A 56632-nucleotide genomic window follows, 5' to 3' on the forward strand; every position below is an offset into this window, starting at 1 on the left:
CTTTCCTGCACTTTTGGCATTACGCTGTTCTCGAAGGCCAGAATATTGAACCGGACCAGCTCCGCACGCACATTCTTGTAACTGCGCTTTCGGCTGATGAACCCTGCACTGAAAACAGACTGCTTGTCCGTTTCGTGGTAAATCACCATGTCGACACGGTTATTACCGGCCGGCGCACAGGCCAACACTTGAAAGTGCTGCATCTCGAATGCCTTTTTCTCAAGTTCCTTCAGCACCGACGGCTTGGTCAGCAACGCTTGAATGGACACTTTGACCGACGATGCAAAGCTGTCCCCGGCAGTTTTGGACAGGGTCTGCAGCACCTGATCCGTCTGTTGCGTACGCGTCTTGTCCGGCCAATGGATCTGCTCAGCCGTTACCGCATCCCACCCCATGAATTTGAGTTGGTTACGGTAATAAGCGAACCAGTCTTTAATCAGCCCCTCTTTGAAAGCGGCCTCGGTGGCTCTTTCGGCCATTGCCAAGGCCAGCTTCACCTTGTTTTTCTGCGCGGCGTCGACGCCCGGCAAGAACGAAACAATCCCAGCGCCGATCACGGCAGACGTGGCTTCACTCATGATGCTGCTCCTGTAGGTTGTGCGTAAGGGTCGAACCGGTAAACGGCCTGTGCATCCTTGGTTTTCATCAAGGCCTGCAATTCATCACGCTGGCGTTGGAAGCGTCCTTCATCCAATGCCAGGGAAACGCCGTTGAACTCGGCCTCGCCCTCAAGTACTTGTTCGCCCAGAAATGTCTCCAGCGAAACTAGCGAGAGTGGCTTGTCGATTTGCAGCGAGATGCTGCACAAGTCCAGCGCCGGGCCCGGCTTGAGTACGCCAAGTTCGATGACCAGGGTGGAGCACTGCGCCTGATCATGCGCGCAGAAACTCAGCAAGTGCCGGAAGCCTTCAGCAGACTGGCCAAGGCCCGTCTTTATCGCCGCCAGCACGGCCTCATGGCGAAGCGAACGCATCTTCAGCCACGCTTCAAGTGGCTGTGTATGCGCGTTGCGCACAGGTCGCCCCAACGGTTTCAGGTCATGAGTACTGGCCAGCTTGATCCAGCCCAGTTGGCGGTAGGCCTCCCGATACGCGGCATACCAGTTTTCATAATTGTCCACGCGTGAACCGGCGTGCTTGTTGGCTACCAACTGCGCGTACAGGACTGAATCGAAAGCGGCCTGGCGTTGTGCCTCGACTGCGCCTGGCGAATACAGCAATGCTGTTCCGCCAATCAACATCAGTTGCTCATCTGCTCTATCCATCGTGTTACCTCGTCACAAAGAACCGAACAAGGCGGCGTTGCGACTACGCCGCCGAGCAATCAGATGTCGTACTCGAGCACGTTCTCGACACTGCGCACGCCGAGTTTGTTTTCTACGGTTTCGCGGACTTTGTCGTAGACAAAGTTATTGAGGGTGAGCACTGCCGTGCCGGCGTAGTAAGCGGACCTGTCCAGCTTCCACTGGATGCCGAGCACATCGTCGTCCAGTGCTGGGGCAGATGCCTGGATGCAGCTCACCACCATGACCACATCGTTTTTGGAGGTTTCAATGCAGGAGGCCAGGCCGACCAGGCCCCTGGCTTTGTTCTTGCGCTTGTGGTGGAGCACCTTGGCGTCGTTTTCGACTGTGGTCATTTTGTCAAACGCCCGCTTTGCCACTTCACCCAGCTTGGTGCCGCCCAGCATCGCATTGCCGACCACACCTATCGCGCGGATGGCCACGGCGCCTACGGTGACGGACAGTTCCACCGAGGTTTCAAGTTCGAAGGTACGGCGTGGGATGGTAAAGCCAAGGTCTCGCATGACATCGATGAATTTGTCGTACCACTCCCGGCTCTGCTTTTCGGCGTCAAAAGCTTTGTCGGCGACCAACGTGGCGAAGTGGAAGGCATTCTTCACATCATGACGGCTTTGCGCAGACATGCCCGCGCCGAAGGCAAGCAGGTTGCCGTCTACCAGGATGGCGGCATCGGTGGTGGTGATTTGGGTTGCATCGGACATTGGAAACTCCTTGATGGTTGCCCCTTGAGTCAAGGGCAATCACCTTAGCCAGCGCGCTGGCCACAAAGCGCGCTGAAGAGTTTCCGACGCAACTAGTTGGCGGTGGGGTACCAACGCGGCGTGTAGGCCCACACCCCACCCGACAGGCGAGGGAATACACAGGTTGTAGAGGAGCCAACCAGAACCATGGTGCGCATGTCGACCATTTCTGGCAGCAGTTCGGCCAAGGTGACTACCTTCAGCGTCTGCCCCGGCCTACCGATGTCGCGCCCAAGGACTACAGGCGTGCTCCCCTCGCGGTGGCGACGCACAACTTCCAGGGCCACCCCGAGCTGGTGCGGCCTGGATTTGGAAATCGGGTTGTAGAAGGCCAGCACCAGGTCAGCCTGGGCCGCCAGGTCCAGGCGCTTTTCAATGATCGACCAGGGCTTGAGGTTGTCCGACAGCGACATCACACAGAAGTCATGCCCCAGCGGTGCCCCCGCCTGCGCAGCGGTAGCGAGCGAGGCCGACACCCCTGGCAGGATTTCGAGGTCGACGCGATGCCAGGCGGGGTCGCTGGATTCGTGCAGCGCTTCGAGCACTGCAGCGGCCATGGCGAACACGCCTGGGTCGCCCGACGAGACCACCACCACCGAACGGCCTTGGGCCGCCAGTTCGAAGGCATGTCGGGCGCGCTGCATCTCTTCGCGGTTGTCGGTGCAGTGCAGCACCTGGTCGCTGCGGAACGGGCCAGCCATGCGCACGTAAGTTTCGTAACCGAGCACATCTTCGGCCTGCGCAAGTTCGGCCTTGACCGCCGGCACCATCAGTTCCGCCGCACCTGGGCCAAGGCCGATGACCGCCAGGCGACCGCGACGGCGGCCGACCTGCGCTACGTCGACCGGGGCAGGCGCCACCGCGACCACGACTTCTCCAAGCGCTATCAACTCGCTATCGGGCACCGCCGCAGCGACCATGCTGGCCACATCGCCTGGGCGGGTGGCGAAGCGCAAGGGGACACCCAGGGCCTGCGCAGCTTCGTGCAACGCGCTGTCGGCCATGGTTCGCTCGTCTGCCAGCACGCAGGCTACCGAGGGCTCGGCGATGCCGGCCTGCTGCAGGGCTGCGCGAATACTGTGCAGATTGCCACCTGCAACGCCCACCACCACCAGGCGCGGGTGGATCAGCAACTCATCGCGGTTGGCCGGGCGCGCCTGATGCCCCACATGGATGGTGCGCTGCGCCGCTTCGCTGGCGGGCAACTGCGCCAGCTGCAGCCACGGGGCGTTACCTTCGATGCGCACAGACTCACCCGCCAACAGGTCGGATACAAAGCGCTTGCCTTGCTCGATGTCGGCCAATGCATAGCCCTGCGGCGGGTTCAGCAGGCAAGTCCCGAAGCGCAGCTCGCCACTGGTGGTGATGGCGGCGGAAACGCCCAGCGCGTCAGCGATTTCGCGCGCCATCACGTTCACCCCACCGAGGCCGCCGAGCAACGGCACTACCGCGCTACCATCCTCGGCCACGGCCAGGACCGGCGGCTCGCTGCCCTTCTCGCTGAGCAGGCTGGCCAGGCTGCGGATGACGATACCCGCGGCGCACAACGCGATGATCGGCGTGTCTTGCTGGTACAACCCGCGCAGGGTATCGCCAAACGACGCGTACGACTGGTCCGCACCCTCTACACGCCCCTCGAGGCCATGGATCGTGGCCTGTGGATAACAGGCCTGGATACGCTGCGCCGTCGCCAGGCTGCCCGGCCCAAGAATGATGATCGCCGGCGCCTTGTGCATGTTCAGCCCTGCCATTTTTCCCCCGGCACGATTATCAGCGAGAAGTAGGGTGACGACTGCGGGTCGACCTGGTCCAGCGGCACGATCTTCTGGTTGGCCATGGTCGCCCGTTCCACATACAGCGCACGCCCGTCCAGGCCCAGTTCGGCCAGCACTTCGCGCACCTTGGGGAAGTTGCGCCCAAGTTTCATGATCACCGCTGCATCGGCGTCCGCCAGACGGCGCTTGAGCTCTTGAGCGGGCAACACACCGGACAACACCGAAAGGCTCTGGTTGCGGTACACCAGCGGCGCCCCCAGCACCGAAGCGCCACCGAGCATGGAGCAGACACCGGGAATCACTTCTGCCTCGTAGCGCTGCGCCAGGCGGTCATGCAAGTACATGTAGGAGCCATAGAAGAACGGGTCGCCTTCGCAAATCACCGCCACGTCGCGGCCGGCATCCAGGTGCTCGGCCACCTGTACGCTGGCTTCGTCGTAGAAGTCGCTGATCACTTGCTCATAGGACAGCGGCGCCGGCAGCACTTCGGTGGTGACCGGGTAGACCAGCGGCAGCAGGGTCTGCTCGGGCTGCAGGTGCGCCTCGATAATGCCGAAGGCATTGCCACGCTTGCCCTTGGCCACGAAGTAGCCGACCACCGGCGCCTCACGCAACAGGCGCAGGGCTTTGAGGGTAATCAGTTCAGGATCGCCAGGGCCCACGCCCAGGCCAAGCAGTCGTCCGCGCGGGGCCATCATTCCACCTCCGTGGCCAGGGCGTTGACCGCCGCGGCGGCCATCGCGCTGCCGCCCAGGCGGCCTTGCATGATCACGAACGGCACGCCACGGCTGTCGGCGGCGAGCATGGCCTTGGACTCGGCAGCACCGACGAAACCGACCGGGAACCCGAGGATCAGCGCCGGCTTGGGCGCACCGGCATCGAGCATCTCCAACAGGTAGAACAACGCGGTAGGGGCATTGCCGATGACCACCACGCTGCCCTCCAGGTAAGGGCGCCACAGCTCCAGGGCTACGGCGGAGCGTGTGTTGCCGGCGTCTTTGGCCAGGCCCGGCACGCTGGGGTCACGCAGGGTGCAGATGACTTTGTTGTCAGCTGGCAAGCGCGCCCGGGTGATCCCTTCGGCCACCATGTGCGCATCGCACAGGATCGGCGCGCCGTTGAGCAGCGCCTCGCGCCCGGCCCGGCCGGCACCGTCTGAGAACTGCAGGCCATCGATGGCGTCGACCATGCCACAGGCGTGGATCACGCGCACGGCGAGCTTTTCAAGGTCTGCGGGGATCCGCTCGAGTCGGGCTTCCTCGCGGATGATCCGGAAGGAGTTGCGATAGATCTCCTGACCATCGCGGATGTAGTCAATCATCAAGGTGCTCCGTCGGCAGGTCGAGCATGGCGCCTGCTTCATTCAAGGTAAGGTCGGTGGCGCGCAGGGCACCGAAACCCGGCTGGCGCGCATCACGCAGATACAGGTCGTAACGGCCCGGCGAACGGGCCAGCAAAGTGGCCGGGGCAACATGGGCCACGGCGCAGGAACGGGGGCAGCCGGACAGGTGCACGCTGGCCGGCACGCCAGGGCCCAGCAGCGCGGCCAGGACAACGGCGTCGGCCTTGGTCTCGGCAAGGGCCTTGGCGCAGCCGCTGGCACCGGTGCAGGCGCTGATACGCGCCAGGGGTTCATGGTCGTGGCACAGCAACCCCAGCGCAGACAGTTCGGCCAGGGCCTGATCGATGTGCTGCGCTTGCAGGTTGGTCAGCACCAGGCTTTGCCAAGGGCTAAGGCGCATGCTGGCATCGCCCAGTTCACGGGCAATACGTGCGGCGCCACGCAGCATCGCGGGGGTCAGGCGGCCTTGCGGCGGGGCAACGCCAAGGGCAATACCCTGCGCCTGGGGCAATCTGCCCAACCACGAGGCGCGGTGCTGTTCACGCCGCCAGGTGAGCACGGCAGCATCGCGGCGGATATCCAGGCCGAGCTCAGCGACAAAATCGGCTGTCGGGTACACCTCAAGCAGCTGGCGCATGCGCGTCTGCGTCGGGGATGCCAGATCGAGGAAGCGCTCCAGCACGGCGCGCACCAGCATCAGGCCCTGCGTCAGCGGCACCGCACCGAGCGCCTGGCCCTCTGCCGGGCACCCTGCCAGGCCAAACGCCAGCCAGGTCTGCTGGTCCAGGTGCAGGGGCGACAGCCACAGGTCGTGGGGGTGTTCGAGCATGGCCAGGCGCTCGCCTGCATCCAGCTGCACAGCGAACTTGGCCGACAACTGGTGAAAGCGCGGGGTGCCTTCCAACAGGTCGAGGATCTGCCCGGCCAGCGGCCTGGCGTCCAGCAGCATGAGCGGGTCATGCCCGGCCAGTGGGCTGAGCATCACGTTGCGCACATCGTCACCCGCGGCGTCGCGTGGTCCCAGGCCGGCTGCGAGCAGTGCCTCGACCAAAGCGCGATGCTCGCTGCCAATGCCGCGAATCTGCAGGTTGCCACGGTTGGTGGCTTCGATCACGCCGCCAGCAAAGCGCTCGGCCGCCGCCGCCACGGCCTCGGCCTGCTCGGCCAGCAGCAGGCCACCCGGCAGCTTGATACGGCAGATGCCGCCATCACGGGCACTGACGATGCGCCACAACCCCGGGCAGGCCGAGGGACGAGGGATGACAGTGGGGGCTTCGGCCTGGGTCAATGGGGTGTCCGGCAATCTGTGAAAGTGCGCTTGAGTGTAGAAGGCGCGGTATTATGCCTGCTTTGTCCGGCGGCATGAAAAGCCGGTGGTCGAGCATCCTCGGCGATCAAGTAGAAATTCAGGACCGCGTCGCCTTCTTCGCGGGCTCGCCCGCTCCCACAGGATCACTGCAGGCTGCACATGCTGCACTGTACCTGTAGGAGCGGGCTTGCCCGCGAAGGGGCGCGAAGCGGCCCCAAAAATGGCGGATTGAAATACATGACACCCTGGCTGACAGTAGTAGGCATCGGCGAAGACGGCTTCAGCGGCCTGGGCAAACAGGCCCGGCGCGCCCTGCTGGGCGCTGGCCGGGTCTTCGGCAGCCCGCGCCAGCTGGCCTTGCTGCCACGTTGCGTGACCGCTGAACAGTTGGCCTGGCCCAGCCCGTTCTCGCTGGCCCCGGTGCTGGCCCTTCGCGGCGAGCCGGTGTGCGTGCTGGCCAGCGGTGATCCTATGTTCTACGGCGTCGGCGCCAGCCTGGCACGCCAGGTGCCTGCTGCAGAAATGCGCGTGCTGTCGCTGCCCTCTTCCTGCTCCCTGGCTGCCGCCCGCCTGGGCTGGCCGCTGCAGGACCTGCAGGTGGTGTCGCTGGTGGCCCGCCCCCTGGCGGCGCTCAATGCCCACTTGTACAGCGGCATGCGCCTGCTGGTGTTGAGCAACGATGGCGACAGCCCGGCGGCAATTGCCGCGCAGCTGCGCGAGCAAGGCTTCGGCCCTAGCCGCCTGCAGGTGTTCGAGCACCTGGGGGGCGTGGACGAACGTGCACTGGCCGGCACCGCCCAAGACTGGCCGCACACTGGTATCGCGGCGCTCAACCTGGTAGCCATCGAATGCCTGGCTACGCCCGATGCGCCCCGCCTGCACCGGCTGGCCGGGCTGCCAGACGCCGCATACCGGCACGATGGCCAGTTGACCAAGCGTGATGTCCGCGCCATCACCCTGGCGCGCCTGGCACCGCAGCCTGGCGAACTGTTGTGGGATGTGGGCGCGGGCTGCGGCTCGATCGGCATCGAATGGATGCGCGCCCACCCGGCATGCCGCGCCCTGGCCATCGAGGCCGACGAAGGTCGCCAGGGTTTGATCGAGCACAACCGCGATGCACTGGGTGTACCCGGCCTGCAACTGATTCGCGGCAAGGCGCCAGCGGCGCTGCAAGGCCTGGAACAACCGGATGCAATCTTCATCGGAGGCGGCGTTACCCGCGCAGGTGTACTGGACCTGTGCTGGGCAAGCCTGCGCCCCGGCGGCCGTTTGGTGGCCAACGCCGTCACCCTGCAAAGCGAACTGGCCCTGGCACATTTTCGCGAACAGCACGGTGGTGAGCTGACCCGCATCCATGTCGCTCATGCCCAGCCCTTGGGTGCGTTCGACACCTGGCGCCAGGCGCTGCCGATCACCCTTCTCGAAGTACTGAAACCCGCCGATGCGTGAAGAAACCCGCGAACAGCCCGCGCCTCTGCGCAGCGGCCTTACCACCGGCAGCTGCGCCACCGCCACCAGCCTGGCAGCGGCCAAGCTGCTGCTCACCGGGCAGCGTGACGATGCGGTGGACATCACCCTGCCCAAAGGCAAGGTCGTGCAGATGCGCCTGGAATTCTGCCGCCTGATCGGCGAGTGCGCCGAAGCCGGCACCCTCAAGGATGCGGGTGACGACCCGGACGTGACCCACGGTGCCCTGCTCTATAGCCAGGTGCGCCTGCTGGCGGAACCTGGCATTGGTTTTGTCGCTGGCAGCGGCGTGGGCACGGTGACACGCCCGGGGCTGGTGCTGGCGGTGGGTGAGCCGGCCATCAACCCGGTGCCTCGGCGCATGATCAGTGAACACCTGCAACGCCTGGCCGACGCGTGCGGCTACCTTGGCGGCTTCGAGGTCACGGTCAATGTGCAAGGTGGTGAGCAACTGGCCCTGAAAACCATGAACCCGCGCCTGGGCATCCTCGGCGGGCTGTCGATCCTCGGCACCAGCGGCATCGTCCGGCCGTTCTCTTGCGCGGCCTACATTGCCTCGATCCACCAAGGCATCGACGTGGCCCACACCAACGGCTACACGCACATAGCCGCGTGCACCGGCAATGCCAGCGAAGACACCATGCGCCGCGTCTACGGCCTGCCGGAAATCGCCCTGATCGAAATGGGCGATTTCGTCGGCGCGGTGCTCAAGCACCTGCGCAAGGTACCGGTGCCGCGCCTGACCCTGTGCGGCGGCTTCGGCAAGATCAGCAAACTGGCCGCCGGGCACATGGACCTGCACAGTCGTCACTCCAGCATCGACTTGCCGCAACTGGCAGGTTGGGCCGCAGACATTGGCGCTGACGAGGCGTTGCAGGCTGCCATCAGCGGCGCCAACACCAGCCAGCAAGCGCTCGCCCTGGCTCATGCGGCCGGCATTGCCCTGGGTGACGCGGTGTGTGCCCACGCCCTGGCCTTCGCCCGTAGCGTCGTGCCGGCGCAGGTGCACGTGGAGGTGTTCGCCATCGACCGCCAAGGCGGCATCGTCGGCCAGGCGGGCGTGCAATGACTGCGCGCATCCTGTTGCTGGGAGGTGTCACTGAAGCCCTGGCTATCGCCCGCCGGCTCGGGCCTCGACATGTCTACAGCCTGGCCGGTATCGGCCGCGTGCCCCAGGGCTTGCAATGCCAGGTGCGGGTCGGCGGCTATGGCGGTGTCGAGGGCCTGACCCGTTACCTGCGCGAAGCGGGCATCACCCTGCTGATCGACGCCACCCATCCCTATGCCGCGCAAATCAGCCGCAATGCCGCCAGCGCCGCACGCAACGCCGGCATCCCGTGCTGGGCCTTTCGCCGCCCCGCCTGGCAGGCGCAAGCGGGGGACGACTGGCGTGAAGTCGAGGATTGGGCAGGGTTGATCGAAGCACTGAAGCCGTTCCGCAGGCCACTGTTCACGCTGGGGCGCGAGCCGCTTCAGCACCTGGACGAGATTCCGCCGGAGCAGTTCTGGACCTTGCGTGCGCTGGAGGCGTGCCCTGGCAACGAGCGCTGTGAAGTGATTGGCGCACGTGGGCCGTTCCATATCGAGGATGAGCGAGTGTTGTTCCAGCGCCGCCACATCGATGTGCTGATCAGCAAGAACAGCGGCAGTGTGGCGACCGAGCCGAAGCTGGAAGTGGCGCGGGAGCTTGGCGTGCCGGTGCTTGTCCTGAAACGTCCGACGCTGCCGGAGGTGGACAGGGCATTCGACTCACTGACGGATCTGGCCACAGCGCTCGCCCTTTAGGCGCTGCCCTTTCGCGACACAAAGGCACTCCTACAAGGATTTCAGACTTTTCTTCCAACCAACCCAGTGGCCCGTTGCCGATCTGCTGCCTTAAACTCGACGCCCCTCCCCCGGAAGGTTTCACCCATATGGAAATGCAATGGTGGATCTGGCTGGTCTTCGGCATTGCGCTGATCCTGCTTGAACTGGTCCTCCCAACGTTCTTCATACTCTGGTTCGGCATCGGCGCCGTGCTGGTCTCGCTTATCTCGCTCGCCGCACCCAGCCTGCAACTGGACATGCAGGTCCTGCTGTGGGTACTGCTGTCGTCGGCCACCACCGTGCTGTGGTTCAAAGTGTTCCGGCGCAAGCAGCCGGATGTGCGCTGGACCGCCGACAGCGTGATCGGCGAAGTGGGCCTGCTGACCGCTCCCGTGTCGGAGTTCCAGAAAGGCCGCGTACGCTTCCAGAAGCCGATCCTCGGCAACGAAGAATGGACCTGCATCGCCGATAGCCAGATCGCCGTCGGCGAGCGGGTACGCCTGACCGCCATCGAGGGGAACACCGCCCGCGTTATCCGGGCCTGAATCCGCATTAAAAGGAATTTTGCAGCATGACCAGCCTCATCGTCGTCGGCGCCATCGCCCTGTTCGTCCTGATCACCGTGTTCAAGGGGGTGCGCATCGTGCCCCAGGGCGAGGAGTGGATCGTCGAACGCCTGGGTCGCTACCACAGCACCCTCAAGCCGGGCCTGAACATTGTCATCCCCTACATGGACGTGGTCGCCTACCGCCTGCCGACCAAGGACATCATCCTCGATGTGCAGCAGCAGGAAATCATCACCAAGGACAACGCGGTAATCGTCGCCAACGCCCTGTGTTTCGCCAAGGTAGTCGACCCGCAGAAAGCCTCGTATGGCGTGCAGGACTTCTCGTTCGCCGTCACCAGCCTGACCATGACCTCGCTGCGCGCCATCGTCGGTGCAATGGACCTCGACGAGGCGCTGTCCAGCCGCGAGCAGATCAAGGCCCGCCTGCGCGATGCAATGTCCGAGCAGACCGAAGACTGGGGCGTGACGGTGCGCTCGGTGGAGATTCAAGACATCAAACCTTCGGAAAACATGCAACTGGCCATGGAACGCCAGGCCGCGGCCGAGCGTGAGCGCAAGGCCGACGTTACCCGCGCCGAAGGGGCCAAGCAGGCGGCGATCCTCGAAGCAGAGGCGCGCCTGCAGGCGGCCAGGCTGGATGCCGAGGCGCAGATCAGCCTGGCCGAGGCCTCGGCGCGGTCGATTTCGCTGGTGAAGGAATCGGTGGGCAACGAGACCGTACCGGCCATGTACCTATTGGGCGAACGCTATGTGGGCGCGATGGAGAACCTGGCGGGGAGCAGCAATGCCAAGGTGGTGGTGTTGCCCGCGGATCTGCAGGAGACCGTGCGTGGGCTTATGGGGCGAGGCAAGGCTTGAAAATGCTGGGGGCGCTTTGCGCCCCAATCGCGACACAAGGCCGCTCCCACAGGACAGCGCAGTATTCGAGGCTGCCGCAATTCTGTCGGAGCGGCCTTGTGCCGCGATGGGCTGCACAGCAGCCCCCATTACCAGACCACCTGCGTCACTTCACCGCACCCCGGCATTTTTACCTATACTCCGCCGTACAATAGCCACCACGATTCCTGACCGGATCTCTCCATGCCCCCACGTCGGCACATTGCCTGGATAGCCTGCCTTGCAGTGCTGTTCAACCTGCTGGCCATGCCGCTGTCTTCTGCTGCGCCCAAGGGCACGGCCGAGCAGCTGCTGTGGGGGGCTTTCTGTTCCAGCATGGCCAACAAGGCCAACGTCGACGTTCAGGCCCTGGCCAAGATCGACCTCGGCCCGCAAAGTGACGACAGCGCCGGCATGATGAACTGCTGGTGCTGCTCCGGTGCCGTGCCGCTGCTGGCCCTGCCCGGCTACCCGCCACAGTTGCACAACCCGCCGACATTGCTCAGCGGGCTGCTGCCGCCATCTGCCAAGTACACACCCACGCCCCGCCAGCTCTGGCCTGGGCTAAACCCTCGTGCCTCTCCGCTAGCCTGAGTTCATCATGCTGTCTGCCTGAACCAGAACGGAAACGGAGATTCACCATGCTCAAGCACGCCCTCGTCATGGCCGCCCTGCTGCTGCCTGGCGCCTTTGCCAATGCCCACGAATACAGCGTGGGTGACCTGCACATTGCTCACCCGTGGTCGCTGCAGTTGCCACCCAACGCGCCTAACGTCGCCGCGTATTTCGTGGTGCACAATAATGGCCAGGCTGATGACCGCCTGCTCAGCGTCGACAGCCCCATCAGCGATGACGCGCAACTTCACGAGCATGCCATGAGCGCCACTGGCGCCATGAAGATGCAACAGGTGCCCAGCGTGGTAGTGCCTGCCGGCAAGGACCTGACCTTTGCCCCCGGTGCCTACCATGTGATGCTGATGCAGCCCAAGGACCGCAGCCTGCTCAGCGACGGCAAACGCTTCCCGTTGACCCTGCACTTCGAAAAGGCCGGCGACATCACCGTCGAAGTGGCCGTGCAGAAGCAGGCGCCTGCGGACCAGCCGCAAGCCCACGAACACGCGCACTGATACCTGCTGACAGGCACGCGCCATGAGCCTGCCGCGCCACAGCATCGGCCGTACCACCCGCCCTGACCTCAGGCGCGCCGGTGGCGGATGGCTGAGCCTGTTCGCCATGTGGATGATCTTCATCGGCCCGCTGATTTCCCAGTCGATGCCGATGGACCACCACGCGGGCATGAACATGCCGATGAACATGCCGATGGCGGCTGCCCATCAGCATGGCGGCGACGCCCATCACGGCCACGGCAGCGATGGCCAGTTGCATGTGATGTGGGAAAAGTGCGGTTACTGCAGCCTGTTGTTCAACTGCCCGGCCCTGCCCCAGGCCCTCAGCCCGCTCAGCGCCGGCAGCATCGTCCCCACCACCCACCTGCTTGCGCCAACGCACCAGGGCCATGCCCGGCAGGCTGTATTCCCTGGTGCGCGCAGCCGCGCCCCGCCTTCTTCGATCAACGTCTGAAACCACATTTTGCGCACGAAGCCAGGAGGCTTCGCGCTAACTCATGACTGATCGACTGGAATCATTATGTCCGGCTGCACCCCTGTTTTTGCCTTGTCCCTGCGTGGGACCATCGCCGCCCTGTGCGGCTCGCTGCTCGCGCCCATGGCCCTGGCTGCCGACCCTGGCCATGAAGACCATGTGCACGACGCACCCGAGTTGAGCCCGACGGTGATCACCGCCGTGGCCCCGAGTTCGCCGCTGACTGTGGTCACCAACCCGAAAGACCCGCGCCAGCCAGTGCCGGCCAGCGACGGCGCCGACTACCTGAAGACCATCCCCGGCTTCTCGGCAATCCGTGCTGGCGGTACCAACGGCGACCCGGTATTGCGCGGCATGTTCGGCTCGCGCCTGAACATCCTCACCAACGGCGGCTTGATGCTTGGAGCCTGCCCCAATCGCATGGACGCGCCCACGTCCTATATCTCGCCAGAAACCTACGACCGCCTGACCGTGATCAAAGGCCCGCAGAGCGTCATCTGGGGGCCCGGCGGCTCGGCCGGCACCATCCTCTTCGAGCGCGAACCTGAGAAATTCGGCACCCTCGGCAGCCGCGTCAACGCAAGCCTGCTGGCCGGCTCCAACGGCCGCTTCGACAAGGTGCTGGATGCCGCGGCCGGCAACAGTCAGGGCTATGCCCGCTTCGTCGGCAACCAGTCACGCTCGGACGACTACCACGACGGCAACGACGACACCGTGCCGTCGCGCTGGGAAAAGTGGAACGGTGATGTCGCCCTCGGCTGGACACCCGACCAGGACACCTTGCTGGAACTGACTGCCGGCAAGGGTGACGGCGAAGCCCGCTACGCCGGGCGCGGCATGGACGGTTCGCAGTTCAAGCGCGAAAGCCTGGGCCTGCGCTTTGAAAAGTCCAACCTCGGCGAGGTGCTCGACAAGGTCGAGGCGCAGGTCTACTACAACTACGCCGACCATGTGATGGACAACTACAGCCTGCGCACGCCGTCGGGTAGCGGAATGATGGGCATGCCGATGGTCAGCAACGTCGACCGCCGCACCATGGGCGCACGCATCAAAGCCACCTGGCGCTGGGCCGACGTGCAACTGATCAGCGGCATCGACGCGCAGACCAACGAACATCGCCAGCGTGGCGGTATGGGTGTGGACGCACACAAGGGCCAGGCCTGGACCAAGGACGCCGACTTCCACAACTACGGCGCCTTCAGCGAACTGACCTGGTACGTCAGCGGTGAGGACCGCTTGATTACCGGCGCCCGCCTGGACCGCGCCTCGGCGCGTGACTTCCGCACAACCAGCGCCACCGAAGGCGACACCCGCGCCGATACCCTGCCAAGCGGCTTCATCCGTTACGAGCACGACCTGGCAGCCATCCCGGCCACCACCTACATCGGCCTCGGCCATGCCCAGCGCTTCCCCGACTACTGGGAGCTGTTCTCACCCAAGCTGGCACCACCCGGGGCAGCCAATGCCTTCGACGGCATCAAGCCAGAGAAAACCACCCAGCTCGACTTCGGCATCCAGTACCGCACCGAGCGCCTGGAGGCCTGGGCTTCGGGCTATGTCGGGCAGATTCGCGACTACATCCTGTTCGACTACCGCACCGGCATGATGGGCATGAGCACCTCGCAGGCGCAGAACATCGACGCCCGCATCATGGGTGGCGAACTGGGCGCCGCCTACCAGCTGACTGACAACTGGAAGGCCGACGCTACACTTGCCTACGCTTGGGGCAAGAACAGCAGTGACGGCAAGGCGCTACCTCAAATGCCTCCTCTGGAAAGCCGCCTGGGCCTGACCTACAGCCGCGACATGTGGAGCGTCGGCGCACTGTGGCGGCTGGTGGCGGCGCAGAACCGCATTGCCGAAAACCAAGGGAACGTCGTCGGCAAGGACTACGACAAGAGCGCCGGCTTCGGCGTGTTCTCCCTGAACGGCGCCTACAAGGTGAACAACAACCTCAAGCTCAGCGCAGGGGTCGACAACCTGTTCGACAAAACCTACGCCGAGCACTTGAACCTGGCCGGGAACGCCGGGTTCGGCTACCCGGCTACAGATCCACAACCGGTCAACGAGCCAGGCAGGACCTTCTGGACCAAGGTCGACTTCAGTTTCTGACAACAACGGGCGCAACTTCGGTTGCGCCCTTCAGCTGGTCAAAAAGGAGGTTCCCATGAGAGGAACACGCATCTCTTTCTATAACCTGGCCTGGCGTTGGCATTTCTATGCGGGGCTGTTCGTGGCCCCGTTCATGATCCTGTTGGCAATCACCGGGATCATCTACTTGTTCAAGCCCCAGCTCGACCCGCTGCTGTACCGCGACCTGATGGTGGTCGAGGCCGGCCAGCACCGGCAGGGCGCAGACACGATGCTGGCTGAAGTGCGCCAAGCCTACCCAAAGGGCCACATCGCCCAGTACTTGCCGCCACTGAACGCCGAGCGCAGTGCGCAGTTCGTAGTGCATGACGGCGGGCGTGAACTGAACGTGTTCGTCAACCCATACAGCGGCAAGGTCCTCGGCGAACAGGACGGCAAGCAGAACCTGCAGGCCATCGCCCGCGCCCTGCATGGCGAGCTGATGGTCGGCACGGTCGGTGACCGGCTGGTGGAACTGGCTGCGGGCTGGGGCATCGTGCTGGTGGTTTCGGGCCTGTACCTGTGGTGGCCGCGCGGGCGCAGTGGCGCTGGCGTGCTTTGGCCGCGGCTGTCGGCGCGCGGCCGGCTGTTCTGGCGTGACCTGCACGCGGTAACCGGTTTCTGGGGTTCGGCCTTGCTGTTGTTGATGCTGGTCAGCGGCATGACCTGGACCGGCTTGTGGGGCAAGCAGTACGCTGATTTGTGGAACCGCTTCCCGGCAGCCATGTGGAACGACGTGCCCAAGTCGGACCAGCAGGCGCGTGAGTTGAACAGCGCACACCGCCAGACCGTGCCCTGGGCCATGGAAAACACGCCGATGCCACAGTCCGGTGCACACGCCGAGCACGCCGGGCACCACATGATGTCGGACATGCCCGCAGCGCCCCAGGTGAGCGTGCAGCAGGTCGAAGACATTGCCACTTCGCGTCAGGTCGAGCCGGGCTACAGCATTACCCTGCCCACCACTGCCGACGGGGTGTTCACCATTGCCGTGTTCGCCGACGACCCGCGCAACGACGCCACCCTGCATGTCGACCAATACACCGGCAAGGTTCTGGCCGATGTGCGCTGGCACGACTACAGCCCGGTCGCCCGCGCCACCGAGCTGGGCGTGATGCTGCACGAAGGCAAGATGTTCGGGGCGCTGAACCAGATCATCATCCTGCTGGTGTGCCTGATGATTCTGCTGGGGTCGGTGAGCGGGCTGGTGATGTGGTGGAAGCGCCGGCCTGAAGGCGGCCTGGGCGTACCGCCTCTGCGTCATGACCTGCCACGCTGGAAGGCGGCGGTGGCCGTGATGCTGGTGCTGGGGGTGATGTTCCCGCTGGTGGGGGTGTCGATGGTGGTGATGTGGGGAGTGGATAGTTTGGTGGTGAGGCGCCGCCGGGTCTTGGCCAGCGCTTGAGCCTTGTGTTGCCTGTGCTGGCCTCTTCGCGGGTAAACCCGCTCCTACAGGGGACCGCGTTGCCTTTGTAGGAGCGGGTTTACCCGCGAAGAGGCCAGCACAGGCGAAATGCTGAGCCGAAAATGCAGAGTCGATCTGTCGCGCCCCGATCTGGAACGCGCGTGTTAGCCTAGCCGGCTACCTCTGACAAGAAGACTGCAGCCTATGACGCAAACCTCACCCATAGCGACAGATGAACCGCACCTGCAACGCAACCTGACCAACCGCCACATCCAGCTGATCGCCATCGGCGGCGCGATCGGTACCGGTCTGTTCATGGGCTCAGGCAAGACCATCAGCCTGGCCGGGCCATCGATCATCTTCGTCTACATGATTATCGGCTTCATGCTGTTCTTCGTCATGCGCGCCATGGGCGAACTGCTGCTGTCGAACCTGAACTACAAGTCGTTCATCGATTTTTCCGCCGACCTGCTCGGCCCCTGGGCCGGCTACTTTACTGGCTGGACCTACTGGTTCTGCTGGGTGGTCACCGGCATTGCCGACGTGGTCGCGATCGCCGCCTACACGCAGTTCTGGTTCCCCGACCTGCCGCAGTGGATACCGGCGCTGACCTGCGTAGGGCTGCTGCTGTCGCTGAACCTGGTCACTGTGAAAATGTTCGGCGAACTGGAGTTCTGGTTCGCCCTGGTCAAGATCGTTGCCATCCTCGGCCTGGTCGCTACCGGCCTGTACATGGTCATCACCGGCTTCACCTCGCCCAGCGGGCGCACCGCCCAGCTGGCCAACCTGTGGAATGACGGCGGCATGTTTCCCCATGGCCTGATGGGCTTCTTCGCCGGTTTCCAGATCGCCGTGTTCGCCTTCGTCGGCATCGAGCTGGTGGGTACCACCGCCGCCGAAGCGAAGAACCCGGAACGCACCCTGCCGCGGGCGATCAACTCGATCCCGGTCCGTATCATCGTGTTCTATGTGCTGGCGCTGATCGCGATCATGGCCGTGACCCCGTGGCGCGATGTGGTGCCCGGCAAAAGCCCGTTCGTTGAGTTGTTCGTGCTGGCAGGCCTGCCGGCGGCGGCAAGCATCATCAACTTCGTGGTGCTGACCTCGGCGGCTTCGTCGGCCAACAGCGGCGTTTTCTCCACCAGCCGCATGCTCTACGGCCTGTCGCAGGAAGGTGACGCGCCCAAGGCTTTCGAGAAGCTGTCGAGCCGTTCGGTGCCAGCCAACGGCCTGTATTTCTCGTGTACCTGCCTGTTGCTCGGTGCGGTGCTGATCTACCTGGTGCCAAACGTGGTCGAGGCATTCACCCTGGTCACCACCGTGTCGGCGGTACTGTTCATGTTCGTGTGGACGCTGATCCTGCTGTCATACCTGAAGTACCGCAAAGACCGCGCGGCGCTGCATCAGGCGTCGAACTACAAGATGCCGGGCGGGCGCTTCATGTGCTACGTGTGCCTGTCGTTCTTTGCGTTCATCCTGGTGTTGCTGAGCCTGGAAGCGGATACGCGTTCAGCACTGGTGGTGACACCGATCTGGTTTGTCGTGCTGGCGGTGACCTACCAGCTCGTACGCAGCAGGCGCCATCCCCGCACGGCTGTGCATAACGGCTGATCGCCTCGGGGGCTGTTCCCACGAAGGCAACGGTGTACGCCGTCCGCTGTGGGAACAGCCTTGTGTCGCGATGGGCCGCACCGCGGCCCCAATCCTGTGCACACAAATCCATCAGGCACCAACCTGGATCCAACCAACGCCCCAACACCTCGCACAGCCCCTCTAAACCGTACCTTTCGCCACTAGGCACAGCCCTTGCAACGCCCTCCCCGCTTGCCCAACACCATAAAAAACTCAGCGGAGAGAGCACATGAAGCGTCGCAGTCTGATCAAGGCCCTTACCCTCAGCGCATCGATCGCGGCGATGGGCCTGAGCTGGAGTATCCAGGCCGCCGAGACCATCAAGGTCGGTATCCTGCATTCGCTTTCCGGGACCATGGCCATTTCCGAGACATCGCTCAAGGACATGGCGCTGATGACCATCGAGCAGATCAACGCCAAGGGTGGCGTGAACGGCAAGATGCTGGAACCGGTGGTGGTCGACCCGGCGTCCAACTGGCCGCTGTTCGCTGAAAAGAGCCGTCAACTGCTGACCCAGGACAAAGTGGCCGTGGTGTTCGGTTGCTGGACCTCCGTGTCGCGCAAGTCCGTTCTGCCGGTGTTCGAAGAACTCAACGGCCTGCTGTTCTACCCGGTGCAGTATGAGGGCGAAGAGATGTCGCCGAACGTGTTCTACACAGGCGCCGCCCCGAACCAGCAAGCCATCCCGGCCGTGGAATACCTGATGAGCGAGGACGGCGGCAGCGCCAAGCGCTTCTTCCTGCTGGGCACCGACTACGTCTACCCACGCACCACCAACAAGATCCTGCGCGCATTCCTGCACAGCAAAGGCGTGGCCGACAAGGACATCGAAGAGGTGTACACGCCGTTTGGCCACGCTGATTACCAGACCATTGTCGCCAGCATCAAAAAGTTCTCCGCCGGCGGCAAGACCGCGGTCATTTCCACAGTCAATGGTGACTCCAACGTGCCCTTCTACAAGGAACTGGCCAACCAGGGCCTGAAGGCCACCGACGTGCCGGTGGTGGCCTTCTCGGTGGGCGAGGAGGAACTGCGCGGCATCGACACCAAACCGCTGGTGGGCCACCTGGCGGCGTGGAACTACTTCGAATCGGTGGATAACCCGGTCAACCAGAAGTTTGTCGCCGACTGGAAGGCCTACGCCAAGGCCAAGGGCCTGCCAGGTGCCGACAAGGCCGTGACCAACGACCCCATGGAAGCCACCTATGTAGGCATCCACATGTGGGCGCAAGCGGTGGAGAAAGCCAAGTCCACCGACGTCGACAAGGTGCGTGAAGCACTGGCCGGGCAGAGCTTCGAGGCACCGTCGGGCTTCACCCTGACCATGGACAAGACCAACCACCACCTGCACAAGCCGGTGATGATCGGCGAGATTCAGGATGACGGGCAGTTCAGCGTGGTGTGGGAAACCGAGCAGCCACTGCGGGCGCAGCCATGGAGCCCGTTCATTCCGGGCAATGACAAGCGGCCAGATTACGCCGTGAAAGGTAACTGAGTGCATGGGGCTGCTTTGCAGCCCATTCGCGGGTGAACCCGCTCCTACAAGGACCGCCCAGGTTTCAAACCTTGCACCGTCTCTGTGTAGGAGCGGGTTTACCCGCGAAGAATCCAAAACCGATTTCCAGGATTGCCCGCATGCTCAGACTCCTGCTCACCCTCCTGCTGCTAATCCCCCTGGCAACCCACGCCAGCGAGGGCGAATTCTTTCTCACCGCCAAGCCCGCCGAGCAGGCCGGCCTGCTCGAAGGCTGGGCAGCACAACCCGATGCCGCGCGACTGCCGCTGCTGAAAAACCTGCGCCAAGGCCGCATCGCCACCGATGACAAGCGCAAGGTGCGCCTGAACAACCGCCTGCGCGGCCTGATCGACAACGCCCTGGCCAGCCATCAGTTGCTCAGCGACGACAGCGACACCCGCCTGGCCGCCGCACAACAACTGCAAAAAACCGCAAAACCCGCGCAAATGGCCTTCCTCGACCGGCGCTTCGCCGCCGAGCCGGACGCCGCCGTACAGGCCGCCCTCGGCCTGGCCCTGGCCAACCTGCAACTGGGCGCCAGCGAGCCTGCGGTACGCCTGGCCGCCGTGCGCCTGCTGGGTGAAACCGGCGACCCGCTGGCCCGCACCCGCCTCGAAGCCCTGCTGCAGCCCGATGCAGAACTAGACCCGGGCGTGCGCACAGCCGCCGAAACGAGCCTGGCCCAGGTCAAGCGCAAACTGCTGGTAGGCGAACTGCTCGGCCAGGCCTTCAGCGGCCTGTCGCTGGGTTCGGTCCTGCTGCTGGCAGCGCTGGGCCTTGCGATCACCTTCGGCCTGCTCGGGGTGATCAACATGGCCCATGGCGAGATGCTGATGCTCGGCGCCTACAGCACCTACATGGTCCAGGTACTGCTGCAGCGCTTCGCCCCAGGCGCCATCGAGTTCTACCCGCTGATTGCCCTGCCGGTGGCCTTCGCCGTCAGTGCCGGGGTAGGCATGGCGCTGGAGCGCACGGTGATCCGCCACCTGTACGGCCGGCCACTGGAAACCCTGCTGGCCACCTGGGGCATCAGCCTGATCCTGATCCAGGCCATCCGCCTGCTGTTCGGCGCGCAGAACGTCGAAGTGAGCAACCCGGCCTGGCTGTCCGGCGGCATCCAGCTGCTGCCCAACCTGGTGCTGCCATACAACCGCTTGGTCATCATCGGCTTCGCCCTGGCCGTGGTGCTGCTCACCTGGCTGCTGCTCAACCGTACCCGGTTGGGCCTGAACGTGCGCGCAGTCACCCAGAACCGCAACATGGCCGCCTGCTGCGGCGTGTCCACCGGGCGCGTCGACATGCTCGCCTTTGGCCTTGGCTCGGGCATCGCAGGGCTTGGTGGCGTGGCTTTAAGCCAGGTGGGCAACGTCGGCCCGGACCTGGGCCAGAGCTACATCATCGATTCGTTCCTGGTGGTGGTGCTCGGCGGCGTCGGGCAGCTGGCCGGTAGCCTCTGGGCCGCCTTCGGCCTGGGCATCGCCAACAAGCTGCTGGAGCCGCAGATCGGTGCCGTACTCGGCAAGATCCTCATCCTTGCGTTGATCATTCTGTTCATCCAGAAACGCCCGCAAGGCCTGTTCGCCCTCAAGGGACGGGTAATCGACTGATGAACCAGCCACTGCTTGTCACTGCTACGCAAAAGGCCGGCCCACGCCTGACCCTTGCCATCGGTGCCGTCGTCGTCCTGCTGCTGGTGGCTTTGCCACTGTGCTCACTGCTGCCGGCAGACCATGCCCTGCACGTGTCGGCCTACACCCTGACCCTGGTCGGCAAGATTCTTTGTTACGCCATCGTCGCCCTGGCCCTGGACCTGGTCTGGGGCTACGCCGGGCTGTTGTCCCTGGGCCATGGCCTGTTCTTCGCCCTGGGCGGCTATGCCATGGGCATGTACCTGATGCGGCAGGCCGCTGGCGACGGCCTGCCCGGGTTCATGACCTTCCTGTCATGGACCGAGCTGCCCTGGTACTGGGCCGGTACCCAGCATTTCGCCTGGGCCCTGTGCCTGGTGGTGCTGGCGCCCGGGCTGCTGGCGCTGGTGTTCGGCTGGTTCGCTTTCCGCTCGCGGATCAAGGGCGTGTACTTCTCGATCATGACCCAGGCCCTGACCTTTGCCGGCATGCTGCTGTTCTTCCGCAACGAAACCGGCTTCGGCGGCAACAACGGCTTCACCAGCTTCCGCACCATTCTCGGCTTCGACATTGCAGCCCAGGGCACCCGCGCGGTGTTGTTCCTGCTGACCGTGGGCCTGCTGCTGGCCAGCCTGTACCTGTGCTGGCGCCTGACCCGCAGCAAGTTCGGCCGCCTGCTCACCGCCGTGCGTGACGCTGAAAACCGCATGATGTTCTGTGGCTACGACCCGCGCGGCTTCAAGCTGCTGGTGTGGGTACTGAGCGCCGTGCTGTGCGGCCTGGCCGGTGCGCTGTACGTGCCGCAGGTGGGCATCATCAACCCCAGCGAGATGTCACCGACCAACTCGATCGAAGCCGCCGTCTGGGTAGCCTTGGGCGGGCGCGGCACGCTGATCGGCCCACTGCTCGGTGCCGGCCTGGTCAACGGCATGAAAAGCTGGTTCACCGTGGCCTTCCCCGAGTTCTGGCTGTTCTTCCTCGGCGCACTATTCATCCTCGTCACCCTGTACCTGCCCAAGGGCGTGGTCGGCCTGTTGAAGAAAAGGAGCCAGCCATGAGAGGCGTGCCCCCAGTCCACCCGGAATTCATGCTGGAACCGGTGTTCGACAACCTCGGTGCCGGGCGCGATGCCATCGGCCTGGGCCAAAGCCGCAAGGCCGGCCTGGATACCCGCCACGGTACGGTGCTGAGCCTTGAAGACATCAGCGTCAGCTTCGATGGCTTCAAGGCGCTCAACACGCTGAACCTGTACATCGGGGTGGGCGAGCTGCGCTGCATCATCGGCCCCAACGGCGCCGGCAAGACCACGATGATGGACGTAATCACCGGCAAGACCCGCCCCGACAGCGGCACGGCTTACTTCGGCGATACCCTCGACCTGACCCGCATGAGCGAATACCAGATCGCCCAGGCCGGCATTGGCCGCAAGTTCCAGAAGCCCACAGTGTTCGAGGCGCTGACCGTGTTCGAGAACCTGGAACTGGCGCTGAAGACCGACAAGTCGGTGTGGGCCAGCCTGGCCGCGCGCCTGAGCGGTGACCAGCGCCAGCGCATCGAGGATGTGCTGACCACCTTGCGCCTGCTACCGCTGGCCCAGCGCCAGGCGGGTTTGCTGTCCCATGGTCAGAAGCAGTTTCTGGAGATCGGCATGCTGCTGGTGCAGGAACCGCAACTGCTGCTGCTCGATGAACCGGTGGCCGGCATGACCGATGCCGAGACCGAGTTTACCGCCGAGCTGTTCAAGGGCCTGGCCGGCAAGCATTCGCTGATGGTGGTGGAACATGACATGGGCTTCGTCGGCAGCATTGCCGACCATGTGACCGTGCTGCACCAGGGGAGCGTGCTGGCGGAAGGCTCGCTGGAGCAGGTGCAGGCAGATGAGCGGGTGGTCGAGGTGTACCTGGGCCGGTGACCGGATTTGAATTTTTGGCGCCTGTGCCGGCCTCTTCGCGGGTAAACCCGCTCCTACAGTGGGCGTAATGCCATGGGGCGGTTCCCGTCGTAGGAGCGGGCTTGCCCGCGAAGAGGCCGGCACAGGCACAGCATCCCTTTCAGGAACTCTCACATGCTCAAGATCGACACCCTGCACCAGTACTACGGCGGCAGCCACATCCTGCGCGGCCTGTCCTTCGAAGCCAAGGTCGGCGAAGTGACCTGCCTGCTGGGCCGCAACGGCGTGGGCAAGACCACCTTGCTGCGCTGCCTGATGGGCCTGGTGCCCGCTCGCGACGGCAGCATCGAATGGGAAGGCAAGCCGATCACCGCGTTCAAACCACAGCAACGGGTGCAGGCCGGCATCGCCTATGTGCCCCAGGGCCGCGAGATCTTCCCGCGCCTGACCGTCGAGGAAAACCTGCTGATGGGCCTGTCGCGCTTCCCCGCCCGTGAAGCCCGCGAGGTACCGGCCTTCATCTACGAACTGTTCCCTGTGCTGGAGCAGATGAAACAGCGCCGCGGTGGCGACCTTTCTGGCGGCCAGCAGCAACAGCTGGCCATCGGCCGCGCCCTGGCCAGCCGCCCGCGCCTGCTGATTCTCGACGAGCCGACCGAAGGCATCCAGCCCTCGGTGATCAAGGAAATCGGCGCGGTCATCCGCCGCCTGGCCGAGCGTGGCGACATGGCGATTTTGCTGGTGGAGCAGTTCTACGACTTTGCCGAAGCGCTGGCTGACCAGTACCTGGTCATGGCCCGTGGCGAAATCATCCAGCGCGGTCGCGGCAAAAACATGCAAGCCGAAGGTGTACGCGGGCTGGTAACCATTTAATCTGCGAGCAACGACCTTGCGAGACGCTGTCATGAGCTACGAAATCCGCGATGCCCTGCACACCGACGTGCCAGGCATACTCGACATCTACAACGACGCGGTGCTCAACACCACGGCGATCTGGAACGAAACCCCGGTGGACCTCGACAACCGCCAGGCCTGGTTTGAAGCGCGTGCGCAGCAGGGCTACCCGATTCTGGTGGCGGTCGATGAAACCGGCGTGCTGGGGTATGCCTCGTTTGGCGACTGGCGGCCTTTCGAGGGCTTTCGCCTGACCGTTGAGCACTCGGTGTACGTGCGCAGCGACCAGCGTGGCAAAGGGCTCGGGCCGGTGTTGATGGCGGCGCTGGTCGAACGCGCGCGCGGATGTGGCAAGCATGTGATGGTGGCAGCGATCGAGCGTGGCAATGCAGCGTCGGTACGCCTGCATGAGCGGCTGGGCTTCGTGGTGACCGGCCAGATGCCGCAGGTGGGTGTAAAGTTTGGCCGCTGGCTTGATCTGACCTTCATGCAACTGGTGCTGAACCCGGGCGCCGAACCGACCTGAAATGGGAGCCTTGTGTCGCGAAAGGGCTGCAAAGCAGCCCGGCAATTTTGCGGTGGAGCAAAGATCTGGGGCTGCAAAGCAGCTCATCGCGACACAAGGCCGCTTCCACAGATGCCGGCAAGGCAACCTACATCTGGATAAACCGGCCCAGCCGCTGCTTCAGCATGCTGTTCTCACTGCGCAACTGCTGCACTTCCTGCAACAGCTCCAGCGCCAGCGCCACCCCTTCCCACTCCAGTTCCAGCTCCTGGTGCAGCTTTACCGCTCGTTTGGTCACCAACGGCGCCTGATCGTCAAACAGCCAGTCCTCCGGCGTTCGCCCGGAAGGTTCGACAATGCCGTGCTCGACGATTTCGATCACGCATTCAGCCGTGACATCGGCTTCCTGACACAGGGTACGCATGTCCAGTTGAACGATCAGGGTGCTGCTCATGATCACTTACTCCATTGTGTCCTCGGGTTGAACGCAGCTTTCTCGGAAAGCTTGGTCCAGAGTTCGCGGGCAGATTCGTCCGACGCGGGTGGCATGACCACCTTGAGCTGCGCATAAAGGTTACCGCGCTCTCCCTGCTTGTTCGCCAGGCCCTTGCCCGGTACACGCAGGCGCTGGCCGCTCTGGCTGTCAGGACGGATGGTCAGGTTGATCTTGCCATCCAGGGTCGGAACCGCCACCTTGGCGCCCAGGGCCGCCTCCCACGGTGCCAACGGCACAGTGATGATCAGGTCATGACCTTCGACATCGAACAGCGGGTGCGGTGCCATGCGGATGGTCAGGAACAGGTCACCGTTGGCCCCGCCACCGCTGCCGGGCGCGCCCTGGCCCTTGAGGCGGATGCGCTCGCCGTCGGTCACCCCAGCCGGAATCCTCACGTTCAAGGTTTTGGTGGTGAAGCCGGTGCGCTGGCCCATGGCATTGGTTTGCGGCACCTGGAAGCTGATCTGCTTGGACTCCTTGCTCAGGGTCTCTTCAAGGAACACTGCCAGTTCAAGCTCCACGTCCTGCCCCCGCCTGCCAGCACTGCGTTGCTGCTGCCGGGCGCCACCGAAGGGGTTGCCACCAGCACTGCGCCCACCGAAGATCGAGCTGAAGAAGTCAGAGAAGTCGCCGCCTTCGAAGCCGCCGCCACCGCCACGGTTTTCCCAACCCGGTGGTGCCTGGAACGGCCGGCCATGCTGGCCGCCGTACTTGCGAATTTCGTCGAACTCGGCACGTTTCTGCGCGTCGCCCAGCACCTCATAGGCCTCGTTGGCCTCCTTGAATTTTTCCTCGGCGTCGCGCTCCTTGCTGACATCCGGGTGATACTTGCGCGCCAGTTTGCGGTACGCGGCCTTGATCGCCTTGTCGTCCGCAGTGGGCTCTACGCCGAGTATCTTGTAATAGTCTTTGAAGTCCATTTATGGATCACCAATGTGAATGTGCATGTTGCAACTGAAGATAGGGGTCAAGCATAGCCTTTCAAGACCGACTTGGGTTTGCCTCAAGGCAGACGACTGGTCTTGATTCTGTAGCCAACTGGCATACACTGCGCGGCCGTTTTGCCTCCGGAAGCCCATTTCCCATGTCTGACGTATCCCCGGCCCGCGCCCTGGGCATCGACTTTGGCACCTCCAACTCCACGGTCGGCTGGCATCGGCCTGGCGTCGAGTCGCTGATTGCCCTGGAAGACGGCAAGATCACCTTGCCCTCGGTGGTGTTCTTCAATATCGAAGAGCGGCGCCCGGTGTATGGCCGCCTGGCGCTGCACGAGTACCTGGAAGGCTACGAAGGCCGCCTGATGCGCTCGCTGAAAAGCCTGCTGGGCTCGAAGCTGATCAAGCACGACACCAGCGTGCTGGGCAGCGCCCTGCCGTTCAAGGACCTGCTGGGCATGTTCATCGGCGAGCTCAAGAAGCGCGCTGAGGCGGCCGCTGGCCGAGAATTCGACCAGGTGGTGCTGGGCCGCCCGGTGTTCTTCGTCGACGAAGACCCGGCTGCCGACCAGGAGGCCGAGGACACCTTGGCCGAAGTGGCGCGCAAAATCGGCTTCAAGGACGTGTCGTTCCAGTACGAGCCGATTGCCGCGGCCTTCGACTATGAGTCGAGCATCAGCCGCGAAGAGCTGGTACTGATCGTCGACATCGGCGGTGGTACCTCGGACTTCACCCTGATCCGCCTGTCGCCCGAGCGCCATCTGGTCGCCGAGCGCCAAAGCGACATCCTCGCCACCGGCGGTGTGCACATTGGCGGTACCGACTTCGACAAGCAACTGAGCCTTCAGGGCGTGATGCCGTTGTTTGGCTATGGCAGCCGCATGAAGAGCGGTGCGCTGATGCCGACCAGCTACCACCTCAACCTGGCCACCTGGCACACCATCAACGCCTTGTATTCGCAGAAGTCACAGTTGGCGCTGGGCAGCATGCGCTATGACATTGAGGACAGCTTCGGCATCGATCGCCTGTTCAAATTGATCGAACAGCGCGCCGGGCACTGGCTGGCGATGGAAGTGGAAGCCAGCAAGATCGAGCTGACCGAGCATGACAGCCGCCACATCGACCTGCGCCGCGTCGAGCCCGAGCTGACTGCGGAACTGACCCGCACGCTGTTCGAAGAGGCGATCGAAGGCCTGCTGGAGCGCGTGCGCGGTAGCGTGACCGAACTGCTGGCCAAGGCTGGGGTAAGCGAAGGCCAGGTCGATACGGTGTTCTTCACCGGTGGCTCCAGCGGCATTCCGGCGCTGCGCAACAGTGTTTCGGCGATGCTGCCGAATGCACGGCATGTGGAAGGCAATATCTTTGGCAGCATTGGTAGCGGGCTGGCCATCGAGGCGCGCAAGCGTTACGGGGCGGCCTGATTTGTCGATTAGCCTGTAGCCGCGAACGGGCTGGGGCTGCTGGCCAATCTCCACCAGTCGTTCACCGTTGCCGCCGCTACCGTATTCGCGGGTAAACCCGCTCCTACGCCCGATCGGGGGTGGGCACACATCGGGGGTTGGCCGCAGGCCGCGTGTAGGAGCGGGTTCACCCGCGAAGAGGCCGGGCCTGCTGGCCAATTACCACCCGCCTTTCACCGTTGCCGCCGCTACCGTATTCGCGGGTAAACCCGCTCCTACGCCCGATCGGGGGTGGACACACATCGGTGATTGGCCGCAGGCCGCCGTGTAGGAGCGGGTTCACCCGCGAAGAGGCCGGGCCTGCTGGCCAATTACCACCCGCCTTTCACCGTTGCCGCCGCTACCGTATTCGCGGGTAAACCCGCTCCTACGCCCGATCGGGGGTGGGACACATCGGTGATTGGCCGCAGGCCGCCGTGTAGGAGCGGGTTCACCCGCGAAGAGGCCGGGCCTGCTGGCCAATTACCACCCGCCTTTCACCGTTGCCGCCGCTACCGTATTCGCGGGTAAACCCGCTCCTACGCCCGATCGGGGGTGGACACACATCGGTGATTGGCCGCAGGCCGCGTGTAGGAGCGGGTTTACCCGCGAAGAGGCCGGGCCTGCTGGCCAATCTCTACCCGCCGTTCACCGTTGCCGCCGCTACCGTATTCGCGGGTAAACCCGCTCCTACGCCCGATCGGGGGTGGACACACATCGGTGATTGGCCGCAGGCCGCGTGTAGGAGCGGGTTTACCCGCGAAGAGGCCGGGCCTGCTGGCCAATCTCTACCCGCCGTTCACCGTTGCCGCCGCTACCGTATTCGCGGGTAAACCCGCTCCTACGCCCGATCGGGGGTGGACACACATCGGTGATTGGCCGCAGGCCCCTGTAGGAGCGGGTTTACCCGCGAAAGGGCCGGCACAGGCCACTACATGATCAGACCAGCTCCGCCCGCTTCAGCTCACTCTTCAGATAGGCATAGTAGATGGGCCCCGCCACGACACCAGGCAGCCCGAACGCCGCCTCGAATACCAGCATCGCCAGCAGCAATTCCCACGCCTTGGCACTGATCTGCCCACCCACGATCCGCGCGTTGAGGAAATACTCGATCTTGTGGATGACGACCAGGTAACCCAGCGCCGCTGCCGCCACCCAGATCGACAGCGACAGGCCGACGATGGTGATCAAGGTGTTGGACATCAGGTTGCCGATCACCGGCAGCAAGCCCAGCAGGAAGGTCAGCACGATCAGCGTCTTGGTCAGCGGCAGGTGTACGTCGAACAGTGGCATCACCACAGCCAGGAAAATGCCGGTGAAGATCGTGTTGAGCAGCGAGATCTTGATTTGCGCGAACACGATGTTGCGAAACGCTTTCACCAGCAGGCTAAGACGTTCGAACAGCGCCGCCGCCAGGGGCTTGCGCCGGGAAATATCGGGAATGCGCTGCAAAGCGATGATGGCGCCGAGGATCATGCCGATGAGCATCGTCACGAACATGTGCGCCATGCCCTTGCCCACCAGCTGCAAATCGCTCAGGTGGCTCTTGATCCAGTCGCCGATGGCCACCTTGAACTCTGCGGCACTGGCAGGCAGATAGCCCTCGATGAAAGGGGGCAACTGGCTGCGGGCTCGCTCGACCAAGGCCATGAACTTGTCCAACGAGGCGCCGGGGTTTTCCGCCTCGTGCAGTAGGAAGCTGAAGGCACCGGCAATCAGCAGTGTCAGGGTGCTGACCACCAGCGTGCCGAGCAACGCCACGGCCAGCCAGCGCGCGCGTTGGCCAGCAAGCAGCGGTTGCAGGCGCGGGGTCAGCATGTTGACCAGTTCGAACACCAGCAGACCGGCCAGCAGGCTGGGCAGCAACTTCAGGGGCAAAGCCAGCAACAACCCGGCCATGACGATGATCAGGCTGGCCAGGGTGATCTGACGGGGGGTAAAGGTCATACAGCCTCGACGGCAGACAGCGGGAATGCCGCAGTCTGCCAGCCTTGGCGGCGCAGGCATAGGCGCAGGTCATTTCTTCTTCAGGCAATCGCTCATGAAGGCCTTGCGCTCGTCCCCCTTCAGGGCTTTGGTGGTGGCGTCAGCATTGCAGGTCTTCATTTTCTCTTGCTGGGTTTGGGGCACATCCTTTTTCAGGCAGGTGCTCATGAACGCTTTGCGTTCATCGCCCTTGAGGGCCTTGGCGGTGGCGTCGGCGTTGCAGGTTTTCATCTTTTCCTGCTGCGCGGTATTGGCAGCGAAACCTTGGGCACTGAACAACACCGCCAGCGCCAGTAACGGGATTTGCAGCACTTTCATGGAGTGGTCTCCTTGGCTCCGCGCCCGATGCACGGGGATCGAGCTGAGTGTAGCCAAGAATGTTCAGCGCCCCGCCCGCGCCTGCCGGCGGTACTGCTCGGGCGTACACCGGGCCTGGCGCTGGAACATGGCGATGAACGCCGAAGCGCTGCTGTAGCCAAGGTCGAAGGCAATGGCCTGAATCGGCAGGCCGGCTTCCAGCGCTTCGATGGCACGCAGAAAACGCAGGCGCAGGCGCCATTCGCCAAAGCTGATGCCCAGCTCGCGCAGAAACTGGCGGGCCAGGGTGCGCTCGCTGACGTGTACGCGTGCGGCCCAGTCGGCCAGCGGGCGGTTGTCCCCCGGCTCGGCGCTGAGCGCGTCGAGCACCTGGCGCAAGCCATCGCTGTGGGCAAACGGCAGGTAGCAGGCCAATGTGGGCGCCAGCAGCAACTGGTCAAGCAGTACCTGTACCAGGCGCTGGTCACGCTCGTCCTCGGCCACCTTGAGATTGCGCCGGGCGAAGTCACCGAGGATGGCCTTGAGGATGTCACTGATCATCAGGCTGCACGGGTGCGGTGGCAGCGCTGCGCACAGGCTGCGGTCGAGATAGATAGAACGGTAGACGATGGCCTGGGGGTTGTAGCAGCCGTGCTCGGTGTCGGGCGGCACCCAGACGGCGTAGTGCGGCGGCGACAGGAAGCGCTGGCCGGCCACATCCAATTGCATCACGCCGTGGGCGGTGTAGTTCAGCTGGCCCCAGGCGTGTTGATGCACGGCGCTGTGGGTGTCGGCAACGAACTCGTCGTGGCGGAAGTACACCGGGGCCGGCAGTTGGGTGAACTGGGGGATATCGAGGTATTTACGCGGCATGCTGTCTGCTTTGCAGGGTCGGTTGTCTGGATAGAAGTATAGGCTTGTAGACAGACATTCGATAATACAGGCCTATCGGGGACCTGCCTTGCAGGCCTTCGCGGGCTCGCCGCTCCCACAGGATCTGCGCCAGCCTCCAGGCCTGTGTATCCCCCGTAGGAGCGGGTTCACCCGCGAAGGGCTGCAAAGCAGCCCCATTCCAGCCCCCAGCGAGTACCCTGCTGCATGAACTACCTGTTCCCCCTCACCGCCATCCTCATCTGGGCCGGCAACACCGTGGTCACCAAGATGTCCGCCGGTGCCATCCACCCTGCGGAGATCGGCTTCTACCGCTGGTTGCTGGCCGCCTTGCTGTTCACGCCGTTCCTGCTGCCCGCCGTGTGGCGCAACCGTGCAGCCATCCGCCCGCACCTGGCCAAGGTGTTCGTGCTCGGCGTGCTGGGCATGGCGATGTACCAGAGCCTGGCCTACTTCGCCGCCGGCATCACCAGTGCCACCAACATGGGCATCATCCTCTCGCTGATGCCGCTGATGTCACTGGCGCTGTCCATCGCCTGGCTTGGCCAGCGCCTGAGCTACGGTGCCCTGCTGGGCGCGGTGGTGTCATTCTTCGGCGTGCTTGAAGTGGTCAGTGCCGGCCACCCCGCCAGCCTGCTTCAGCAAGGGCTGAACAGCGGCGACCTGTTGATGCTGGTGGCTACATTGGCCTATGCGCTGTACAGCTTCCTGCTGAAGAAATGGCAGCTGCGCCTGCCGCCGATGCAGCTGCTGTACCTTCAGGTGCTGGTGGCCATCGTCGTGTTGCTACCGCTGTTCCTGCTGTCAGACAAGACCGGCCTGAACAGCCACAACATCGGCCTGGTCCTGTATGCCTGCGTACTGGCTTCGATGATCGCGCCGCTGGTGTGGATGCAGGCCGTGCACCGCCTGGGGCCCAGCCGCACCACACTGTTCTTCAACTTGCTGCCGCTGGTCACCGCGCTGATCGCCGCCGTGGTGCTCGACGAACAACTGGCCGGTTACCACCTGGTCGGCGGCTTGCTGACCCTGGCCGGCGTAGTGCTGGCCGAACGCTGGACCACGCCGATCCGCCGCCAAGGCACTTGAGCTAAAGCCCCGCCGCCTTGAGCCGGGCGGCATGTTCGGTGAATAGCCGCACAGGCTCCGCGCCTTTGCCCACGGCACCGAGCGACTGGTTGACGATGTCCAGGTGATCGAGCGGGTAATCGTCGCCGATCACCTGCCCCAGGTGCGAACTGAAACGCCCGACCATGCCGTCGCAATGGCCCTTTTCCTTGATGAAACTGCGTGCGAACAGGCGGCAGAAGCGGCTGCTGCCGTCGAAGCGGTTGCGCCCCTGGTCTGTCAGGCCGGGTTGCAAGGTGCCGGACCAGGAGTAATAGCGTACGCCATTGACCTCATAGGCCCCTTCCCCACCCCAGGTTTGCGGCAGGCCCTGTGGATAAGCCTGGTTGAACAGTGCCACCCCGGCGCTGGTCAGCGACTGGTGCGAGGCGTGCACATCTACCGGCAGCGGGTCGCGACGCCAGCCGGTTTCCAGCCACACCAGCAGCACGGCAAACCCATGCAGCACGGCCTTGAGGATGCGCCCCTGGGGTGAATCGCCCGGTGCCGTGCGTTCCAGGTGGTCGGCCAGCTCGGAGCCATGGTTGGGCCCCGCCACCGAGGTGACCGACGCCACCCGCCCCGGCCGTTTGGCCGCTGCGTAACGCGCGCTCAGTGCGCCCTGGCTGTGGCCGATGAGGTTGACCTTGTCGACGCCGGTACGTTGGCAGATATCTTCGATGATCGCCAGCAACTGCTCGCCGCGTACCTCGCTGGAATGCAGCGGCGAAACCTGCACCGGAAACACCTGCGCCCCGCCCTTGCGCAAGGCCGGCACAATGCCGAACCAGTAGGGGTAGAGCACCATCCGGACAAACCCGAGCATGCCCGGCACCAGCACCAGCGGGTATCGCGTGGCCAAATCCTGCTGCATTGCCGCAGCTCCTTTGCGTGTACGACGGGCCAACACTACAGCGGCCATGATGACCATCGCAATCGAACTCCTGGCGCGCGCTGTGGTTCAAAACCACACAGACCCTTTGCAAGGAGCGGGACCATGTACAAGCAGACCCTGGCAATCCTTCTGGCAAGCGCCACCCTGGCCGCCTGCGGCAGCCGCCCGGAAAACCCGGTGGATTACGTCACCTACCGCGATGAGCCGCTAGTCAAGCAGGTGGAGAACGGTATGACCATGCAGAAGGTCATCGCCATTGGCGGCAGCCCGTCGAGCGTGATCGACCTGCCACACGGGGGCACCTGCAACGACTACATCCTCAACCACGATGGCAAGCAGCAGCCCTATTACGTGCGCTTCGATGCCACCGGCCATGTGGATGCCAAAGGCTTCAAGACCTGCAAGCAACGCCAGGAGGACAGCGACGCCCTGCATGGCGCGTAAGCCTGTGTTCCGACCCGACCCTGACCCCTGCTGGAGATAACCATGAGCAATGTTGAACTGACCGATGTGAAAACCCTGCGCGAGCGTGCACGCCAGCATGTGGAGCAAGGCGCAGTGACCGAGGGTTACCACGCCGACCGTGAACAGATCCTGCGCCTGCTTAATGAATCGCTGGCCACCGAGCTGGTCTGTGTGCTGCGCTACAAGCGCCACTACTTCATGGCCAGCGGCATCAAGGCCAGTGTGGCTGCCGAGGAGTTTCTGGAACATGCCAACCAGGAAGCCGAACATGCCGACAAGCTGGCCGAACGCATCGTGCAACTGGGCGGGGAGCCGGACTTCAACCCCGACAACCTGACCAAGAACTCGCATGCCCAGTACGTAGCCGGCAATTCGCTGAAAGAGATGGTGCTGGAAGACCTGGTGGCAGAGCGCATTGCCATCGACAGCTACCGCGAGATCATTCAGTACATCGGGGATAAAGACCCGACTACCCGTCGTATCTTCGAAGACATCCTGGCGCAGGAAGAGGAGCACGCGGACGATATGTCCGACCTGTTGCAAGGCCTTTGATTTCTGACACCCTCAAGGGGCCGCTTTTGCGGCCCCTTGCTATTTCCGTGCTTTCACCGCCGTCGGCGCCTTGCCTGCCTTCATCTGCTGCAACAACGGTGTGCACTGGTTCGGATCATCCCCGCTGCTGGGCGCAATCAGCGCCAGCAACCCCGCCGCCGGCCCTGCCACCACCCCAAGCGCAACCATCCCTGCGCCACGCAACGCCAGCGGCACTGCCTGCACACCGGCGTTCGGCTTGGCGAACGGTCCGCGCACATACAGGGGGGAACGCAGCGAGAACAACCGCAGCCCTTTCGATTCCGGGGTGATGTTCAAATCCAGTTGCTCGGAAGCGAAATTCGCCGTGCCGTCGATGTAGATGATCGCGTTCTCGGTATCGAAGATGAACAGCCGCGTAGTCGCCAGGCCATCCTTGATGCCTACATCGGCTGCCGCACAGTTGATCTTCACGTCCTCGTCACCAAACAGCTTGCCGACCACATAGTTGCCTACGTTCAACCCGGCGATTTCCATCAGGCTACGGCTGATGGCGCCATCGTTGATCAGCATGCGCAGGTCGCCATTGGCGGTACCCAGCAAGGCGGCTACCGAGTTGCCACGGCCGCTGATGTCGGCGTCGCCATTGAGCTCACCAAAGCTGGTCTGCATTGGCGCAAATGTGGGGAACAGTTGCTTGAGCTTGAAGCCCCGCGCAGTCAACTTCGCGCGCCCCTGCAAGGGCACGCTGCGCCCGTCCAGGCGGATGTTGGAGGCCAGGCTGCCGCCGGCCACGCCAAAGCGCAGGGGCTCCAGGCGCAACAGGCCGTCTTCGAGAACCACATGGGCCGACAGGTCAGTGAACGGCAGTTGCGCGCTGTGCACGATGCGCTTGCCAGCAAAGGTGACATCAGCGTCCATTGCCCGCCAACGCTCGGTGCGAAACGCCTCCACTGGCAGCACCTTGCCTGCAGGCTGCTTGCTGGCACCGCCACGGGCCTTCTGTTCGGCATTGGAGTCGGCACCGATCAGTGGCGCCAGGTCCTTGAACAGCAACTGGTTCGATACCAGGTTGCCGGACAGTCTGGGCCGTGGCTGGCTGGCAACGAAGGCCAGGTCCCCATGGATATCGCTGTCGCCGATCTTGCCGTTGAAGCCCTGGTAATTGAACGACGCCCCTTGCGCCGCCTGCAGGTTGGCGCGTAGGTGGCCGTCGGTGGAATAGGCCGGGGTGTCAGGCAAGGTGACGCCGGTCAATGGGTAGAGGTTGCCCAGGCTGGCGCCCGACAAACGCAGGCGCAGGTCGAGGGCACCAAGGTTGCGCGGGTCGGTGAGGGTGCCGGCGAGCACCACATGGGTGTCGGCGATGCGCACGTCGGCCTGCAGCGGGAACGGCTGGCTGGCGTCCTGCAGGGCCAGCAGGCCACCGATCTTGCCGGTGCCGGACACTGGCTGGCCTTTGTAGCGGCCCTGGGCCTTGAGGCCGAAGGCATAGTCCTGCGCACCGCCGGCCTTCTCGGCGCTGGCCTTGCCGACAATCTCACTGAACGGGATTGGCTTGCCAAGCGGGTCGATCTGCACCTTCATGCGGGTTTTCAGGGTCTGGTCGTGGAAGCTGACGTTGCCCTGGTCAAAGCCGATGGCGCCGATGTCCAGCTGCCATTTGGAAGGTTCGGCGTTTTCATCCTTGGGGCCGAAGTCGAAGACCCAGTTGGCGCGGCCATCGGCCAGGCGAGTGAGGCTGGCAGTGGGCTTGGTGAGGTTGATGCGGGGTATGCTGATCTGCTGGAACACCAGCGGCAGCGGCGCCAGGCGAAACTCCACACGCTCAAGGCCGACCATCTTCGGCTCCTTGAGCCACTCGGGGTTGCCCAGCGTCAGGTCTTCGGCAATGAAGTGCGGCCAAGGCACCCAGGCACGCCACCCGCCCTCTTCGGGCTCGGTACGCCAGTGCACGGCGAGGTTGCCGTTGATCGCGAAGGGCCGATGCAAGGCTTCGGAGACCTTCTCATTGAGCAGTGGCTTGACGCGGTTCCAGTCGAAGGTAGCAATCACTACCACCAGGATCGCCAGCACGGTAAGCAGGCTGGCGAGGGTCCAGACGAGGATTCTGGCGGGACGCGTCATTGCGTAATTCTCCTTGCGGCATGACAGAAAACAGGCGCAGCGATGGCCTCAATAACTCCGACTGATGAAAACCCGTGAGGTTTTATCGATGGCGCCATGATAGCGAAGTTTTTCCTGGCCTTTTGCTCAGGAATCTGTCGCGCCACGGCGCACATGTTACCTACCATCAACAGGGTCAGGGGATTGTCATTACGCCTGCAAGGCTTGGAATAGAGGCCTTTCCAACCTCTATCAATATGGTCGATTGTTACCATTACCCATATGAACTTCTCTCTGGCGTTACGCGGCGTAGCATTGGCTCCGTACCCACTTTCCAGCCCCCGAGAGGAGCACCGAAATCATGAAACGCCATCTGCTGACCCTGACCCTGTCCCTTCTGGCCGCCAACGCTTTCGCCTTGCCTGCGTCCGAGCAACACCTGACATCCGAAGCGCGCTCCAGCGCAGCCGAAATTGCCCAGCCGCTGAAAACCGTAGCTGAAGGTGGTTCCGATCGACTGATCGAACGTACTGGCCGTGTCGCCGAAGGTGGCTCGGATCGCCTGATCGAACAAGCTGGCCGTGTTGCCGAAGGCGGCTCGGATCGCCTGATCGAACAAGCTGGCCGTGTTGCCGAAGGCGGCTCGGATCGCCTGATCGAACAAGCTGGCCGTGTTGCCGAAGGCGGCTCCGATCGTCTGATCGAACAAGCTGGCCGTGTTGCCGAAGGCGGCTCCGATCGTCTGATCGAACAAGCTGGCCGTGTTGCCGAAGGCGGCTCCGATCGTCTGATCGAACAAGCTGGCCGTGTCGCTGAAGGTGGCTCGGATCGCCTGGTTGAACTCAGCCGTGTGAGCTGATCGCCATGGCCGAAAAGAACAACTTCTGTCACAACGCTTGCTCCCCTCCAGGCCCGGTCCATTGACCGGGCTTTGTTTTTTTATCTAGAGTGCCCAGCCTGACCGTTACAGAAGCCCGCACCATGCTGCCGCGCGCCGAACAGAAGCTACAGACCCGCCAGGCCCTGCTCGATGCCGCCTGCCTGCTCATGGAGAGTGGCCGTGGTTTCGGCAGTATCAGCCTGCGCGAGGTGGCGAAGACGGCTGGCATCGTGCCGACCGGCTTCTATCGGCATTTCTCCGACATGGACGCCCTGGGCCTGGCACTTGTCGCCGAAATCGACACCACCTTCCGCCAGACCATCCGCCTGGTGCGCCAGAACGAATTCGAACTGGGCGGCATCACCGACGCCTCGGTGCGCATCTTCCTCGACGTGGTAGCCGCCCACCGCGCGCAGTTCCTGTTCCTGGCCCGCGAGCAGTACGGCGGTGCACAGGCCGTGCGCCAGGCCATTGCCCGCCTGCGCCAGGATATCAGTGACGACCTTGCCACCGACCTTGCGCGCATGAAGCGCTGGCAACACCTGGACAGCGCCGCGCTTGCGGTGATGGCCGACCTGGTGGTGAAGACCGTGTTCGCCACCCTGCCCGAGCTTATCGACAACCCGGAAGCGGGTTATCCACAGGCCCTGACGCCGCAGGAAAAGATCACCCAGCAATTGCGCTTCATCTTTGTCGGGGCGCGGCATTGGCAGGGGCTCGGCAACCCAGGCTACTGAAAACCCCACTTCTGCTACCATGGCGCCCTGCCCGACAGCGACGAGCGCCCAAATGTCCGACCCCCGCCCCACCCTGCCCGAACTGGCCCGCTTCAACCAGCACTTCGCCGAACGCATCGTGCCGCTGTGGCAAGGCCCGGGCTGGAACGCCGACATGGCCCTGCCCTACGAAGCGCTGGACGCCCAGCACCAACCGTTGCCGGTGCAGCGCTACCGGGCCATGGCCTGTGCACGCCAGCTGTACGTGTTCAGCAGCCGTATCGGCCAACCGGGCGCCGCCGAACGCGCCGCAGCCCTGTTTCGCTCGCTGCAAAAGCACTTCCACGATGCCGAGCACGGGGGCTGGTTCTACAGCATCGACGCCCACGGCAAGCCGCTGGACCGGCGCAAGGACCTGTATACCCACGCCTTCATCGTGTTCGCCTGCGCGCACTACTGGGGCAAAGTGCGCGAAAACCTGGTGGAGTCCACGTTGAATGCCGCGCTGGACATCATCGACCAGCAGTTCGCCCGTGACGATGGCCTGTACGAAGCCTGCCTGGGCGAAGACTGGGCCGACCTCGGCAGTGGCCCGCTGCAAAACCCGCAGATGCACCTGGCCGAAGCGTTCCTGCAGGTGCTGGCTGTGCGTGACGACGAACATGTCCGCCAGTCGCTGCTGCAATTGTGTCAGGCACTCGAGGCGCATTTCATTGAACCGGCCCATGGCCTGATGCTGGAAAAGCCACGCGGGGCTGTGGATAACTGGTTCGAGCCTGGGCACCAGTTCGAGTGGTTCTATCTGCTGCATACCTCCCCGCTGCTGCGTGACACGCCGCTGCATGCGTCGATAGACCGGGCCTTCGGCTTTGCCGAGCAATTCGGGGTGAAGGATGCGGCCGTACTGGCCATGCTGAATGTGGATGGCCGGGTGCTTGATGCCTCACAGCGTATCTGGGCGCAGGCCGAGTACCTGCGGGCGCTTACATTGCGTGAAGGCAGTGAAGCAAAGCTCGCGGGGCAATTAGTTGCCCTTTCAGCGCGGTTCCTGCGTGACGCCGGCTGGTATGAGTGCCGAGGGGGTGACGGCGCGGTGAGCAGGGATGACATGCCATCGACCACGCCTTATCACTTGGCTACCTGCCTGGAAGGGCTGAATCAGGCGAACTTCTGACTGTCCATACAACGAACCTGTCAGGGGTGAGCGTTTCCCTCTGCCGGAAGCATCTCCCCACGCCTATGTTGGTGCTCCTTTCTCGAACGTTCAGGAGTAACCAACATGGAAGCAGAAGCCTTCAAGGCATTTGTCGAAGAGCAGATCAACCGGGCAGCACAGAAGATAATCGATCACGGCCACCGCTATGACGAGCACTCCCATGGCAAACTCAGCTACCTGCTAAGCCTGCGCCGTGTCATCAATTGCAAAGCAACGGCCGAGGACATGGGCCGGCATGACGCCATCAACGATGTCCTTCAAGCGTTAGGCATCATCCCTAAAGAAAGAACCGGCTTTTACTATATCAACTGAGCGATGCGTTGCTCCGCGAACCGGATCTTTCCGGTTCGCACCTCGTGCTTAGCCTTTTGATCGGTCGATCGAGAACCCTGCCCAGTCCTGGCTCACCGGCATCAGTTCCAGGCTGTTGATATTGATGTGCGCCGGCTGGTTGAGGATCCAGAAGATGGTCTCGGCAATATCCTGTGGCTGGATCGGCTCCGCACCCGCGTAAGTAGCATCGTACTTGGCCTGGTCACCCCCGAAGCGCACCAGCGAGAACTCGCTCTCGCACAGGCCCGGCTCGATGTTGCTCACACGCACGCCGGTACCGCGCAGGTCGCAACGCAGGCTCAGCGAGAACTGGCCGACGAAGGCCTTGGTGCCGCCATACACGTTGCTGCCCGGGTACGGATAGTTGCCCGCCACCGACCCGACGTTCAGGATCGACGCGCCGCGGCCATGGGCGATGAGCCGTGGCAGCAGCAGGCGAGTGGTGTACATCAGGCCCTTGATGTTGGTGTCGACCATGGTTTCCCAGTCGTCCAGGCTGCAGTTCTGCGCAGCATCCACACCCAGTGCCAAGCCGGCGTTGTTGACCAGACCGCGAATCTTTTCAAAGCCGGCCGGCAGATTGGCAATAGCCTGCTCCATGGCCTTGCGGTCACGCACGTCCAGCACCAGGCCATGCACTTCGGTCTTGGCCGACAGTTCAGCGCACAGGGCGTCCAGGCGCTCTTTGCGGCGCCCAGTGAGTACCAGCTTCCAGCCGGCTTCTGCAAAGCGGCGGGCGGTGGCCTCGCCGAAACCGGAAGTCGCGCCAGTGATGAATACGGTGGACGTCATGCTGTGTTCCTCACGGTAGGTTGTCATGGCAGCTTTGCAGCATGCCCGCGCACGGCGCAGGCAGCAAGCCGCTCAAGGGCTGTTCATTTTTTGTTCATACTCGTGAAACCCTTGCAGCAGAGGGCTCGCCGCCAGGTATGCGCATGTTATCCACAAGGCTTTCCCCACGGATTGGGGGCAACTTGTCCACTGCACGGAACCCTTTCAGCGGATTGTGGTCGGTGGATATCTTGGCGATGATGGCGCAAGGCTTTCAAACATGCCGCCTGCAGCGGTCTGTCCAAGGTTTTTACACAGAGTTATCCACAGGATTGGCACTGCACTTGAAGCACACGCAGAGATTTTGAAAGCTTGGGAAAATCATCCACAACGGGGATATGAACAAAAAATGATCAAATCGCTACAGGGCTTGATACTCAAGGCCTTGAGCGATATGCCACCATGTTTTCCACAGGCGGCTCCACACTATCCGTGGAAAAGAGTTGGCCTGTGGAAACAATGGCTTGCGAAGGAATATGGGTGTGTTTCGGGAGAAGGGAACGACAAGTTTTCCACATTGAGAAGGGGGCTGCATCGCAGCCCCCTGCATACAACTCAGTGCCCGCCCAGATAAGCGTTACGCACTTCCTCATTGACCAACAGTTCCTGCCCGGTCCCGGTCATGCGAATCTGCCCGTTGACCATCACATAGGCCCGGTCCGACAGTTTCAGCGCATGGTTGGCGTTCTGCTCCACCAGGAAGATGGTCATCCCGGTCTTGGCCAGCTCTCGCAAAGTCGAGAAGATCTGCTTGACCACGATCGGCGCCAGCCCCAGCGAGGGCTCGTCCAGCAACAGCAACTTCGGCCGGCTCATCAGCGCCCGGGCAATCGCCAGCATTTGCTGCTCGCCACCGGACATGGTCATGGCCCGCTGGTTACGCCGCTCCTTCAACCGCGGGAACAGCTCGTACATGCGCTGCATGTCTTCGTCGGCATGCTTGTCGCCGATGGGGATGGTACCCATCATCAGGTTTTCCTCGACGGTCATGTCGGGAAACACCCGGCGCCCCTCCGGCGACTGGGCAATGCCGTTGGAGGCGATGTAGTGCGAGGATTTGCGGGTGATGTCGGTGCCGCGGTACACGATATGCCCGGATGCCGCCCGCGGCTGGCCGAAAATCGACATCAGCAGGGTCGACTTGCCGGCACCGTTGGCGCCGATCAGGCTTACCGTCTCGCCCTCGTTGATGTGCATCGAGACTTTCTTCAGCGCCTGGATCGGTCCATAGAACACGTCCAGGTCTTTCAGCTCGAGAATGGGTGCACTCATACCAGTTCCTCTTCGTCTGCACCCAGGTAGGCGGCAATCACCGTCGGGTTGTGGCGGATGTCCTGCGGCGCACCTTCGGCAATCACGTTGCCGTGGTCCAGCACCACGATATGGTCGGAGATGCTCATGACCATGCCCATGTCGTGCTCGATCAGCACCACAGTGATGTCGTGCTCGTCACGCAGCACACGGATCATGCGGCTGAGTGCCTCGGTTTCCTGCGGGTTAAGGCCCGCCGCCGGTTCGTCCAGGCAGATGATCTTCGGCCGCGTGCACATGGCCCGGGCGATTTCCAGACGCCGCTGCTGGCCGTACGACAGCTCGCCGGCCAGGCGGTTGGCGCAATCGACCAGGTCCACCACTTCCAGCCAGTAGAAGGCGTGGTCCAGTGCATCGCTTTCGGCCTTGCGGTAGGCCTTGGTGTTGAGCACCCCGGCCAGCAAGTTACGGTTGACCCACATGTGCTGGGCCACCAGCAGGTTCTCCACCACCGACATTTCCTTGAACAGGCGAATGTTCTGGAAGGTGCGCGCCAGGCCGGCGCGATTGACCAGGTGGGTACCGCCGAACATCTTGTAGTACATACGGTTGGCAAAGCGCGCAGGCGACACGAAGTCGGCCGCCTGGAAGCGTTCGCCGAGCAGCTGGATGACGTTGGTGTGGCTGCCGCGCACGTTCAGTTCGATACGTCCGCCACTGGCCTTGTAAAAGCCGGTCAGGCAGTTGAACACCGTGGTCTTGCCGGCGCCGTTGGGGCCGATCAGGGCAAAGATCTGGTTGCGCCGGACCTTCAGGCTGACGTCGCTGAGCGCCTTGATGCCACCGAACTGCATCATCAGGTTGTCGACCGAGAGAATGATATCGTCGCTCATGGCGCCACTCCTTTACGTGGGGTCACACCGGTACGGCTGATACGGATCAGCCCACGCGGTCGCCAGATCATCATCAGCACCATCAGCACGCCGAACAGCAGCACCCGGTACTCGGAGAAGCTGCGCAGCAGTTCCGGCGCCACGGTCAGCACGAACGCCGCGATGACCACACCCACGGTCGAGCCCATGCCACCCAGCACGACGATGGCGAGGATCAGCGCCGACTCGAAGAATGTGAATGACGACGGGTTGACGAAGCCCTGGTAGGTGGCGAAGAACACCCCCGCCAGACCGGCAGTCGAGGCGCCCAGGGTAAAGGCCGACAGCTTGACCAGCACGTGGTTCAGGCCCATCGAACGGCAGGCGATCTCGTCTTCGCGCAGCGCTTCCCAGGCCCGGCCGACCGGCATGCGAGTCAGGCGATGCTTGATGTACAGCACTGCCAGCACGACCAAGAACAGCACCGCGTAGATGAACACGAACTTGAGGCTGGCGTTGTACTCGAAGCCGAAGAACTCGTGGATCGGCACCCCGCCATCCTTGGCCCGGCGGCCGAACTCAAGGCCGAAGAAGGTGGGTGAAGGTGCCGGCATGCCGTTGGGGCCACCGGTGAACGATAGCCAGTTGTTCAGCACCAGGCGGATGATCTCGCCAAAGCCCAGTGTCACGATCGCCAGGTAGTCACCGTGCATGCGCAACACCGGGAAGCCGAGGATGCACCCCGCCAGCGCTGCAGCGATGGCCGCCAGCGGCAGCACGCTCCAGAAGCCCAGCCCCAGGTACTGGTAACCCAGCGCCAGGCCGTAGGCACCGATGGCATAGAACGCCACGTAACCCAGGTCGAGCAGGCCGGCCAGGCCGACCACGATGTTCAGGCCAAGGCCCAGCAATACGTAGATCAGGCCGAGGATGACCACGGTCAGCAGGTACTTGTTGGCGAAGATCGGGAAAACGATGGCAATCACGATCAGCGCGGGGATGATGTAACGCAGACGCGACTTGTAGTCCGGTGCGGTCACATGCACGCCCGAGCCACCGCTGTCGAAGCCCAGGAGCATGCGCTGCCCGGGGGCAGTCTGCAGGAACAGGCTGAGCAGGAAGCGCCCCACCATCACACCGCCGACCAGCCAGGCCACGCGGCGCGGCTCGGCATTGAAGGTGTAGCCGTCGAGCACCACACCAACGACCGGGCCAAACACGATAAGTGCCAGCAGGCCAGCGACAATGGTCTCCAGCAGGCTGCGTTTAAGGTCGAAACCCTTGGTTTCGCTAACAGAGGCAGTTTTGGCAACGGACATGTTCACACCTTAGCCACGAGCGGGCGACCCAGCAGGCCTTGTGGGCGGAAGATAAGGATCATCACCAGCAGCGAGAAGCTGAACACATCCTTGTAGTCGGAGTTGATCAGGCCTGAGAACAGCGACTCGGAAATACCCAGGATGATCCCGCCGAGCATGGCACCCGGCAGCGAGCCGATACCCCCGAGCACTGCGGCAGTGAACGCCTTGATACCGATGATGAAGCCGGCGTAGAAGTCGAAGGTGCCGTAGTTCATGGTGATGAGCACGCCGGCCAGGGCGGCCATCACCGCACCGATGACGAACACGTAGGAAATCACCCGGTCGGTGTTGATACCCAGGATCGAGGCCATCTTGCGGTCTTGCTGGGTAGCACGGCACATGCGGCCGAGCTTGGTGTACTTGATCACGTAGGTCAGCAGGCCCATGCCGACGAAGGCCGCCACCAGGATGAAGATCTTGGTATAAGTCAATTGCACGAAGCCGGATCCGACTTCGACACGCATGGCGCCTTCCAGCAGGGTTGGCACGCCTTGCTGGCGGGCGCCCTGGCTGATCTGTGCGTAGTTCTGCAGGATCAGCGAAATGCCGATGGCACTGATCAGCGGTGCCAGGCGGGTGGAGTTACGCAGCGGTTTGTAGGCGATGCGCTCGATGGTGAAACCATAAACGCCGGTGACGACGATGGTGAACAACAAGGTGCCCAGCATCAGCAGGGGGAACGATTCGACACCGAAGTAAGCCAGCAATGCCAGGCTGATCGCCGCGAGGTAAGCGGAGATCATGTACACCTCGCCGTGCGCGAAGTTGATCATGCCGATAATGCCATAGACCATTGTGTAGCCGATGGCGATCAGGCCATAGACCGACCCGAGGGTCAGGCCGTTGACCAGTTGCTGCAGGAAAATACCATCCATAACGCAATCTCACCTGATTGAGATTGCACGAGCGCCGACCACGGCGCGGGCCACCTGTGCGGGGCCCTCGCAGCGCAGAACTGTGCAGATCTACGAATAAAGACAGGTACCGCGGGGCTTGGGCCCGAGCAACCGCCCGGGCCGCGGGCCGTTGTTATTTTTGTTTTTCCAGCTGGTGGTATTTACCGGTCTTGTCCCACTGGTAGACCACGTAGTCGGAGACGGTCAGGTCGCCCTTGCTGTCCCACTTCTTCTCACCCATGACGGTCTGCACCGGGTTGGCCTTGAGCCACTTGGCAGCGTCCTCGCCCTTGTTCGACTTCGCGCCATTGAAAGCGGCAGCCAGAGCCTGCAGCGAAGCGTAGGCGTACAGGGTGTAGCCCTCAGGTTCGGTGCCGGCCTTGCGGAACTCCTCCACCACCGCCTTGCTGTCTGGCAGCAGGCGCGGGTCGGCACCGAAGGTCATGTACACGCCGTCAACGTATTGCGCACCGCCGGCGGTAGACACCAGTTCGTCGGTGACGATGCCATCATCGGACATGAACTTGACGTCCTTCAGGCCCTGCTCGCGCAGCTGGCGTACCAGCGGGCCGGCTTCCGGGTGCAGGCCGCCGAAGTAGACCACGTCGGCACCGGTAGAGCGGATCTTGGTGACCACCGCGCTGAAGTCTTTCTCGCCACGGGTCAAGCCTTCGTAAAGCACAGGCTCCACGCCGCGTTTCTTCAGCTGTGCCTTGGTCGCGTCAGCCAGGCCCTGGCCGTAGGTGTCCTTGTCGTGCAACACCGCGACCTTCTTGCCCTTGAGCACGTCGACGATGTAGTCGCCAGCGACGATCCCCTGCTGGTCATCACGGCCGCACATGCGGAACATGGCGCTCAGGCCGCGCTCAGTGACCGCTGGGTTGGTGGAGCCTGGGGTGATGGCGATCACGCCCGCCTCGTCATATACCTCGGAGGCCGGGATCGTGTTGGAAGAACAGAAGTGGCCCACCACGCCAATCACCTTGTCCTGATCGACCAGGCGGTTGGCCACGGCCACGGCTTGCTTCGGCTCACAGGCGTCATCGCCTTTGACCAGGACGATTTTCTCGCCATTCACGCCACCAGCGGCGTTGATCTTGTCGGCCGCTGCCTGCGCACCTTTCATGTACTGCTCGCCAAACGCTGCGTTTGCCCCGGTCATGGGGCCCGCTACACCGATCTTGACGTCGGCCTGAACATACGAAGAAACACCCAGTGCCGTAGCAACGGCCAGAGCCAGGAAACCTTTCTTGTAAAACGTCTGCGACATGAGGTGGTGCTCCTAGAGTTTTTTTGGTTGGCACTACAACTTCTCAGCCCGGTACTCAGAGCAAGGGCCGTGCCATCGGTTTTGTATTCCGGGAAAACACACTGTGAAGGGTGCCTGCAGCCGACGGGCGGCCTTTTCTTTATTGAGCGTGCAACCGTCTGCCACGCGGCAGGCGCCACCACACGTACAGACAAGGAGCAACCGTCGAGTGCCATCATTGCAACCCTGGCAAGTGTTTACGTGCAACCGCCCTGTAACAGCGGACGTCACCGAACTGCACACCGCTGGTGCGCGACTGCTACAGGCGGCACCGTTTCAAGGCTAGCTGGTGCACGGAAAAACACCTCTGTTTTGGCCGTTCCGGCCTCTTCGCCGGCAAACCCGCCCCTACAACAGGAGCAAGTACCCGCACCGTGCAGGAGCGGGCGTGCCCGCGAAGAGGCCGGAACAGCCACACAAGGTGGAAAAGGCTGGCACAATGTCCGCCAATCGCCGCTTCCGGAGCCCCCTTGATGAGCGAAAGCGCATTCGCCGAGCGCATCGTGCACAACCTGCTCGACACCGACTTCTACAAACTCACCATGATGCAGGGTGTGCTGCACAACTACCCGGACGCCGACGTCGAATGGGAATTCCGCTGCCGCAACGGTGAGGACCTGCGCCCCTACCTCGGCGAAATTCGCAATCAGCTCGAACGGCTTGCCGACCTCACCCTGGACGATGGCCAGCTGGCCTTCCTCGAACGCATCAGCTTCCTCAAGCCCGACTTTTTACGCTTTCTGCGCCTGTTCCGCTTCAACCTGCGTTACGTGCACGTCGGCATCGAAAACGACCAGCTGTTCCTGCGCCTGAAAGGTCCGTGGCTGCATGTGATCCTGTTCGAAGTGCCGCTGCTAGCCATCATCAGCGAAGTACGCAACCGCAATCTGCACCCGCACATGCGCCTGGCCGAGGCGCGGGACCAGTTGTACCGCAAGTTCGACTGGCTGCGTGCGCATGCCAGCGACGACGAGCTGGCCGAACTGCAGGTGGCCGACTTCGGCACCCGCCGGCGCTTTTCCAGCCGCGTGCAGGAGGAAGTAGCAAGGGTGCTGCGCGACGACTTCCCCGGCCGTTTTGTCGGCACCAGCAACGTCGACCTGGCATGGAAACTGGATATCAAGCCGCTGGGAACCATGGCCCACGAGTGGATCATGGCCCACCAGCAGCTCGGCCCACGGCTGATCGACAGCCAGATCGCTGCGCTGGACTGCTGGGTACGCGAGTACCGCGGCCTGCTCGGCATCGCCCTGACCGACTGCATCACCATGGATGCCTTCCTCGGCGATTTCGACCTGTACTTCGCCAAGCTGTTCGACGGCCTGCGCCATGATTCGGGCGAGCCGGTAGCCTGGGCGGAGAAGGCCATTGCCCATTACCAGAAACTGGGTATCGACCCGATGACCAAGACCCTGGTGTTTTCCGACGGCCTCAACCTGACCCGCTCGCTGGAAATTTTCCGCGCCCTGCGCGGACGCATCAACGTCAGCTTTGGCATCGGCACCAACCTGACCTGCGACATCCCAGGTGTGGCACCCATGAACATCGTGCTTAAAATGACCGACTGCAACGGCGCGCCGGTGGCCAAGATTTCTGATGAAGCCGCCAAGACCCAGTGCCGCGACGAGAACTTCGTCGCCTACATGCGTCACGTATTCAAAGTCCCCAGCAAGGAGTAACCCATGCAAGCGGTTCAGCAAGAGATTGCCCAGGCGCTGAAGGTACAGCCGCCGTTCGCCGACGCGGCAGCGCTCGAGGCCGAAGTCGCCCGGCGGGTGGCGTTCATCAAGGACTGCCTGGCCAACGCTCGACTCAAGACCTTGGTGCTGGGCATCAGCGGTGGCGTCGACTCACTGACTGCCGCCCTGCTCGCCCAGCGTGCCATCAACGAGCTGCGCGCCGAGACCGGCGACAAGGCCTACACCTTCATTGCCGTGCGCCTGCCGTACCAGGTACAGCATGACGAGCATGACGCCCAGGCATGCCTGGACGTGATCAAGGCAGATGAAGTTCACACGGTGGATATCGCCCCGGCAGTGCGCGCATTGGCGGCTGAAGTGGTGGCATTGAAGAACGGCTCGCCGACGTTGGTGGACTTCGTGGTGGGCAACGTCAAGGCACGCACCCGGATGGTCGCCCAGTACACCATCGCTGGCGCCCGCGCAGGTCTGGTGATCGGAACCGACCACGCCGCCGAGGCGGTGATGGGCTTCTTTACCAAGTTTGGTGATGGTGCCTGCGACCTGGCGCCGCTGAGTGGGCTGGTGAAGAATCAGGTGCGGGCGATAGCGCGTAGCTTCGGTGCGCCGGAGGCACTGGTGGAGAAGGTGCCAACGGCCGACCTGGAAGACCTGGAGCCGGGCAAGCCGGACGAGGCGTCACATGGCGTGACCTACGCGCAGATCGATGCCTTCCTGCATGGGCAGCCGGTTGACCAGGCAGCGTTCGACATCATCGTCGCCACCTACCGCAAGACCCAGCACAAGCGCGAACTGCCGTTCGCCCCTTGATAAGTGGCCTGTAGGAGCGGGTTCACCCGCGAATACGATGGTGAACCCACCGCCGCATTCGCGGGTGAACCCGCTCCTATGTATGGACTCGCCCACACTGTCTAGCTGCTTTTTTGAACATAGGAACCCGGTTGCATCTATGTATCAGGCCTGTTCGAGGAAGCTTTTTGCTTCTGGCCAACATCGTGGTGAGCTCGCAGTGTGCCGTTTACATTGAGGCCACTATCAGGCCTGTAGGAGCGGAGGCATCGGTCTGCGACGGTCTTACCTAGGGTCAATGTTCACTAGCAGGGGTTGGAGCGCCTAGCGCCCCGGTGGCATTACCCGGTGGGTCAGAGGCTCATAGCCGCCTCCGGTTTTTCGTTCGGTTTGCGTTGGTAAACCTGATCGCTCTGTAACAGGGCCCAGATAATCCGCAGATTTCGATTAGCCAGCCTGATCGCCGCCTCCTTGCGCCCAAGGCGGGATAGCCAACGCAAGAGGCGGCGATCATCTGGCTGATCGGAATCAGGCCTTAGCTGGCTCAAGACGGAATGCGCGCCCTGGATCATCAGGCTGCGTATGTAGCCGTCACCGCGCTTGCTCATCTTGCCCAATCTGATTTTGTTTCCGCTGCTGTGCTGATCGGGCACGATACCGAAGAAGGCGGAATACATTCGGCCACTGGCGAAGCGGCTGGGGTCGGTCTGTTTCGCCACGATCGCCGTGGCAATGATAGGGCCGACGCCGCGAATGGTGATCAGTCGCTGAGCGACTTTATCCTCTTGGGCAGTCGCTTCGAGCCGGCGGCTCAGCGCCGCTATGCGTTCACCTAGAGACAACCAGTCCATCAGCAACTCATCGAGCAACTCGCGCAACAGGTCGGGTAGAGGCAAGGAAGCATCCTCAAGCGCCTGAGGCACATGCTTATTGATCGCGGCATCGCCCTGGGGCATGGATACGCCATGCTCAAGTAGCAAACCACGGATCTGATTGCCCAGCGCGGTATGTCGCTTGATGTTACCGCGCCGGATACGGTGCAGCGCTTGAATAGCCAGTGCTGTGGTGCTCTTGATCGGTATCGAAGCGATGCTCGTATCGCGACCGGCACGCAAAATGGCATAGCAGTCGTTACGATCGTTCTTTGCACCGCTGCGATGTTCGGCGACACGTTGCGCCGGCAGGATGCGAACCGGATTACCTTTGGCCTGCAGCAGCCTGGCCCAGGCTTGCGCACCTGGACCGCACTCCATCAAGACGGCCACGGTCGTTGGCAGCCTGAGCAGGAAATCATGGAACGCTTGGCGGGATTTGATGCGATCTTCGTAGATCACCCGCCCAGTAGCGTCCTCGCCTGCTAATTGGAAGACCTGTTTGGCCAGGTCTACGCAGATGGTTGTGCAAAGCTCCACATCAGTGGAAGACAGGGAATCGTGTTTCGAACTATGCTTTTTCATGGTCTCGCCCTCGCTGCCGTTGGCTTCTTCGAACACCACCGTGGCACTGTGATGCCTCGGCGGGGGCGAGTCCATCGATTACAGGGTCCGACGTCAGCCTTTGATTACTTGACCACGACCTTGCCTTTCATCATCGAGATGTGGCCCGGGAAGGTGCAGAAGAAGCTGTAGTCACCACCGGCTTCCAGCTTGGAAGTGTCGAACTTCACTTCGGTTTCTTTCTCAGGCGCGCCGATCATCTTGGTGTGGGCGATGATGGCGGCGTTGTCAGCCTTCAGGTAGTCCTTATCCAGACCCTGGCTCATGCCTTCGGTGGCAATGGCCTGCATGTCGGCAGTCTTGCTGATCACCAGGTTGTGGCCCATGACGTTCTTCGGCAGGTTGCCGGAGTGGGTCAGTTTGACGGTGAATTCCTTGCAGCTCTTGTCGACAGTGAATTCCTTGCTGGTGTAGGACATCTGGTCAGTCGAGTCGACAGTGACCGAGCACTCGGCGGCGAAGACAGAAGCGCTGGCGAGGGTCAGCAGAGATACCGCTACAGCTTTCGCAAACATCATGAATCTCCTTGGCAGGGTTTTATCAATTGCGAGACTGCCTGAAACCGTTCAGCCCCTTGCTGATATGGGTCAAGGGGGCGTCAAGAGGCCAGCCAGTAGAATTGTTCAATGGATTGTATACAACAAATCTAAGGGCACATCATGCCCTTTTATTGGACGATGAGACAACCTCTCATTTAGGAGCAATACCAAATGCCCATCTCCAACTTCCTCAATAGCCTGCTCGCCGCCTACGCCCACGGGGCCACAGGAGCCATCTGCGAATTCTCCCGGCCAGAATGAACCGGCCTTGGAAGTGACCGGCATGCGCCGTAACCTGTGCGCCTCAGTGACAGGAGATGAGCAATGCCCGTACGTTCCGTTTGTGTGTTCTGCGGCGCCAGCATGGGCGCCAACCCTGCCTACCGTGAAGCAGCCGTCGCGCTGGGCCAGGCCATTGCCCGCCGCGGCTTGACCCTGGTGTATGGCGGTGGCGCGGTCGGCTTGATGGGTGTGGTGGCCGACGCGGCCATGGCGGCCGGTGGCGAAGTGGTCGGGATCATCCCGCAGAGCCTGCTGGACGCTGAAGTCGGCCACAAGGGCCTGACCCGCCTGGAAGTGGTGGATGGCATGCATGCGCGCAAGGCCCGCATGGCCGAGCTGAGCGATGCCTTCATTGCCTTGCCGGGTGGGCTGGGTACGCTGGAGGAACTGTTCGAAGTGTGGACCTGGGGGCAGCTGGGCTATCACGCCAAGCCGCTCGGGCTACTGGATGTGAACGGTTTCTACGACAAGCTGGGCGGGTTCCTCGACCATATCGTCGAAGAAGGTTTCGTGCGCCCGCAACACCGGGCGATGTTGCTGCTGGGGCAGCAGCCGGACGAGCTGCTGGACGGGATGGACAGCTTTGTGGCGCCGGTGGCGCCTAAGTGGGTCGACAAGCAGCCTGATTGAAGCTGAGACTTTTGGGACCGCTTCGCGGTCCTTTCGCGACACAAGGCCGCTCCCACAAAGGCACTGCGTACGCCGATCAATGTGGGAGCGGCCTTGTGTCGCGAAGGGCTGCAAAGCAGCCCAAAAATCGATCAGTTAACGCGGAATGACAGGCTGACGCGGTTTCTTGTTGCCCTTGCCACCCTTGCTCGCCTCTTTGCGCTCCTTGGCCGCCTGCTGGTTACGCGCAAACGCCTCGGCCTTGGCCTTTTCGCGCTTGTCCCACGGCTTGCTGCCATCGCTGCCACGCGGCGGCAGGCCGGTGTGCTGGGTGAGGATCTTCTGGTCCTTGCCCACCTTGTGGCTACCTGCCGGGGTCGAGTTCTTCCGGCGCGCGCTCTGATAAGTATCGGTCTGCGGCTGGTGCAGCGGGATCAGCTGGTGCTTGCCCGGCCCGATCAGGTCGGCGCGGCCCATTCGCTGCAGCGCTTCACGCAGCATCGGCCAGCCCTTCGGGTCGTGATAGCGCAAGAACGCCTTGTGCAGACGGCGTTGCTCGTCGCTCTTGACGATCTCCACCCCTTCGCTCTTGTAGGTCACCTTGCGCAGCGGGTTCTTGCCTGAGTGGTACATGGCCGTGGCCGAGGCCATTGGCGACGGGTAGAACGCCTGTACCTGGTCGGCGCGGAAGCCGTTGCCCTTCAGCCACAGGGCCAGGTTCATCATGTCTTCGTCGGTGGTACCGGGGTGCGCGGCAATGAAGTACGGGATCAGGTACTGCTCCTTGCCCGCTTCTTTCGAGAACTTCTCGAACATGCGCTTGAAGCGGTCGTAGGTGCCGATACCCGGCTTCATCATCTTGTCCAGCGGGCCACGCTCGGTGTGCTCCGGGGCAATCTTCAGGTAGCCACCAACGTGGTGGGTGACCAGTTCCTTGACGTACTCCGGCGATTCCACCGCCAGGTCGTAGCGCAGGCCGGAAGCAATCAGGATCTTTTTCACCCCCGGCAAGGCACGGGCCTTGCGGTACAGCTCGATCAACGAGCTGTGGTCGGTATTGAGGTTTTCGCAGATACCCGGGAACACGCACGACGGCTTGCGGCAGTGCTTCTCGATCTCGGGGCTTTTGCAGGCGATGCGGTACATGTTGGCAGTCGGCCCGCCAAGGTCCGAGACCACGCCAGTGAAGCCCGGCACCTTGTCACGCATCTCTTCGATTTCGTGCAGGATCGACTCGTGCGAGCGGTTCTGGATGATGCGGCCTTCGTGTTCGGTGATCGAGCAGAAGGTACAGCCACCGAAGCAGCCGCGCATGATGTTCACCGAGAAACGGATCATCTCGTAGGCCGGGATGCGCTCCTTGCCATAGGCCGGGTGCGGCACACGGGCGTAAGGCATGCCGAACACGTAGTCCATTTCCTCGGTGCTCATGGGGATGGGTGGCGGGTTGAACCACACATCCACTTCGCCGTGCTTCTGCACCAGCGCGCGAGCGTTGCCTGGGTTGGTCTCCAGGTGCAGCACGCGGTTGGCATGGGCATAGAGCACCGGGTCGTTACGCACCTTTTCGAACGATGGCAGGCGGATCACCGACTTTTCCCGGGTCACGGCCGGGCTGTCGAGAATCTGCACCACCTTGGCTTCGTTCGGGTCTTCCTGGTCGCCCTTGGCCTGTTCGATGGCGCAGGCCTGGGTGTCCTGGGTGTTCACGTACGGGTTGATGATCTTGTCGACGCGCCCCGGGCGGTCGATACGGGTGGAGTCGATCTCGTACCAGCCCTGCGGGGTATCACGGCGCACGAAGGCGGTGCCGCGTACGTCGGTGATGGTCTCGATCTTCTCACCGTTGGACAGGCGCTGGGCCACCTCGACCACCGCACGCTCGGCGTTGCCGAACAGCAGGATGTCCGCGCTGGCGTCGATCAGGATCGAGTGACGAACCTTGTCCTGCCAGTAGTCGTAGTGGGCGATGCGGCGCAGCGAAGCCTCGATGCCGCCGAGCACGATCGGCACATGCTTGTAGGCCTCCTTGCAGCGCTGGCTGTACACCAGGCTGGCACGGTCCGGACGGCTGCCGGCCAGACCACCCGGGGTGTAGGCATCGTCGGAACGGATCTTCTTGTCCGCGGTGTAGCGGTTGATCATCGAGTCCATGTTACCGGCGGCCACGCCGAAGAACAGGTTCGGTTCGCCGAGCTTCATGAAGTCGTCTTTTGACTGCCAGTTCGGCTGGGCGATGATGCCCACGCGGAAGCCCTGGGCCTCCAGCAGACGGCCAATGATGGCCATGCCGAACGACGGATGGTCGACGTAGGCATCACCGGTCACGATGATGATGTCGCAGGAATCCCAGCCGAGCAGATCCATCTCCTCCCTGCTCATTGGCAGGAAAGGTGCTGGCCCGAAGCATTCGGCCCAGTACTTGGGATAGTCGTAGAGTGGTTTGGCTGCTTGCATGTCAGTGACCGGTTCTGGTGTGCAGGGAAATCGCGGGCGCGGAATATAGCACAAATTTTGACCAAATCCGACTGGATTCGTGGGGATTGGTGGGCGGGGCGACGGTTGGGGGATGGACGTGGCAGGTGGTTGGGTTGAGGGGTGTAGTGGGGTTGCCAGGTGTTCGACAGAATCCTTGCAGCGCCTGTGAGATCAAGCGCCGCGCGGGCGGCGCTCGATCTCATAGGCGCTGAAACTGTTGCGGCGAACTCCTGGCGGCCTTCATGCAACCTGAAGCCAACCCCTCACTGCCTCATCCACAGCTCAGCATCATCCATCAGCGCCTTGGCCATCGCACTCAGGTAATGGGCAGCCCAGATCATCATCGGCTTCTCATCCATCAACCCGGTGATGGTCAGTTCGCGCACATAGCCCATCAACTCCGAAGACTGCTCGCGGGCGTCTCTACACTGGATCCCGGGCTCGATGCGGAACAACGGGTGGGGTAAACCCGCTCCCACAGGTACGGTGCAACTCTTGAAGCCTATGGTGAACCTGTAGGAGCGGGTTCACCCGCGAAAGGGCCAGCCCAGGCAATCAACGAAGCCTTACAGCAGGCCCCTGCCCCTGCATCGGGTTGTCTTCAAGAAAAGGGGGATCGTGGGGTGGATCGGGGCAAGGCGATTACTCACAGGAAAACCTGAGCCTGCTTAGACCGATGGCGATCGCGCCCCCTGCTGAGCGATCGCAATTCCTTCAGATTTTTACTGAATGTTTAGCCTATCCAACCCTGAGAAAGTGCTAACCAGCTAATTATTGGTGCTTTTTTCTTTATCTATTAAGAATTGTAGGAATCAACCTTCTAGTCTTAGTAAAAAATCCTACATTAACTTTCCTCAACAAATCCCGAGAAGATCTTGAACCCCAAAAAAAACAAGTGCTACAACAGTGACGCGCTGAAAGGCGCACTCAAACCAACTCTATAGGAGCATTAGCCATGGGACGTCGTCGTTCTGAAATCCACACTCTGCAGATCCCACGCGTGATGAACTACACATTCACCGAGTCCGAGGTTGAATTTCTCAACCTTCTGTAAGTGACAAACCAGAAGGGGCTTAGCCCCTTCTGGCTCTACCAAGGAGCAGAACATGATCACCGAACGCGAGCTGAACATAGAAGAGGCCTACAACCGGCTGACAAGGCTGCATCATCACTTAGGGCTTCAATCGAAAACAGCACTATCAAAAAAGAGTAGCCTGGTCGCCACATGCCACTTATACGACAGCGCCTACAAAGAAGTTTCTTGCGGGGCAGGAAAAGGGGAACATTGCGAACTAGGAGCCCTTGCCGAGAGCCTAGAGCATTACTTCGTCGACAAGAGCACTCCACCACTCATCGAAAGCGACCAAATTTTGCAATCGATAGCCCCATTTGACGATTGGCTCCTAAAATCCATTCCCCCGGATTGCCGAATACCTTATTTCAGTCTTCAGGCATTGAACAGCTACGACGAAATAGCCATTCCCGCGATATTGATAGCACCTTCCTCCAGAAACATTGATGAAATCGAAAAAACTGCAGCGGGCTTTCTTTCCAAATATTCGACTAACTCTGGTACAGCACTTGGCTGCACGGAGAACGAGGCTCTGCTCCACGCCATCAATGAAACTATCGAACGTCACGCACTTTCTATGTACTACCTATCACTTTGTGGCCTGACTTCCCCACCCAAACTTTACCAACCTTCGAGTTCTTTTCTGGAAGAAACATTTGCCCATGATACCGAGCTTCTCCGCCGAGCCAAAAAACTAGAAATATACTTGACGCACGACTTCTACGAAGTTCCATTTTGCATTGCTGTTTCTCGTAGTAAAAAAGAAGGCTCACTCAGCAGCATTGGCTCCGGCAGCTCCATCAACCCCTCCATTGCAATGTACCGCGCCGTAACGGAACAGATTCAGTGCGAGCAGCTTTCTGGGGCCACAGAAAAACAAGAAGATCTCTCTGCTGAAAAAATGCTTACTCATTCAACCCGCCTTTCAGCACTTATACACCCATGCCCCACATATGCTGTACCCGCTTTTCACCCTCCGCATACCGATCTCAGCGTGCGCGGGCAAGTCAAGCGAACACTGATCAACTTGGAAAAACATAATAAGGTCGCATTCTATCGCACACTTTATGAGCACCCGAATCTCGCTACGGTTGTTCAGGTGTTCATACCCGGACTTGAACGCTTCCACCTGATCAGATCAGGTATTCCAGTCGCGCCACAGAGTGCACTCAAAGGCATAAGGCAATGACATGCAAATCTATAGAGGAATTCTCGCCGCCCTCGGCGCGACACTGCTCCTGAAAATCGCGACCGTCGTACCTGCTCTAGTCTTGGCCGACATCATTGACAACCTGGCCACCTCAGCCGCGTCTTCCCAGCTTCTGCTAGGAGCCTTCATATGCCTTGTCGCATTACAAGCCTCAATGACCCCTCTACAAGCCTGGTGCCTGGCGCGGCTTTGCCAGGAACGCGTGAAGCAACTTTCCATCCGCTGGTGCCGCGAATTGCTGGACAAGCGCTTCGAGGCCTATGGACAACTCCATGGCGGAACACTGGTAAAAGTACTGGATAGGGGCATTACCGCACAGGAGCGGTGGTTAGGCTTTCTGATTGGCTCGGCATGGCCGGTGCTAGCCGAAGCTGCAGTGCTGATAACGCTCTTCGCTTACCTGGGGGCTACTTCGGTATTGATCGGCCTCATCCCTTTGAGCCTGGCCTACCTGTGGGCCAACGATCGCCTGGTGCGCTGGCGCCGGCCACATATCGAGGCAGTGAACGCGCGCGAGGATGAACTGGCGGAACAATGGGTCGATACCTTCGCCAGCGCGGCAACGGTCAAACTGGAAAAGGCCGAGGATGCCGCAATGCTCCCGGTCAACCAGACACTTTCGCACTATGCCGACTCAGCAGTGCAGGTAGCTCACAGTGGGGGTTGGATTCAGAGCCTGCGCACCCTGTTCATAGGCCTGGGCAGTGGCGGTTTGCTCATGTGGGGTATCCATGATCAGGCTCTGGCAACACCGCAATTGAGCCTGGGCGAGCTGGTTGCTCTCTTCACCTTGGTGAGCGGATTGCTGGCAGGGGTTGCGCAACTTGCTGAGGCCTGGCGATTGCTAGACCAGTTTCGGCTAGACAAACGCAAACTCGAACACTGGCTCCAGCTCCCCTCGTTCGGCCCAGCATGCACTACTGAGGCGAAGTCCCAAGACAAGGACGCTGGCCTAAGCATCGCCCCGTGCCAGTTGAGCGCTCGAGATACTGTACAACTTCACATCGAAGAACCCTTGGTACTGCACAAAGGAGAACGGGTCGCACTGATCGGGCCCAGCGGATGTGGTAAATCGACACTTCTGCATACGCTGGCGGGAACGATATTCCCGTTGCGCAAGAATGTGCAGCTGCACGGCAGGTGCCTGGCGTCGCTCGACGCTAGTGAACAATTCAGTCGATTACGACTCTGCCCTCAGGATGCGCATTTCATACCCGGCCCCCTGCCCCGCGCGGTGCTGTTCGAGCAAGCTCAT

The 56632-nt window shown here is 62.4% G+C and carries 54 protein-coding genes (2 of these 54 cut by a window edge); 30 read left to right on the top strand and 24 right to left on the bottom strand.

What is annotated here, in order from left to right; genetic code table 11:
• From ACI7M0_RS23705 to cobG, 7 genes are all read right to left on the bottom strand, one after another.
• On the bottom strand, positions 1-578 hold the 5' portion of the coding sequence (locus ACI7M0_RS23705) for a hypothetical protein (protein ID WP_012053821.1). It extends 46 nt beyond the left edge of the window; the window shows 578 of its 624 coding nt (coding positions 1-578); it begins with the start codon at positions 576-578; the stop codon falls past the left edge of the window.
• Entirely contained in the window at positions 575-1264 is a 690-nt protein-coding gene (locus tag ACI7M0_RS23710; protein ID WP_129932645.1) for a hypothetical protein, read from the bottom strand. Before ACI7M0_RS23710 ends, ACI7M0_RS23705 begins: the two co-directional genes overlap by 4 nt.
• Positions 1265-1323: 59 nt before the next feature.
• Positions 1324-2004, bottom strand: coding sequence for a hypothetical protein (locus tag ACI7M0_RS23715; RefSeq protein WP_012053823.1), 681 nt, complete (start codon positions 2002-2004; stop codon positions 1324-1326).
• Between the two features lie 92 nt (positions 2005-2096).
• Positions 2097-3794: a precorrin-3B C(17)-methyltransferase gene (cobJ, locus tag ACI7M0_RS23720; RefSeq protein ID WP_129932644.1), complete on the bottom strand. Its 1698-nt coding sequence runs from the start codon at positions 3792-3794 to the stop codon at positions 2097-2099.
• On the bottom strand, positions 3782-4516 hold the full coding sequence (locus tag ACI7M0_RS23725) for a precorrin-2 C(20)-methyltransferase (protein WP_020191548.1): 735 nt from the start codon (positions 4514-4516) through the stop codon (positions 3782-3784). The genes cobJ and ACI7M0_RS23725 overlap by 13 nt, the downstream gene beginning before the upstream one ends.
• Complete coding sequence (locus ACI7M0_RS23730; protein ID WP_003249670.1) at positions 4513-5139, bottom strand: precorrin-8X methylmutase; 627 nt, start codon at positions 5137-5139, stop codon at positions 4513-4515. The genes ACI7M0_RS23725 and ACI7M0_RS23730 overlap by 4 nt, the downstream gene beginning before the upstream one ends.
• The gene (cobG, locus tag ACI7M0_RS23735; protein ID WP_177413600.1) at positions 5132-6463 is read right to left on the bottom strand and encodes a precorrin-3B synthase; all 1332 of its coding nucleotides are present in this window, start codon (positions 6461-6463) and stop codon (positions 5132-5134) included. The genes ACI7M0_RS23730 and cobG overlap by 8 nt, the downstream gene beginning before the upstream one ends.
• 243 nt (positions 6464-6706) lie before the next feature.
• Here cobG and cbiE point away from each other — a divergent pair, with 243 nt between their 5' ends.
• The 17 genes from cbiE (at position 6707) to ACI7M0_RS23820 (ending at position 24410) form a co-directional block, all read left to right on the top strand.
• Positions 6707-7918: a precorrin-6y C5,15-methyltransferase (decarboxylating) subunit CbiE gene (gene cbiE, locus ACI7M0_RS23740; RefSeq protein ID WP_129932642.1), complete on the top strand. Its 1212-nt coding sequence runs from the start codon at positions 6707-6709 to the stop codon at positions 7916-7918.
• Complete coding sequence (locus tag ACI7M0_RS23745) at positions 7911-9005, top strand: cobalt-precorrin-5B (C(1))-methyltransferase (protein ID WP_004577047.1); 1095 nt, start codon at positions 7911-7913, stop codon at positions 9003-9005. Before cbiE ends, ACI7M0_RS23745 begins: the two co-directional genes overlap by 8 nt.
• A complete protein-coding gene (locus ACI7M0_RS23750; RefSeq protein WP_129932641.1) occupies positions 9002-9721 on the top strand; it encodes a cobalt-precorrin-6A reductase in 720 nt (239 codons plus the stop codon). The genes ACI7M0_RS23745 and ACI7M0_RS23750 overlap by 4 nt, the downstream gene beginning before the upstream one ends.
• A 128-nt stretch (positions 9722-9849) precedes the next feature.
• Positions 9850-10287, top strand: a complete 438-nt coding sequence (locus tag ACI7M0_RS23755) for an NfeD family protein (protein ID WP_020190779.1) — start codon at positions 9850-9852, stop codon at positions 10285-10287.
• Positions 10288-10313: 26 nt separating this feature from the next.
• Positions 10314-11168, top strand: a complete 855-nt coding sequence (locus tag ACI7M0_RS23760; RefSeq protein WP_129932640.1) for an SPFH domain-containing protein — start codon at positions 10314-10316, stop codon at positions 11166-11168.
• 222 nt (positions 11169-11390) lie between these two features.
• On the top strand, positions 11391-11780 hold the full coding sequence (locus ACI7M0_RS23765) for a DUF2946 domain-containing protein (RefSeq protein ID WP_129932639.1): 390 nt from the start codon (positions 11391-11393) through the stop codon (positions 11778-11780).
• A gap of 47 nt (positions 11781-11827) precedes the next feature.
• Positions 11828-12313, top strand: coding sequence for a copper chaperone PCu(A)C (locus ACI7M0_RS23770; protein ID WP_003249653.1), 486 nt, complete (start codon positions 11828-11830; stop codon positions 12311-12313).
• Between the two features lie 22 nt (positions 12314-12335).
• On the top strand, positions 12336-12767 hold the full coding sequence (locus tag ACI7M0_RS23775; RefSeq protein WP_129932638.1) for a DUF2946 domain-containing protein: 432 nt from the start codon (positions 12336-12338) through the stop codon (positions 12765-12767).
• Positions 12768-12833: 66 nt separating this feature from the next.
• Positions 12834-14900 (top strand): TonB-dependent copper receptor, encoded by a 2067-nt coding sequence (locus ACI7M0_RS23780; RefSeq protein ID WP_129932637.1) that lies wholly within the window; start codon positions 12834-12836, stop codon positions 14898-14900.
• A gap of 55 nt (positions 14901-14955) precedes the next feature.
• Positions 14956-16323 (top strand): PepSY domain-containing protein, encoded by a 1368-nt coding sequence (locus tag ACI7M0_RS23785; RefSeq protein ID WP_129932636.1) that lies wholly within the window; start codon positions 14956-14958, stop codon positions 16321-16323.
• Between the two features lie 204 nt (positions 16324-16527).
• Entirely contained in the window at positions 16528-17934 is a 1407-nt protein-coding gene (cycA, locus tag ACI7M0_RS23790; protein ID WP_064491160.1) for a D-serine/D-alanine/glycine transporter, read from the top strand.
• A gap of 250 nt (positions 17935-18184) precedes the next feature.
• The gene (urtA, locus tag ACI7M0_RS23795; protein ID WP_003249642.1) at positions 18185-19450 is read left to right on the top strand and encodes an urea ABC transporter substrate-binding protein; all 1266 of its coding nucleotides are present in this window, start codon (positions 18185-18187) and stop codon (positions 19448-19450) included.
• Positions 19451-19590: 140 nt separating this feature from the next.
• Positions 19591-21078 (top strand): urea ABC transporter permease subunit UrtB, encoded by a 1488-nt coding sequence (urtB, locus tag ACI7M0_RS23800; RefSeq protein ID WP_129932635.1) that lies wholly within the window; start codon positions 19591-19593, stop codon positions 21076-21078.
• Positions 21078-22157 carry an urea ABC transporter permease subunit UrtC gene (gene urtC / locus ACI7M0_RS23805; RefSeq protein ID WP_064491162.1) on the top strand — a complete coding sequence of 360 codons (1080 nt, stop codon included), beginning with the start codon at positions 21078-21080 and terminating at the stop codon, positions 22155-22157. The genes urtB and urtC overlap by 1 nt, the downstream gene beginning before the upstream one ends.
• Complete coding sequence (gene urtD / locus ACI7M0_RS23810) at positions 22154-23011, top strand: urea ABC transporter ATP-binding protein UrtD (RefSeq protein ID WP_010955450.1); 858 nt, start codon at positions 22154-22156, stop codon at positions 23009-23011. The genes urtC and urtD overlap by 4 nt, the downstream gene beginning before the upstream one ends.
• Before the next feature lie 153 nt (positions 23012-23164).
• Positions 23165-23863 (top strand): urea ABC transporter ATP-binding subunit UrtE, encoded by a 699-nt coding sequence (gene urtE / locus ACI7M0_RS23815; RefSeq protein WP_129932634.1) that lies wholly within the window; start codon positions 23165-23167, stop codon positions 23861-23863.
• A 31-nt stretch (positions 23864-23894) separates the two neighbouring features.
• Positions 23895-24410: a GNAT family N-acetyltransferase gene (locus ACI7M0_RS23820; RefSeq protein ID WP_010955452.1), complete on the top strand. Its 516-nt coding sequence runs from the start codon at positions 23895-23897 to the stop codon at positions 24408-24410.
• A 127-nt stretch (positions 24411-24537) separates the two neighbouring features.
• Here ACI7M0_RS23820 and ACI7M0_RS23825 read toward each other — a convergent pair whose 3' ends face one another.
• Positions 24538-24843 (bottom strand): chaperone modulator CbpM, encoded by a 306-nt coding sequence (locus ACI7M0_RS23825; RefSeq protein ID WP_020191746.1) that lies wholly within the window; start codon positions 24841-24843, stop codon positions 24538-24540.
• A gap of 2 nt (positions 24844-24845) precedes the next feature.
• Positions 24846-25805: a curved DNA-binding protein gene (gene cbpA / locus ACI7M0_RS23830; protein ID WP_019437188.1), complete on the bottom strand. Its 960-nt coding sequence runs from the start codon at positions 25803-25805 to the stop codon at positions 24846-24848.
• A 164-nt stretch (positions 25806-25969) separates the two neighbouring features.
• Here cbpA and ACI7M0_RS23835 point away from each other — a divergent pair, with 164 nt between their 5' ends.
• A complete protein-coding gene (locus ACI7M0_RS23835) occupies positions 25970-27241 on the top strand; it encodes an Hsp70 family protein (RefSeq protein WP_010955455.1) in 1272 nt (423 codons plus the stop codon).
• A 957-nt stretch (positions 27242-28198) separates the two neighbouring features.
• Here ACI7M0_RS23835 and ACI7M0_RS23840 read toward each other — a convergent pair.
• From ACI7M0_RS23840 to ACI7M0_RS23850, 3 genes are all read right to left on the bottom strand, one after another.
• Positions 28199-29206 (bottom strand): AI-2E family transporter, encoded by a 1008-nt coding sequence (locus ACI7M0_RS23840; RefSeq protein WP_014592570.1) that lies wholly within the window; start codon positions 29204-29206, stop codon positions 28199-28201.
• A 69-nt stretch (positions 29207-29275) separates the two neighbouring features.
• On the bottom strand, positions 29276-29563 hold the full coding sequence (locus tag ACI7M0_RS23845) for a PsiF family protein (RefSeq protein WP_014592571.1): 288 nt from the start codon (positions 29561-29563) through the stop codon (positions 29276-29278).
• A 63-nt stretch (positions 29564-29626) separates the two neighbouring features.
• On the bottom strand, positions 29627-30415 hold the full coding sequence (locus ACI7M0_RS23850) for a helix-turn-helix transcriptional regulator (RefSeq protein WP_064492499.1): 789 nt from the start codon (positions 30413-30415) through the stop codon (positions 29627-29629).
• 225 nt (positions 30416-30640) lie between these two features.
• Here ACI7M0_RS23850 and ACI7M0_RS23855 point away from each other — a divergent pair, with 225 nt between their 5' ends.
• Positions 30641-31522, top strand: coding sequence for a DMT family transporter (locus ACI7M0_RS23855; protein ID WP_104962634.1), 882 nt, complete (start codon positions 30641-30643; stop codon positions 31520-31522).
• 1 nt (position 31523) lies between these two features.
• Here ACI7M0_RS23855 and ACI7M0_RS23860 read toward each other — a convergent pair whose 3' ends face one another.
• A complete protein-coding gene (locus ACI7M0_RS23860) occupies positions 31524-32414 on the bottom strand; it encodes a triacylglycerol lipase (RefSeq protein WP_020192926.1) in 891 nt (296 codons plus the stop codon).
• Positions 32415-32537: 123 nt separating this feature from the next.
• Between ACI7M0_RS23860 and osmE the strand changes: the two genes are divergently transcribed.
• Together osmE and ACI7M0_RS23870 are read left to right on the top strand one after the other, a co-directional pair.
• A complete protein-coding gene (gene osmE, locus ACI7M0_RS23865) occupies positions 32538-32879 on the top strand; it encodes an osmotically-inducible lipoprotein OsmE (protein ID WP_003249613.1) in 342 nt (113 codons plus the stop codon).
• Between the two features lie 42 nt (positions 32880-32921).
• Positions 32922-33452: a bacterioferritin gene (locus ACI7M0_RS23870; protein ID WP_020192925.1), complete on the top strand. Its 531-nt coding sequence runs from the start codon at positions 32922-32924 to the stop codon at positions 33450-33452.
• A 39-nt stretch (positions 33453-33491) separates the two neighbouring features.
• Here ACI7M0_RS23870 and ACI7M0_RS23875 read toward each other — a convergent pair whose 3' ends face one another.
• A complete protein-coding gene (locus ACI7M0_RS23875) occupies positions 33492-35558 on the bottom strand; it encodes an AsmA family protein (RefSeq protein WP_129933979.1) in 2067 nt (688 codons plus the stop codon).
• Between the two features lie 340 nt (positions 35559-35898).
• On the opposite strand from ACI7M0_RS23875, the gene ACI7M0_RS23880 reads away from it, so the two are divergent.
• The 4 genes from ACI7M0_RS23880 (at position 35899) to ACI7M0_RS23895 (ending at position 38661) form a co-directional block, all read left to right on the top strand.
• On the top strand, positions 35899-36396 hold the full coding sequence (locus tag ACI7M0_RS23880; RefSeq protein ID WP_039612255.1) for a hypothetical protein: 498 nt from the start codon (positions 35899-35901) through the stop codon (positions 36394-36396).
• 122 nt (positions 36397-36518) lie between these two features.
• The gene (locus tag ACI7M0_RS23885) at positions 36519-37154 is read left to right on the top strand and encodes a TetR family transcriptional regulator (protein WP_003249603.1); all 636 of its coding nucleotides are present in this window, start codon (positions 36519-36521) and stop codon (positions 37152-37154) included.
• A gap of 52 nt (positions 37155-37206) precedes the next feature.
• Positions 37207-38307 (top strand): AGE family epimerase/isomerase, encoded by a 1101-nt coding sequence (locus ACI7M0_RS23890; RefSeq protein ID WP_129933952.1) that lies wholly within the window; start codon positions 37207-37209, stop codon positions 38305-38307.
• 105 nt (positions 38308-38412) lie between these two features.
• Entirely contained in the window at positions 38413-38661 is a 249-nt protein-coding gene (locus ACI7M0_RS23895) for a hypothetical protein (protein ID WP_064492504.1), read from the top strand.
• A gap of 48 nt (positions 38662-38709) precedes the next feature.
• Here the strand turns inward: ACI7M0_RS23895 and ACI7M0_RS23900 are convergent, their stop codons facing one another.
• The 6 genes from ACI7M0_RS23900 to ACI7M0_RS23925 all read right to left on the bottom strand — a co-directional run bounded on the left by ACI7M0_RS23900 (position 38710) and on the right by ACI7M0_RS23925 (position 45163).
• Positions 38710-39474 carry an SDR family oxidoreductase gene (locus tag ACI7M0_RS23900; RefSeq protein WP_003249597.1) on the bottom strand — a complete coding sequence of 255 codons (765 nt, stop codon included), beginning with the start codon at positions 39472-39474 and terminating at the stop codon, positions 38710-38712.
• Positions 39475-40068: 594 nt separating this feature from the next.
• Positions 40069-40785, bottom strand: a complete 717-nt coding sequence (locus tag ACI7M0_RS23905; protein ID WP_004576969.1) for an ABC transporter ATP-binding protein — start codon at positions 40783-40785, stop codon at positions 40069-40071.
• Entirely contained in the window at positions 40782-41657 is an 876-nt protein-coding gene (locus ACI7M0_RS23910; protein WP_010955466.1) for an ATP-binding cassette domain-containing protein, read from the bottom strand. Before ACI7M0_RS23910 ends, ACI7M0_RS23905 begins: the two co-directional genes overlap by 4 nt.
• Positions 41654-42955 (bottom strand): high-affinity branched-chain amino acid ABC transporter permease LivM, encoded by a 1302-nt coding sequence (gene livM / locus ACI7M0_RS23915; RefSeq protein WP_104886990.1) that lies wholly within the window; start codon positions 42953-42955, stop codon positions 41654-41656. The genes ACI7M0_RS23910 and livM overlap by 4 nt, the downstream gene beginning before the upstream one ends.
• 2 nt (positions 42956-42957) lie before the next feature.
• Entirely contained in the window at positions 42958-43872 is a 915-nt protein-coding gene (locus ACI7M0_RS23920) for an ABC transporter permease subunit (RefSeq protein ID WP_003249590.1), read from the bottom strand.
• A gap of 154 nt (positions 43873-44026) precedes the next feature.
• Positions 44027-45163, bottom strand: coding sequence for a branched-chain amino acid ABC transporter substrate-binding protein (locus ACI7M0_RS23925; RefSeq protein WP_014860425.1), 1137 nt, complete (start codon positions 45161-45163; stop codon positions 44027-44029).
• Positions 45164-45675: 512 nt separating this feature from the next.
• Here ACI7M0_RS23925 and pncB point away from each other — a divergent pair.
• Both pncB and nadE read left to right on the top strand, forming a co-directional pair.
• Positions 45676-46881, top strand: coding sequence for a nicotinate phosphoribosyltransferase (pncB, locus tag ACI7M0_RS23930; protein ID WP_049586710.1), 1206 nt, complete (start codon positions 45676-45678; stop codon positions 46879-46881).
• A gap of 3 nt (positions 46882-46884) precedes the next feature.
• On the top strand, positions 46885-47712 hold the full coding sequence (gene nadE / locus ACI7M0_RS23935) for an ammonia-dependent NAD(+) synthetase (RefSeq protein WP_129933950.1): 828 nt from the start codon (positions 46885-46887) through the stop codon (positions 47710-47712).
• Positions 47713-48044: 332 nt separating this feature from the next.
• Here the strand turns inward: nadE and ACI7M0_RS23940 are convergent, their stop codons facing one another.
• The gene (locus ACI7M0_RS23940) at positions 48045-49103 is read right to left on the bottom strand and encodes an IS110-like element ISPpu11 family transposase (RefSeq protein ID WP_405314606.1); all 1059 of its coding nucleotides are present in this window, start codon (positions 49101-49103) and stop codon (positions 48045-48047) included.
• A 149-nt stretch (positions 49104-49252) separates the two neighbouring features.
• Positions 49253-49702, bottom strand: coding sequence for an azurin (gene azu / locus ACI7M0_RS23945; protein WP_129933869.1), 450 nt, complete (start codon positions 49700-49702; stop codon positions 49253-49255).
• Positions 49703-50050: 348 nt separating this feature from the next.
• Here azu and ACI7M0_RS23950 point away from each other — a divergent pair, with 348 nt between their 5' ends.
• Positions 50051-50638, top strand: coding sequence for a TIGR00730 family Rossman fold protein (locus ACI7M0_RS23950; RefSeq protein WP_003249578.1), 588 nt, complete (start codon positions 50051-50053; stop codon positions 50636-50638).
• A gap of 135 nt (positions 50639-50773) precedes the next feature.
• On the opposite strand, the gene ACI7M0_RS23955 is transcribed toward ACI7M0_RS23950, so the two are convergent.
• Positions 50774-53074: a YgiQ family radical SAM protein gene (locus tag ACI7M0_RS23955; protein ID WP_014592586.1), complete on the bottom strand. Its 2301-nt coding sequence runs from the start codon at positions 53072-53074 to the stop codon at positions 50774-50776.
• Between the two features lie 284 nt (positions 53075-53358).
• A complete protein-coding gene (locus ACI7M0_RS23960; RefSeq protein WP_019438726.1) occupies positions 53359-53574 on the bottom strand; it encodes a DUF3077 domain-containing protein in 216 nt (71 codons plus the stop codon).
• A 627-nt stretch (positions 53575-54201) separates the two neighbouring features.
• Here ACI7M0_RS23960 and ACI7M0_RS23965 point away from each other — a divergent pair.
• A complete protein-coding gene (locus ACI7M0_RS23965) occupies positions 54202-55356 on the top strand; it encodes a YcaO-like family protein (RefSeq protein ID WP_081273240.1) in 1155 nt (384 codons plus the stop codon).
• A gap of 1 nt (position 55357) precedes the next feature.
• Positions 55358-56632, top strand: partial view of an ATP-binding cassette domain-containing protein gene (locus ACI7M0_RS23970; RefSeq protein ID WP_104886987.1) — the 5' portion only. It continues 381 nt past the right edge of the window; the window shows 1275 of its 1656 coding nt (coding positions 1-1275); its start codon is at positions 55358-55360; the stop codon falls past the right edge of the window.

The sequence above is a fragment of the Pseudomonas sp. 10(2024) genome (genome assembly GCF_045164175.1).
In the GTDB taxonomy this organism is placed as follows: Bacteria; Pseudomonadota; Gammaproteobacteria; order Pseudomonadales; family Pseudomonadaceae; genus Aquipseudomonas; species Aquipseudomonas alloputida.

Bases quoted from the DNA above. Each gene is read 5' to 3' on its own strand.
- urtB (WP_129932635.1), top strand. From the start codon at position 19,591: ATGCTCAGACTCCTGCTCACCCTCCTGCTGCTAATCCCCCTGGCAACC.
- ACI7M0_RS23905 (WP_004576969.1), bottom strand. From the start codon at position 40,785: ATGAGTGCACCCATTCTCGAGCTGAAAGACCTGGACGTGTTCTATGGA.
- ACI7M0_RS23885 (WP_003249603.1), top strand. From the start codon at position 36,519: ATGCTGCCGCGCGCCGAACAGAAGCTACAGACCCGCCAGGCCCTGCTC.
- livM (WP_104886990.1), bottom strand. From the start codon at position 42,955: ATGTCCGTTGCCAAAACTGCCTCTGTTAGCGAAACCAAGGGTTTCGAC.
- ACI7M0_RS23890 (WP_129933952.1), top strand. From the start codon at position 37,207: ATGTCCGACCCCCGCCCCACCCTGCCCGAACTGGCCCGCTTCAACCAG.
- urtD (WP_010955450.1), top strand. From the start codon at position 22,154: ATGAGAGGCGTGCCCCCAGTCCACCCGGAATTCATGCTGGAACCGGTG.
- ACI7M0_RS23965 (WP_081273240.1), top strand. From the start codon at position 54,202: ATGATCACCGAACGCGAGCTGAACATAGAAGAGGCCTACAACCGGCTG.
- osmE (WP_003249613.1), top strand. From the start codon at position 32,538: ATGTACAAGCAGACCCTGGCAATCCTTCTGGCAAGCGCCACCCTGGCC.
- ACI7M0_RS23755 (WP_020190779.1), top strand. From the start codon at position 9,850: ATGGAAATGCAATGGTGGATCTGGCTGGTCTTCGGCATTGCGCTGATC.
- cycA (WP_064491160.1), top strand. From the start codon at position 16,528: ATGACGCAAACCTCACCCATAGCGACAGATGAACCGCACCTGCAACGC.
- ACI7M0_RS23760 (WP_129932640.1), top strand. From the start codon at position 10,314: ATGACCAGCCTCATCGTCGTCGGCGCCATCGCCCTGTTCGTCCTGATC.
- ACI7M0_RS23730 (WP_003249670.1), bottom strand. From the start codon at position 5,139: ATGATTGACTACATCCGCGATGGTCAGGAGATCTATCGCAACTCCTTC.
- ACI7M0_RS23840 (WP_014592570.1), bottom strand. From the start codon at position 29,206: ATGACCTTTACCCCCCGTCAGATCACCCTGGCCAGCCTGATCATCGTC.
- pncB (WP_049586710.1), top strand. From the start codon at position 45,676: ATGAGCGAAAGCGCATTCGCCGAGCGCATCGTGCACAACCTGCTCGAC.
- ACI7M0_RS23870 (WP_020192925.1), top strand. From the start codon at position 32,922: ATGAGCAATGTTGAACTGACCGATGTGAAAACCCTGCGCGAGCGTGCA.
- ACI7M0_RS23850 (WP_064492499.1), bottom strand. From the start codon at position 30,415: ATGCCGCGTAAATACCTCGATATCCCCCAGTTCACCCAACTGCCGGCC.
- ACI7M0_RS23785 (WP_129932636.1), top strand. From the start codon at position 14,956: ATGAGAGGAACACGCATCTCTTTCTATAACCTGGCCTGGCGTTGGCAT.
- ACI7M0_RS23750 (WP_129932641.1), top strand. From the start codon at position 9,002: ATGACTGCGCGCATCCTGTTGCTGGGAGGTGTCACTGAAGCCCTGGCT.
- ACI7M0_RS23900 (WP_003249597.1), bottom strand. From the start codon at position 39,474: ATGACGTCCACCGTATTCATCACTGGCGCGACTTCCGGTTTCGGCGAG.
- ACI7M0_RS23780 (WP_129932637.1), top strand. From the start codon at position 12,834: ATGTCCGGCTGCACCCCTGTTTTTGCCTTGTCCCTGCGTGGGACCATC.
- ACI7M0_RS23950 (WP_003249578.1), top strand. From the start codon at position 50,051: ATGCCCGTACGTTCCGTTTGTGTGTTCTGCGGCGCCAGCATGGGCGCC.
- urtA (WP_003249642.1), top strand. From the start codon at position 18,185: ATGAAGCGTCGCAGTCTGATCAAGGCCCTTACCCTCAGCGCATCGATC.
- cbpA (WP_019437188.1), bottom strand. From the start codon at position 25,805: ATGGACTTCAAAGACTATTACAAGATACTCGGCGTAGAGCCCACTGCG.
- ACI7M0_RS23820 (WP_010955452.1), top strand. From the start codon at position 23,895: ATGAGCTACGAAATCCGCGATGCCCTGCACACCGACGTGCCAGGCATA.
- ACI7M0_RS23825 (WP_020191746.1), bottom strand. From the start codon at position 24,843: ATGAGCAGCACCCTGATCGTTCAACTGGACATGCGTACCCTGTGTCAG.
- ACI7M0_RS23925 (WP_014860425.1), bottom strand. From the start codon at position 45,163: ATGTCGCAGACGTTTTACAAGAAAGGTTTCCTGGCTCTGGCCGTTGCT.
- nadE (WP_129933950.1), top strand. From the start codon at position 46,885: ATGCAAGCGGTTCAGCAAGAGATTGCCCAGGCGCTGAAGGTACAGCCG.
- urtC (WP_064491162.1), top strand. From the start codon at position 21,078: ATGAACCAGCCACTGCTTGTCACTGCTACGCAAAAGGCCGGCCCACGC.
- ACI7M0_RS23880 (WP_039612255.1), top strand. From the start codon at position 35,899: ATGAAACGCCATCTGCTGACCCTGACCCTGTCCCTTCTGGCCGCCAAC.
- ACI7M0_RS23845 (WP_014592571.1), bottom strand. From the start codon at position 29,563: ATGAAAGTGCTGCAAATCCCGTTACTGGCGCTGGCGGTGTTGTTCAGT.
- ACI7M0_RS23770 (WP_003249653.1), top strand. From the start codon at position 11,828: ATGCTCAAGCACGCCCTCGTCATGGCCGCCCTGCTGCTGCCTGGCGCC.
- ACI7M0_RS23895 (WP_064492504.1), top strand. From the start codon at position 38,413: ATGGAAGCAGAAGCCTTCAAGGCATTTGTCGAAGAGCAGATCAACCGG.
- ACI7M0_RS23875 (WP_129933979.1), bottom strand. From the start codon at position 35,558: ATGACGCGTCCCGCCAGAATCCTCGTCTGGACCCTCGCCAGCCTGCTT.
- cbiE (WP_129932642.1), top strand. From the start codon at position 6,707: ATGACACCCTGGCTGACAGTAGTAGGCATCGGCGAAGACGGCTTCAGC.
- ACI7M0_RS23710 (WP_129932645.1), bottom strand. From the start codon at position 1,264: ATGGATAGAGCAGATGAGCAACTGATGTTGATTGGCGGAACAGCATTG.
- cobJ (WP_129932644.1), bottom strand. From the start codon at position 3,794: ATGGCAGGGCTGAACATGCACAAGGCGCCGGCGATCATCATTCTTGGG.
- ACI7M0_RS23835 (WP_010955455.1), top strand. From the start codon at position 25,970: ATGTCTGACGTATCCCCGGCCCGCGCCCTGGGCATCGACTTTGGCACC.
- ACI7M0_RS23715 (WP_012053823.1), bottom strand. From the start codon at position 2,004: ATGTCCGATGCAACCCAAATCACCACCACCGATGCCGCCATCCTGGTA.
- azu (WP_129933869.1), bottom strand. From the start codon at position 49,702: ATGTTTGCGAAAGCTGTAGCGGTATCTCTGCTGACCCTCGCCAGCGCT.
- ACI7M0_RS23920 (WP_003249590.1), bottom strand. From the start codon at position 43,872: ATGGATGGTATTTTCCTGCAGCAACTGGTCAACGGCCTGACCCTCGGG.
- ACI7M0_RS23765 (WP_129932639.1), top strand. From the start codon at position 11,391: ATGCCCCCACGTCGGCACATTGCCTGGATAGCCTGCCTTGCAGTGCTG.
- ACI7M0_RS23725 (WP_020191548.1), bottom strand. From the start codon at position 4,516: ATGATGGCCCCGCGCGGACGACTGCTTGGCCTGGGCGTGGGCCCTGGC.
- ACI7M0_RS23860 (WP_020192926.1), bottom strand. From the start codon at position 32,414: ATGCAGCAGGATTTGGCCACGCGATACCCGCTGGTGCTGGTGCCGGGC.
- ACI7M0_RS23910 (WP_010955466.1), bottom strand. From the start codon at position 41,657: ATGAGCGACGATATCATTCTCTCGGTCGACAACCTGATGATGCAGTTC.
- urtE (WP_129932634.1), top strand. From the start codon at position 23,165: ATGCTCAAGATCGACACCCTGCACCAGTACTACGGCGGCAGCCACATC.
- ACI7M0_RS23775 (WP_129932638.1), top strand. From the start codon at position 12,336: ATGAGCCTGCCGCGCCACAGCATCGGCCGTACCACCCGCCCTGACCTC.
- ACI7M0_RS23955 (WP_014592586.1), bottom strand. From the start codon at position 53,074: ATGCAAGCAGCCAAACCACTCTACGACTATCCCAAGTACTGGGCCGAA.
- ACI7M0_RS23745 (WP_004577047.1), top strand. From the start codon at position 7,911: ATGCGTGAAGAAACCCGCGAACAGCCCGCGCCTCTGCGCAGCGGCCTT.
- ACI7M0_RS23855 (WP_104962634.1), top strand. From the start codon at position 30,641: ATGAACTACCTGTTCCCCCTCACCGCCATCCTCATCTGGGCCGGCAAC.